The sequence below is a fragment of the Jannaschia pagri genome, from assembly GCF_019655435.1.
Classification (GTDB): Bacteria; Pseudomonadota; Alphaproteobacteria; order Rhodobacterales; family Rhodobacteraceae; genus Jannaschia; species Jannaschia pagri.
Map to the genome: position 1 here is coordinate 1 of NZ_BPFH01000005.1, position 57,671 is coordinate 57,671.

Genomic DNA, 57,671 nt, shown 5'->3' on the forward strand with positions numbered 1-57,671 from the left:
CGTCCACGTCCGTGTCATTGGCAAGCACGTCGATCACGACGCTGTCGTCTTCGTCCACCGAAACTGTATCGGTCTCGGCGACAGGGTCGTCGTTCACGGGGTTGACCGTGATATTCACCGTCGCCGTATCCGTTCCACCGTTCCCGTCGCTCACTGTATAGGTGAAGCTATCGGACCCGTTGAAATCGGCGTTCGGCTCATAGGTGAAGGTGCCGTCACCGTTATCGACCAACGTACCATTCGCCGGGTCGGAGACGTCGGTGATGGTCAGTGTGTCGCCATTCCCGTCCGTATCGTTGTCGAGGGGCCGGATGACGACGGTCGTGTCCTCATCCAAGGTCACGCTGTCATTGACGGCGTCTGGGTCGTCGTTGATCGGGACCGCGCCCACAACGTTCTCGATGTTCAGGAACCGCGCCGTGTCGCCGTCGACCCGCTGACCGTCGCCATCCAAGAAGAAGATCGTGCCGTTCTCTTGATTGTCGTCGTCGAACTCGACCTGGGCATTGGCGCCGGTCAGGTCGAGGGTGTCCAGGTCCACGCCGCCTTCGTTACCGTCGATCAGATCACCGACCGAGACATTGACGAAGGTATCCTGGTCATCGCCACCCGACAGCTCATCCGCGCCGTCGCCGCCATCAAGGGTATCGTCTCCGCCTTCGCCAAAGATCGTGTCTGCGCCATCGCCCCCGATCAAGCTGTCGTTGCCGTCCTCATCGGTGAACCCAATGATCGGGTCGAAGAACACATCCGAAACGGTGATCCCGCTCGCGCCGTTGGCGTCTTGGGCATGCAGGATTTCAATCCGGCTGACCGGCCCGTCAATGGCCACGTTCACGGCGTAGTCTTCGTCCGTGTCCGGGCTGAAGCCGCCCTGGCTGTCGGCAACGTTGCCGTCGATGTCGACCTTGGAGCCGCCCTCTAGGACGACATCTGTCGCGTTACCATCGGCGTCAAAGGCCCGCACCGTGACGACGCTGTTGCCGTCCACGTCTGCGATGTTGAACGATACGCCTTTCACGGCCGTGGCAAAGTCGAACTCATAGGTGACGTTGTCGCCATTGTTCCGCAGATCCGAGAACAGGCTGGAGGTGTCGTTGATCGTCTCCGACCCGCTGTCGATGCCATTGACCGCAATCTGGTCGTCCTCGAACTCGGTCGTCACCCCCCCGTTTTCGGACAGGGTGGAGAAGGTCACCTCGACCGTTCCCGTGTTCTGGCTGGCCGTGGTGACAGCGACGCCTTCGGCATAGCCATCGATTTCAGACCAGTTGAAGCTTTCGCGTGGGCCGCAGATCGGCTCACCGTCCTGACCGTTGCTATCGCCGTAGATCAGATCGTCGTCGGATCCGCCGTCCACGGTGTCATCGCCCGCGCCACCGAAGAGCGTATCCTCGCCGGCCTCGCCACGGACGAGGTCATTGCCGTCTTCGCCATCGGCTTTGTCGTCGCCAGACCCCATGACGAGGCGGTCGTTTCCGTCCCCACCCGTGGCCATGTCATCGCCAGAACCGCCGCCGATGATGTCGTTTTCTGATCCGCCGTCCAACATGTCATTGCCGCGACCGCCAATCAGCGTGTCCGCACCTTCGCCACCCTCGATAGTGTCGTCGCCGTTCTGACCTTCGAGGCTGTCGTTGCCCTCCTCGCCGCGAATGATGTCGTCACCTTCCGCCGCACGGACGGTGTCGTCACCAGCGCCCGCAAGGACGAGGTCATCGTCGCCGGTCGTCCCTTCCACGCCGAGGGCGTCGTTGCTGTCGATCTTGTCGCCCTGTTCGTCGGTGAAGCCAGTCTCGATCAGCTCACCCTGGGCCGTGCCATTGACGATCCCGTCGGGCTGCAGCGCGGGCGTGAAGGCCAGGTTATCAACCCCACCAGAGCCGTTGATCCCAACCAACATGTAGGCCGCACCGTCGACGTCGATATCGAAATCCACGTGCTCGCCATCTTCGGTCCGGACGTCCAACCGCTTGAGCAGGTTGCCGTCGGCATCAAAGACTTCGATCACCGCGCCGCGCTCCACATCCACCATGGTGATGGAGTTAACCGAGGTCGTGCTCTCAAAATCAAAACGGAAGCAAGCGCCGCCCGCGTTGTCGTCGGGGTCGGAGCTGTCGCCATCCTCGGACGCAATCAGAATGCCGCCCGCGCCTTCCTTCAGAAGATCGTCATCGCCACCGCTGACCCGTCCGCTCGGGTCTTGCTCGGCGTCGAAGATCATCGGCGGGTTGTTCGTATTTACGGAGCCATCAGCATTGATGTTGCTGATCCGAACACCGCTCGCCGCGAACTGATCGCCAACGATGGTGCCCGCGTCGAGGTTATTGAAATCAATGAGAGTCTTCTCGGTCATATCATTGGCTCCTTATGCCGCGCCGTGGCGCGCGCGCCGCGCGGCAATCCGGCAAAGTGTCTTAAAGAACGGAGACGGCGTTGCCCGGCGGTGACCGCCTGCAACCTGTCGCATGGTGTATGACGTCCTCTGCATGACAGACATCTCCGTATAACTCTGTACCCGGTCCCTAATGAGTGACGATGTCGGAGATGTGGCGGACGCACGCACAAACAGAGGCGATTGAGCGCATTGTTGCGAAAAGCGTCCAGGCGTCACTCGTCCTGGGATGAGGGGTCAAAACGACCCTCCGCACATTTCGCTCCGCGCCCAACTGGGCCACCTTTCATGCGCGGCCGCCCCCGTGGCCTGCAGACATCGCCCCTAGGGGCCATGGACATTTACTTAACGGAACAGCGGCTATGCGGGAAGCCTTTGGAATTCACGTCCGGTTAATGCAGGCCATTTTTGGGCAAGTTGCCGCAATCTTGGCGTAGTCTCTGAGCGGATATTTCCAGTGTCTGTTTCACTTCCTGCAACAGTCCGTGTGACGCAGTGCAGCGCTGGGGGCCGTGGGACGCGTTCAAACATCTTTAATGCTTGGTGCTTCGCAGCCATCGCGGATCGATACACTCCGATCCATTGTTTCCAGTGAAGATGCTGAAATGTGGCGAAGCCGTGGCACTGGGAAAATGCTTTGTTTCCCGCCGCGCAACCACTGCGCGCGAGGTCTGTCAACGGGCGGGTGTCAAAGTGGCCTGGGGGGACGAATCGTTTCGTCAGGGGGACACCACATTGGTGTCTGCGTTGTTGGTACCCGTGGCCGGACTCGAACCGGCAAGCCTCGCGGCGGCGGATTTTGAATCCGCTGCGTCTACCAATTCCGCCACACGGGCAACGCTCGGACGGGCTACCGTTCCTCGGGACCGACGTCAACGGCCCATAGACCATCATCTGTCCGTTCCGACGTGTTTTGAGCCGCGAAGGATTTCTCGGCGCGTCACTAATCGGTCATACGCGTCGAATTTCGGCTCTCGCTGCCCAATCGTGCGCCCCGATCCGCGTGGGCCGGAAGTTGCCCGCCAACCGCCTTGACCTCGCCTAGGTTTAATGGGACCGCAAACCCTATGATCCGCCGCCTTTACGATTGGACGCTGGGCCTTGCCGCCCACCGAAATGCGCTCTGGGCGCTGGCCTTGGTGAGTTTCGTCGAAAGCTCAGTCTTTCCGATCCCACCAGACGTTATGATGATCCCGATGATACTCGCCGCGCCCCACCGCGCGTGGCTGATCGCCGGCGTCTGCACCGTCGCAAGCGTGCTGGGCGGTGTTGCGGGGTACTTCATTGGCGCCCTGGCCTTCGAAACCATCGGAGAGCCCGTCCTGACAGCGCTCGGTAAGGCCGACAGCTTCGACGGCTTCACGGATCGGTACAACGACTACGGCGCCTGGGCCGTTCTGATCGCTGGAATTACGCCATTCCCCTTCAAGGTCATCACCATCCTGTCGGGCACCACCGGTCTGTCGTTGCCCGTCTTTATCGTATCCTCCATCGTGGCGCGGGGACTGCGCTTCTTCATTGTTGCGGGTCTCCTCTGGAAATTTGGCCCGCCCATCCGCACCTTTATCGAAGACCGCCTGGGCCTCGTGTTTACTGTCTTCATGGTCCTGTTGATCGGCGGCCTTTGGGGAGTGCGCTACCTGTGACCGCACCGCGTTTGACGGCTCTTGCGACGACGGGACACCTGGGCCTGTTGGGTGGGGCCTTTCTGTTCCAAGCCTTTGGCTACGCGCCTTGCGCCATGTGCCTTTGGCAGCGCTGGCCCCATGCAGCCGCAATCGCCTTCGGGGTGCTCGCGTTGATTGGGATCGCGCCGCGCGCGATGACCTTGCTGGCCGCGCTGGCCGCCCTGACAACGGCGGGGATCGGTGCCTTTCACGCGGGCGTTGAACAAGGCTGGTGGGAAGGCCCGAGCAGCTGCACCGGAGGCGCCGACCTCGGCAGCTTTTCAGGGGCGGACCTGTTGTCCACCGACATCGTCGACACCGTCATCATGTGCGACGACATCGTCTGGCAGTTCGGGTTGAGCATGGCGGGCTGGAACGCGGTCCTGTCCCTGGGGTTGGCCGCGATTTGGGTCTTGGCCAGTCGCCGCACGACTTAACGCCCTGACATCGCCGCGAAACGCGGCAGGCGCCGAACCCGCTCAGCCCACGCCTAGTGCATGGTGAATTCCCCCACCACGTGGCGCCATTCCCCCGGAGAGATCAGTTTGCGATGGGTAAACCGCACGGAATGCAAGGGACCCTCAATCTCCTCGCCCCAATACTCGATGAACCGAAACAGGCGCGGGTGGTCTGGCGCCAGATCGTAATCCTGCCAGACGAAGGTGTTCAGCACGTGGGGATGATCAGGCATGTGGTAAAACATCTCTGCCGTCGTCAGCCCATAGCCCTTTAGCATCAGTTCGGTCTCGGAATTTGGGTTTGTCATATCTGCTCCGCCTTCTTGGGTCTTTCCGCCCCAGACGAAGCCTGTCACATGCGGATTAACAGTCAATAAAAACAAGTTGTTATCACTTGCCAAGGCGGGCTGCCAAACCATAGGCCAGCTTGGCGTTGAGCCCATATGCGGTGGGTGATACAACCGACTCCAACCAGATATAGACCCGGCACAAGGGCGGAGATTCGGATGAGCGACGAGCCGCAAACCCCTGATAACGAAGACGAAGGCCCCGAGCGGGCGGTCATGGCCCATGACGGCCCGCAGGTCTCGATCATCGAGGAGATGCGCACCTCGTTCCTGGATTACGCCATGTCGGTCATAATCAGCCGCGCAATCCCGGACCTGCGCGACGGCTTGAAACCTGTGCACCGGCGCATTCTTTACGCGATGCACGAAACCGGAAACACCCATGACAAGGCATATCGCAAGTCGGCGCGGCCCGTGGGTGACGTCATGGGCAAATACCACCCCCACGGCGACAGCGCGATTTACGAAGCGCTCGTGCGGATGGCACAGGATTTCTCCATGTCGCTGCCGCTGCTGGATGGACAGGGCAACTTTGGCAGCATGGATGGCGATAACGCCGCTGCCATGCGCTATACCGAGGTCCGGATGGACAAACCGGCCGCTGCCTTGCTGGAGGACATCGAAAAAGACACCGTCGACATGGTGCCCAACTACGACGGCAAGGATCTGGAGCCCTCGGTTCTGCCCGCGCGCTTCCCGAACATGCTGGTCAATGGCGCTGGCGGCATCGCGGTCGGGATGGCCACGAACATTCCACCCCACAACCTTGGCGAGGTCGTGGACGCTTGTCTGGCGTTGATCGAGAACCCGGACCTCAGCTCTGAGGATCTGATCGACTATGTTCCCGGCCCCGACTTCCCGACGGGCGGCGTGATCCTGGGGCGCAGCGGCATCCGAAAGGCCTATCTGGAGGGCCGCGGCAGCGTCATCATGCGCGCGAAGACCCGGGTCGAAGAGATCCGCAAGGACCGCTTCGCCATCGTCGTGGATGAGGTGCCCTACCAAGTGAACAAGGCCTCGATGATCGAAAAGATCGCCGAGGCCGCCAAGGACAAGCGCATCGAGGGCATCGCCCACGTCCAGGACGAATCGGACCGGATCGGGGTCCGCGTGGTCGTCGAGTTGAAGCGGGACGCCACGCCAGAGGTGGTGTTGAACCAGTTGTTCCGATTCACGCCGATGCAGACCAGCTTTGCCTGCAACATGCTGGCCCTGAACGGTGGTCGGCCCGAGCAACTGACCCTGCGCGGCTTTCTGACGGCCTTCCTCGACTTCCGCGAAGAGGTGATCGCCCGACGGACCGCGCATCTGCTGTCCAAAGCGCGGGAGCGGTCGCACATTCTGTGTGGTCTCGCGGTGGCGGTCAGCAACGTGGATGAGGTGGTGCGCACCATTCGCGGCTCGGCGGATGCGCCCGAGGCCCGTCATAAACTGATGGAACGGCGCTGGCCTGCCGAGGACATCCTGCCCTACATCGCGCTGATCGACGACCCGACCCATAAGGCCAATGAGGACGGCACCTACAACCTGTCTGAGACCCAGGCGCGCGCAATCTTGGAATTGCGCCTGCAACGTCTGACCCAACTGGGCGTCAAAGAGGTGACGGACGAGCTGGAAGAGCTGGCCGCCAAGATCAAGGATTACCTGGAAATCCTAGGGTCGCGCGCGCGGATCCTGTCGATCATCTCGGACGAGTTGCGCACCGTGCGCGCTGATTTTGCCGTCGATCGTCGCACGGAGATCACCGATTGGTCCGGCGATATGGAAGACGAGGACCTGATCGAGCGCGAGGATATGGTCGTCACCATCACGGCCTCTGGCTATGCCAAGCGCACGCCGCTCGCCGAGTTCCGCGCCCAAAAGCGGGGCGGCAAGGGCACGGCTGGCATGGCCACCAAAGACGAAGATGTTGTGACCACCCTGTTCGTGGCCAACACCCACACACCGCTTTTGTTCTTCACGACCGACGGCATGGTCTACAAGCTGAAGACCTGGCGCCTGCCCCAGGGCGGGCGGACGGCGAAGGGCAAAGCGCTGGTCAACCTTTTGCCCATCCAAACGGGCACGGGCATCGCCGCCATCATGCCCGTGGATCGGGATGAGGACGAATGGGGCGACCTCCAGGTCGTCTTCGCGACCGATCACGGCACCGTTCGCCGCAACAGGCTTTCCGATTTCGCCAACGTGATGCGGAACGGCAAAATCGCCATGAAGTTCGAGGGCGAGTCCGAGGGCTGGTCGCTCATCAACGCGCGCATCGCTTCGAACGATGATGACGTGATGCTGGTCACCCGGTCGGGTCGCGCGATCCGTTTCCCGGCCACGGATGTGCGGGTCTTCAACTCCCGCGCGTCGACGGGCGTACGGGGCATTAAACTGGGGGAGGACGATGCAGTCGTCTCCATGGCTGTGATCCGGCATTTCGACGCAACCTCCGACGAACGCGCCGCCTATCTGAAAATGCGCCGCGCTATGGTTGGCTTGGCCGATGATGCTGAGGTCGATGTGGAGGAAGAGGCAAACGCCAATGCCACCATCGATCAGGCCCGCTATGCGGAGATGTCAGCCGCCGAAGACCTGATCCTCACGATCACCGAGGGGGGCGCGGGCAAACTGTCATCATCCCATGACTACCCAGTCCGGGGTCGGGGCGGCATGGGCGTCGGCGCCCAGGACAAGGGCGCCCGTGGCGGCGCCATCGTGGCCGCCTTCCCGGTGGAGATGGACGACCAGATCATGCTGGCCACATCAACCGGCCAGTCCATTCGCTGCCCAGTGGATGGCATCAGCTTCCGCTCGCGCAGTGCCGGTGGCGTCCGTGTGTTCGACACGGGCGCAGGCGAAAAGGTCGTCTCGGTCGCCCGCGTCGCCGACTCCAGCGAAGAGGAACAGGACGCGCCGGAAACGTAGGGACACACCCTCTCTATTTATGCAAATCCGCTATCGCACTTTCGTTGGTTCGTGCTAGGGTTGAGTCCGGAGCCGGAGGACACGCGCGGAGGCGGTCATGGATCTAGAGAATTGGGACGATCTCAAATTCGTTCTGGCCATGACTCGCCATGGAACCATGTCGGCGGCCGCTCGGTTCCTGGACACGAACGTTGCCACGGTGTCCCGCCGGATTGAGCGGATGAGCCAGGACATCGGCATGTCCTTGTTCGAAAAACGTGGGCAAGCCTTTGTCGCCACTCCAGCGGCCCTGCAACTGTCGGAACTCGCCGAAGGCTTGGAGCAGCAGTTGCGGACCCTGATGAGCGGTCTGCGAACCGACGACGACAACGTGGCCGTGCCCCTTGAGGTTGCCGCCCCACCCGCGGTGCACAGCACCTACCTGATGCCGCGCCTCACCGAACTTGCCGAACATATGCCCCAGGTCATGATGACCTTGACCGATAAGGTTTTTGCCCAGGGGCTGGGCGAGGCGGATATTCAAGTGCGGATCGGACGCCCTGAAGGCGGGCGCCTGAAGGCCCGGAAATTTCGGGACTATTCCCTGCGGGTCTTCCACGGCGCAGATCATCAATTGAATGGCGATTGGATCGGCTTGTCCCATCGCTACCCCGACAGCGATCTGCTGTGCGAAGTCTACCAAAACGCCAAGCCTCTGCCCCGGTACAGGGTCGAGGAAATGCCGCTGGTCTATCATCTGGTGTGTTCCACCGGGCTGCCCGGTCTGCTGCCGGATTTCATTGTTCAGCCAGGGGATGGGCTGGTGGTCGCAGATCTGCCCAACAACGACCTGCCTGGGGAACTTTGGATCACCTACCACGAAACGCGTCACGCAGATACGACGTTGCGTGCCGTGGTGGACTGGTTCTGTCGCCCCTCCAACAGCGAAGCTGCGGCATAGGTCACGGTCCTAACTGACCTGACACCCCGTCGCAGGGCCCGCCGCGCGGAGCCCCTTTTCGCGGCACCCCGCGCCAGATAGATTGCGCCCATGACAGAGACACTCCACATCATCGGCGGCGGCATGGCCGGATCAGAGGCGGCTTGGCAGGCAGCACAGGCCGGTGTTCCCGTCGTCATCCATGAGATGCGCCCGACCGTCGGCACCTTTGCCCACCGCACCGGATCCCTCGCCGAGATGGTATGTTCCAACTCTTTCCGGTCCGACGACAGTGAGCAAAATGCGGTGGGCCTGCTCCATTGGGAAATGCGCGCAGCGGGCGGGTTGATCATGGAGATGGCCGACGCCCACCGCCTGCCGGCTGGTGGGGCCTTGGCCGTTGACCGCGACCCTTTCGCCGAGGCTGTCACGGATCGCCTGCGCGCCCATCCCATGGTCACTGTCGTCGATGAGGAAGTGAGCGCCCTTCCCGACCAAGGTCATTGGATCATCGCGACCGGCCCCCTGACGGGCAGTGCCCTTGCCCAGGCCATCGCGGCAGAGGCCGGTCAGGAGAGCCTCGCCTTCTTTGACGCCATCGCCCCCATCGTCCATGCCGACAGCATCGACATGGATCAGGCTTGGCGCCAATCCCGCTATGACAAAGGCGACACCGAGGAGGAGCGGACGGCCTACATCAACTGCCCGATGGACCGCGATCAATATGAGGCGTTCATTGACGCGCTCTTGGTCGCGGAAAAGACAGAGTTCAAACCGGGTGAGACAGCGGGCTATTTCGACGGCTGCCTCCCGATCGAGGTCATGGCGGAACGGGGGCGTGAAACCCTTCGGTTTGGCCCGATGAAGCCAGTGGGTCTCACCAATCCACACGCCCCGGACGCGAAGCCCTATGCGGTGGTCCAACTTCGGCGGGATAACAAGCTGGGCACGCTCTATAACATCGTCGGCTTTCAGACGAAGATGAAATACGGCGCGCAAAAGACTGTTTTATCTATGATTCCTGGCCTGCAATCGGCCAGCTTTGCGCGCCTTGGCGGGATCCACCGAAACACCTTCATCAACTCGCCCACGCTTCTCGATGCGCAGATGCGCCTGCGGTCGAAACCTCACATCCGCTTCGCGGGGCAGATCACCGGCGTAGAAGGCTATGTGGAATCAGCGGCCATGGGCTTGCTGGCCGGTCGTATGGCGGCGGCGGACATCCTGGGGCACGACCTGGCCCCCGTGCCGGAGACGACCGCCATGGGCGCGCTGGTCACCCACATCACCGGCGGGGCCGAGGCGAAGACGTTTCAGCCGATGAACGTGAATTTCGGGCTCTTCCCGCCTGTCGATGCCCGCGGCGGTCGGCTGGGGCGTGCCGTGCGTTACAAGATGTATACGGACCGTGCAAAGGCCGACTGGACCGATTGGTTGGGCCTGCGGGTCGCTGCCCAATGACCTCGCCGGACACCGGCAACCTATGGACGGCGCGAACCCCTGCCGATACGCGCCAGCTCTATGATGATTGGGCGACGAACTACGACACCGACATGGCCGATTGGGGCTATCTCGGCCCGGCGCGCTGTGCCGAGATGTTGCTCCGCCATGGGCCAGGGGGGGCGGTGCACGATTTCGGCTGCGGAACCGGTTTGGCCGGCGCAGCCTTAGCGGAGCGTGGAGTCACGACCGTCGACGGGTCTGACCTGTCAGACCGCATGTTGCAGCAGGCACAGGACCGCAACCTGTACCGCACGTTGGCCCTGGCTGAGGCCGGTGCTGCAATTTCCTTCGCGCCGGACGTCACAGCGGTGCTGGCCTGCGGTGTCATCAGCTACGGCGCGGCGCCCGCCACGCTCCTGGGGGATCTGATCCAAGCGCTGCCAAAGGGCGGGCTTCTGGTGATGACCTATAACGACACGACGTTGACCGACGATGCCTACCAAATCGCCCTAGCTCAGGTGCAGGGCAGCGGGGAGGCGCGCCTGCTCCAGGCGGAATACGGACCCCAATTGCCGGGCCAAGATCGGGGATGCACCGTCTACGCGCTGCGGCGCATGTGAGACGGGTCGTTTTGTGATCACACGCTTCGCGCCCTCGCCCACTGGCCCGTTGCACTTAGGCCACGCGTGGTCGGCGTGGACGGCCTATGACCTGGCACACTCCCAAACAGGGCGTTTTCTGCTCAGAATCGAAGATATCGACCGCGCCCGGTCAAAACCGGTCTGGGAGCGTGAGTTGCTGCAGGATCTGGAATGGCTTGGCCTTCGGTGGCACGGGGAGCCGGTGCGCCAATCCTCGCGGATGGCGGATTACGGGGATGCCCTCGACAGGTTGTGGGATCGCGGCTTGCTCTATCCCTGCACCTGCACGCGCCGTGATATCGCCGCCGCTCTGTCCGCCCCGCAGGAAGGCGATACGCCCCACGGACCAGATGGTCCGGTCTATCCGGGCACCTGTCGCCCATCGGGGGGGCCGCCGTCGGGTCGGCGTCCCAGCGGTGTGCATCTGCGTCTCAACATGCGCGCGGCCGTCGACGTGCTCCGCCGTGCGGGCCTGGGGGATGGCCTGTCATTCGAAGACACAGGCCCAGTCGCACCGGGGAAAACGCGGACCTTTTGGCAGGCATTTGTCGAGCGAATTGGAGACATCGTGTTGGCCCGCAAGGATTTTGGCACTTCCTACCACCTGTCGGTCGTGCTGGATGATGCCGCGCAAGGGGTGACGACGGTGGTGCGGGGCGCCGATCTCATCGAGGCGACGCCCATCCACGTGCTGTTGCAGCACCTGCTGGGTCTGCCCGAGCCCGCCTATCACCACCATGCGCTCGTCCGGGATGGGGCCGGGAAACGCCTTGCCAAACGGGACGACGCGCGCTCCATCGCCAGCTACCGCCAAGCGGGTTGGACGCCAGAGTCCCTTCGCGCCCACCTGAACAAAGATCTAACGGCCCCCGAAACGGCGCCTTGACCCGCACCTAAGGTACCGGAAGCTGCGTGCGGGCAAGTTACCCCACCGGCCCGTCCAAAGGTTGGGCGAGTTCCACCGCGCGGGCAAAGAAACTGGCCCCGATGGGGGCAATCGCGTCATTAAAATCGTAAGATTCATGGTGCAGAACGGGCCCTGGCCCGGCGCCTAGGAAGAGGTAGGCACCCGGTCGCGCGTTCAACATGTAGCTGAAGTCCTCTGCCCCCATTTCGCGCCCCGTGTTGGGCGTCACGGCCCCTGCCCCGACCACGTCTTCGGCAACCCGTGCGGCAAAAGCCGCCTTGTCGGCATTGTTCACCGTCGCCGGATATCCCCGCTCATACCGACAGGTGGCGGTGACGCCGTAACTGGCGGCTTGGCCTTGGGTGATTTCGGACAGGCGCCGCTCGACCATATCTTGCACCTTCGGGTCGAAGGTCCGAACGGTCCCGCCCACAAAAGCCGTCCCAGGAATGATGTTATCGGCGCTGCCCGCATGGATCTGCGTGATCGAAACGACAAGTTCGTCCATGGCATAGTGGTTGCGCGACACAATGGTCTGGATCGCAGCGCCAATCCCCAGGGCGGCCGTGATCGGATCGCGTGTCTCATGGGGCATGGCGCCATGACCGCCTTGCCCGGTGATATCGATATGAAAGGTGTCCACCGCCGCCATGATCGGCCCCGGCGTCGTGTAGAACTGACCTTCGGCAAAGTTTGGCGCGTTGTGAATGCCGTAGACTTGCGAGATCTCGAACCGATCCATGATACCTTCTTGGACCATGACCTCTCCGCCGCCGCCGCCTTCTTCGGCGGGCTGAAAGATCAGCGCCACACGGCCCGCGAAGTTGCGCGTCTCCGCCAGGTATTTCGCGGCACCCAGCAGCATCGTCGTATGGCCGTCGTGCCCGCAGGCATGCATTTGCCCTGCCGTCTCAGAAGCATAGGGAACCCCAGACGTCTCGTGGATCGGCAAGGCATCCATGTCCGCGCGCAGGCCGATGGTTGGCCCCGGCGCGCGGCCTTCGATAATCGCCACCACGCCAGAGGTCGCGATCCCCTCGTGAATCTCCGTGATGCCAAACTCCCGCAGTCTCTCGACGACAAAGCCTGCGGTGCGCGGCAGATCGAACTGAAGCTCCGGGTTGCGGTGCAGCCAATGGCGCCATGCACGGAGTTCCGGCCCCAGTGCGGCGATGGAATTGATAACGGCCATGGCTTGTGTCCTTTCGCGCAGGTCTGGCACAGATGATGCCAAATCGGAGGCCCGCGCAATGACTGACCCGTGTTTGACCCCCAACGGTGGGCTGCCACGCCTTCTGGCAATCATGGCGCGGCTGCGTGATCCGGACGCGGGCTGCCCCTGGGACATCGTGCAGGATTTCTCCACGATTGCGCCCTTCACCATCGAAGAGGCCTATGAGGTCGCGGACGCCATCGAGCGTGAGGCTTGGGACGAGTTGGAAGGGGAATTGGGCGACCTGCTGTTGCAGGTGGTCTATCACGCGCAAATGGGGGCCGAAGCGGGACGTTTTGACTTTCATTCGGTCGCGGAGCGGGTGGCGCAAAAGATGATCGACCGGCATCCCCACATCTGGGGTGACGGTGACCGCGACAAGTCTGCGGACCAGCAGATTGCCGATTGGGAAGCCGCTAAGGCGAAGGAGCGCAAAGGTCGGACGTTGGATGGCGTCGCGCTCGGCTTACCCGCCTTGCTGCGCGCGCTCAAACTGCAGAACCGCGCGGCGCGCGTAGGGTTCGATTGGCCGGACACAGAACAGGTCCTCGACAAGATCCAAGAAGAGGCAGCGGAACTGGTCGAAGCGCGGGACCAGCTGACCCAGGCCCAGGTTGAGGAGGAAATGGGTGATCTGCTGTTCGTGATGGCCAATTTATCCAGGCACCTGGGCGTGGACCCAGAGGCGGCCCTACGCGGGGCCAACACAAAGTTCGTGCGTCGGTTCGAAGCCATCGAGGATGCCCTGTCGAAGACGGGCCGCACCCCAGCCGACTCGGACCTGACAGAGATGGACGCGCTTTGGACAGCCGCCAAACAAGCGGAAACGGCGGAGACCTGACCGGTGGCGCCCCCGTGTCCTGAGAGCGTCCCCCTTGGACCGACTGGACAAGATAGCACCGCCCGTGTGACGCAGGGGCCATGACACAAAAGATCATTATCGACACCGATCCCGGTCAGGACGACGCCGTCGCGATCCTATTGGCTTTGGCCTCGCCCGAGTTGGAGGTTTTGGGGATCACAGCGGTGGCGGGCAACGTTCCTCTGGAGTTGACCGCGCGCAACGCACGGATCGTGTGTGAGCTGGCCGGTCGGACGGACATCCCGGTCTATGCGGGGTGTGACCGCCCCATCGCCCGCACCTTGGTCACGGCGGAACATGTTCACGGCAAGACCGGGCTCGACGGCCCGCCGCTGGCCGACCCGCAGATGCCCCTGCAACCGGAGCACGGGGTGACGTTTCTCATCGAAACGCTGCGCGCCGAAGATCCGGGAACGGTCACGCTCTGTCCCCTTGGACCGCTTACAAACATCGCGACCGCCTTTCGCCAGGCACCGGATATCGTCGACCGGGTGCAGCGCATCGTCTTGATGGGCGGGGCCTATTTCCAGGTGGGCAACATCACGCCAGCGGCCGAATTCAACATCTACGTCGATCCCGAAGCCGCGAAGGAGGTCTTCGCGGCAGGCGTGCCATTGACGGTGCTGCCCCTCGACGTGACCCACAAGGCCTTGACCACGGCGCCCCGCGTGCAGGCTTTTCGCGACCTGGGCACGCGTGTGGGTGAGATGGTGTCGGCCTGGACAGACTTCTTTGAGCGCTTCGACAAGGAGAAATACGGCAGCGCGGGCGCACCGCTCCATGATCCCTGCGTCATCGCTTGGTTGCTGCGCCCGGATCTGTTCACCGGGCGAGAGGTGAACGTGGAAATCGAGGTGGACAGCCCGCTCACCCGGGGCATGACCGTCGCCGACTGGTGGCGTGTGACCGACCGGGCGCCCAACGCCCTTTTCATCGGGGATCTGGATGCCGATGGCTTTTTCGGTCTGCTGACCGAACGCCTCGCCCGGCTGTAGAGGCGACGGCTACACCCAGCGTCATAGACCGGCGGTCGCCCAGCTTTGAGAACGTATCGCCCGTCATAACGGCAGACGTGGGGGGTGTGGCGCGCCGGGCGGCACCCTACATTCCACCTTGCCGAAGGGCTTATCTGGCCCGCCCACAACAGAGATCCCCATGTTTACCTTTGACAACAGCTATGCGCGCTTGCCGGAGCGGTTTTACACGCGGATGGCGCCAACGCCTGTATCCGCGCCGACCTGGGTCGCCGTGAACGAGGGCTTGGCGCGAGATCTCGGGCTCGACCCTAAGGCCATCGAAAGCAACATCGACGTCTTTGCGGGCAACAAAACGCCGGACGGGGCAGCCCCCTTGGCGCAACTCTATGCCGGTCACCAGTTTGGTGGCTGGTCGCCCCAGTTGGGGGACGGTCGGGCGATCCTGTTGGGCGAACACTGCCATGGGGACGCACGCTGGGACGTGCAGTTGAAGGGCTCCGGGCCGACGCCCTACAGCCGTATGGGCGACGGTCGCTCTGCGCTTGGCCCCGTGATCCGGGAATACATCATGTCCGAGGCGATGCACGCCCTCGGGGTGCCCACGACCCGCGCCTTGGCCGCCGTGCGAACGGGTGACACCGTCCTACGCCAAGAGGGTCCGCTGCCCGGTGGGATCCTGACCCGGATCGCGGCCAGCCATCTCCGAGTTGGGACATTTCAAGTCTATGCCGCCCGCGATGACACAGAGGGGCTCCGCACGCTTCTGGACTATGCGATTGCCCGCCATGCGCCCCAGGCGGACGGGCCCATGGACTTGCTCCGCCACGTCATGGAACGCCAGGCGGAGTTGATCGCCCGTTGGATGGGCTTGGGGTTCATCCACGGCGTTATGAACACGGACAACATGACAATTTCGGGCGAGACCATCGATTACGGCCCCTGCGCCTTCATGGAAGCCTATCACCCAGAAACGGTCTTTAGCTCCATCGATCAATTCGGGCGCTATGCCTGGAAGAACCAACCGGACATTGCCCTGTGGAACCTGGCGCAGCTTGCGACCGCGCTCTTGCCGCTCATTGGCGACCGCACCTCCGCCGTGGACGAGGCGACCGAAGTGCTTGAAGGGTTCCGCGATCTTTATGATAGGGCGTGGCGCGCTGTCATGGCCGCGAAGATCGGCCTCAATGACATGAACCTCGCCATGGAACTGCTTGATATCATGTCAGAAGGACAAGCGGACTTCACCAATACTTTCCGCGCGTTGACCCTGGCACCAGAAACGGCCCGCGATGAGGTCACCACCCCCGCGCGCTTCGACGATTGGTGCCGCAGATGGCAATCCGCTGGTCCAGACCATGCCGCCATGCGCGCCGCCAACCCAGCCGTGATTCCCCGCAACCACCGCGTCGAAGAGGCGATTGCAGCGGCCTATGCGGGCGATCTGGCGTCGTTCCATGCGTTGAATGACGTGCTTGCAACGCCGTGGGAGGAAACGGAGGCCAACCGCCCTTATCGCAAGCCCGCGCAGCCCGACGAAGCCGTCACCCGGACATTCTGCGGCACATGATGGACCTTGGCGCGCCAGGCGGCTAGACCGCCCCCATGACCGCGACCATTCTCGACCGCTGCGAGGCCAAGGGCCTCCGCCTGACGGCCCCTCGGCGTCTGATCGCGGAGGTGTTGCAGGCTGCGTCGGACCATCCCGATGTCGAGACAATCCACGCCCGCGCCGCGGCGAAGGACGCATCGATTTCCTTGGCGACGGTTTACCGGACGATGAACCTGTTCGAGGATGCGGGGATCGTCGAACGCAGGGAGTTCGGTGATGGACGGGCCCGCTGGGAAGATGCCGAGCGTGATCACCACGACCATCTTATTGATGTGCAAACGGGTGAAGTGATCGAGTTTGTCGACCCGGAGATTGAGGCCCTGCAGGAACGGATCGCGGCCCGGTTAGGGTATGAACTCAAAGGCCACCGGCTAGAGCTCTTTGCGATTAAGCGAAAATAGCGAGCCAAATTTACGACGGATTGTCAGTATCTTGCGCGCGGTGCAGTAGTCTTTTCTTAACGACTTCGGGGCATGGTCCTAGGCGTCTGCTCTGGATGCGAGGCTTGCCATGCAAGAACGACCGCCGCGATATGCGTCGACCATGCAGATCACTGTCTGCCATGACGGGCGGGAGGTGATGGCAAAAATCCTGGACGTATCCGAACGCGGCATGAAACTGTTCATTAAGAATGGGTTGCCCGTGGGGTGGATCGTTGGCTTGCGCACGCCGGACTTTATCGCCGCTGCCGAAGTCCGTTGGAGCCGCCACAGCCATACCGGCTTAGCGCTGACCGAACCGTTGTCGCCGGATCAACTCTTGCAATTGCTTGGAGGCCCGTCGCGCGACACCGGAGTGACGCCGCGCCCGCCGCGGACGGAGCCAACAGAGACGACGGGGCCGGTAAACAGCCTTGCGCAGCGGGGGTTTTGACCTGACGAGGCGGTGCCGTCCGATCTTAACCTTAGACTGGCACAGGCGGCGTTATGGGTTTGCTCTCGAGGCCGCTAGGGCAGTGAACCTGGCTGACGACCGGGACGAACATCATGTTCTTCCGCTTGTTTGCATTCCTCGGCGCGTTTGCTTTTCCTCGACAAACGACCGGCTCAGTTCATTCCCCTAAGACACAAGATCGATCTCGCGTTCCTTGGTCCGCATGAATCCTGACAGTTGGCCGTTCTCTAAGTCGGTGCCTGCCGAGTAAGAGTTGCCTATGTTATCGTGACAGTACGGCGATTGAACGAGGCCCATCCACATGGCTGAGTAAGGTCGACGATCGACGCAAAAACGCTAGCTCGCCAACGGGCAACACCAAAGCAAGGGACCACAACACCTCTGGCATGACCACCGGAAAGCCGCTTGCCACCCTTCGTCCAAACGCACCACGTCAGAGCGATTACCCGCGCAGTCCCATACGTCCCTTGCCGAGCAGCGGCAGATCCAGCTAGGCGTCGCAGGGTGATCAACAGATCACCGCTTACTCCGAGCTTCCTATGACAGAGACAACGCGCGGTGCGCTTCTGATGACGTTGGCCATGGCCATGTTCGCCGTCGAGGACGCCATCATCAAAGGTCTGACAGACCGCTTCTCACCGGCGCAGATCATCTGGATGCTCGGCCTGGGGGGCGCCGTCGCCTTTGGCGTGCAGATGCGCCTGAGTGGCCTTCCGCTTTGGATTTTGGGCCCCGCCCCAAAGCAGGTCTTGCTGCGCACAGGGTGTGAGGCGATTGGCGCGATCTTTTTTGTATCCGCCCTCGCCGCCGTGCCCCTGGCCCTGGCGTCCGCGGTGATCCAAGCAACGCCCCTGGTTGTGGCGCTGGGCGCGGTTGTCTTTCTTGGGGCTCAGATCGGGTGGCGCCGCTGGGCCGCCATCCTGTTCGGATTTCTCGGGGTGCTTATCATCCTGCGTCCCGGCACCGATGCCTTTTCCGCTACAACCCTTTTGGCGGTTGGCGGCATGCTCGGCCTCGCCGCTCGGGATGTGGCCACGCGCACCATCCCCGCCGATGTCTCGGGCGTTCGGCTGTCGTTCTTGGCATTCCTGGCCTTGGTCCCCACCGGTTTGGTCCTGCAATTGGCACAGGGGATCCCGCCGGTTCTTCCCACAGCGGTTGAAACAGGGATCTTGGCGCTTTGTGTCGGGATTGGCATGGTTGCCTATCTGGCCATCGTTGCGGGCACGCGCATCGGCGACCTCGCCGTCGTGACATCGTTTCGCTACACGCGCATGGTGTTTGCCCTTCTGCTGTCCTTCACTTTCTTCAACGAGACGCCCGATGGCTGGACGTTGATCGGTGTTGTGATTGTCATCGGCTCGGGTGTCTTCATGTTGCGACGGGAGGCGCGGCTTCGGGTTTCCAAATGACGGGCTGCGGGGTAAGGGGCACGTGATGTTACCCCCATGGCCCCGGAGACCGCCCATGTTCACCATAACCGACATCCACGCCCGCGAGATTTTGGACAGCCGGGGCAACCCGACGGTTGAGGTCGACGTGTTCCTGGAGGATGGGACCATGGGTCGGGCGGCGGTGCCCTCGGGCGCCTCGACTGGCGCCTATGAAGCCGTGGAGAAACGGGACGGTGACGCTGCGCGTTACAAGGGGAAAGGCGTTTTGCAGGCCGTAGAGGCCGTGAACGGCGAAATCGCCGACGCCATCGCGGGCTTCGACGCCACCGAGCAAGAGGCCATCGACGGCGCCATGCTAGAGTTGGACGGCACCGACAACAAGGGCCGTTTGGGCGCCAATGCGATCCTGGGCGTGTCCATGGCCGTGGCCAAGGCCGCCGCCGATGCCAGCGCGCTGCCGCTCTATCGCTACGTGGGGGGCACCTCGGCGCGGGTCCTGCCGGTGCCGATGATGAACATCATCAACGGGGGGGAACACGCCGACAACCCCATCGACATCCAGGAATTCATGATCATGCCGGTCTCGGCCGAGACGGTGGCCGACGCCGTGCGCATGGGCTCGGAGGTCTTCCACACCCTCAAGGGAGAGCTGTCGGCGGCGGGCCTGTCGACCGGATTGGGCGATGAGGGCGGCTTTGCCCCCGAACTGCCCTCGACCCGCGAAGCGCTGGATTTCGTCCTGAAGTCCATCGAAAAAGCGGGCTACGCCCCCGGCGACGACATTATGCTGGCCCTGGATTGCGCGGCGACCGAGTACTTTAAGGACGGCGCCTATGTCCTGTCAGGCGAAGGAAAAACCCTCTCGTCCGATGAGAACGTCGATTACCTGTCAGCCCTGGTCCGCGACTACCCGATCCTGTCCATCGAAGACGGCATGTCCGAGGACGACTGGGCGGGCTGGGTCGCGCTGACCGAGGCCTTGGGCGACAAGGTGCAGCTTGTGGGCGACGACCTCTTCGTGACCAACCCCGCCCGCCTGGCCGATGGGATCGAGCGGGGCGCGGGCAACTCCCTGCTGGTGAAGGTCAACCAAATCGGGACGCTGTCGGAGACCCTGGAGGCGGTTAACCTGGCCCACCGCAATCGCATGACCTGCGTGATGTCCCACCGCTCGGGCGAGACCGAGGACGCCACCATCGCCGACTTGGCCGTCGCCACCAATTGCGGTCAGATCAAAACCGGCTCCCTGGCGCGGTCCGACCGGCTGGCCAAATATAACCAACTCATCCGCATCGAAGAAGCCCTAGGAGAAACAGCCGTCTACGCAGGACGGTCGATCTTGCGCGGCTAGAGACAGAATGGCGGTCCAGTTGGTTATGGGGCCGCCATCACGACGCCGCGTATGGGCACTCTCACTCCTTTGACGACTGCCGAGACGGCGGCACGGTTGCGCGCCCTGGGCCTGGTCGAAGATGCGCAATCCTCGGGTCGCGTCTTGAAGCACGCGATGATCGCGGGCGGCCTGGGTCTCATGCTGCTGTTCGGCGCTCCGGTCTGGATCGCCGCGTTTTCCCCGGTCTATGCCCTCTGGGACTATGGCTGGGTGTGGCACCTGCGCCAGGTCAGGGCACGGGGCCAGATCAGCATGGCGCGGTACCGCCTGTTGATCCTACATCATGCGTCCAATGTTGCAGGCTTTGGGGTGCTGCCCCTGACGATCAGCATGATGGATTGGGCGATGGCCATGGTCGCTGCCGTCACACTGGTGGTGGCGCAGGCGTTCCACAACCTTGCCTACGAAGTCAGGTCGCGGGATCAATTCATCGCAAGCTATGCCGTCATGGCTATCATGGCGCAAATGCTCGCGGCGGAGGTCGCGCCCGACGCGACGCCCCTGTTGGAGCAGCTTTTCATCCACTTGGTGTTCGCGGCCGTCAGCGGTTTCGGAGCGATTGCTGGCCTTCAGGCCAATAGAACACAGCGATCTCTGGAAGAGACGAGCGCCATGCTGGCCATGTCCCGTCGAGGGGATGCGGTCAACCAGCTCTCCAGTGGAATTGCACATGATTTCAACAACCTGCTGACGGTTCTTCGGGGAAACATCGACCTTATCGATGAGGTTCCCGACGCCGAGCGGGTGCGATTGATCGCTGAAATCAAGACGGCCACCAACCGAGGGGCCCATCTGGTGGCGCATCTCATGAGCGGCGCGCGACGCGGGCCGCCTGAGACCACGTCCATCGACCTGGCAGCCAGTTTGACGTCCTTCGCCGATTTCGCCCGTCGCGTTCTGCCCGCGAATATCGCTCTGACCGTCGACAGCGCGTCCGACATCACATTGCGCACACAAGTCGCGCAGCTTGAGGCGGCTCTGCTGAACCTGATCGTGAATGCGCGGGATGCCATGCCCCAAGGCGGCGCCATTTCCATCAGCGCGCGGAGTGTGCCGCGTCGCCAGATCGAAGGCGTCTTAATCCAGGTAAGCGACACCGGTCCCGGCATGCCGCCAGAGATCCTGGACCGGGCGCTGGAGGCCTATGTGACGACCAAAGCCGACGGCAAGGGGACCGGCCTGGGCCTGCCCATGGTGCGCATATTCGCAGACACCCACGGCGGTGAGGTGACGCTCAACAGCGCCCTGGGCCAAGGGGTTCAGGTCGATCTCTGGCTACCTCTCTGACGGCCCTTTTCCTTCGCTGCCCATGGGCCTAGCCTGCGCCCGATGGCCGTTTCCCCACCCTTTGACCGTCCAGCGCTTGGCATGGTGCTGATGCTGGGATTTTGCCTTCTGGCCCCCCTGAGCGATGGCATGGCCAAGCTGTTGGCTGAGGACTTTCCGGTGCTGCAACTGGTTTGGGTGCGCTTTGCGGTGCAGACCGTCGTGCTGATCCCCTTGGCGCTGATCACCCGGCGAAGCTTTGCCATGAGCCGTCTAGGATGGCAGCTGACGGCCTTGCGGACAGCGTTGCAGGTGGCGGGTATCTGGCTGATGACGACGGCCCTCACCCACCTGCCCTTGGCCGATGCGATCGCCATTGCGTTCGTCATGCCGTTCCTCCTTTTGCTGCTGGGCCATGTTGTCCTCGGGGAGGCGGTCGGACCGAGACGACTGATTGCCTGCGGGATCGGGTTTCTTGGCACGCTGCTGGTCATGCAGCCCTCGTTCGCTACCGTCGGCTGGGCCGTGTTGTACCCGCTTGGGGTCGCCGTGGTCTTTGCGGTTTTCATTCTGGTGACGCGGCGTGTCGCGCGGGAAGCAGATCCAATCGCGATGCAGGGCACGTCGGGGCTGATGGCTGTCGTGGCCCTCTCGCTGGTCTATGGGGTGTTTCCCGACGCTGGGCCCTTGCGGTTGGAGCCGCCGCGGGACGCAGGTCTCTTGCTGTTGGCCATGGGTCTGTTGGGGACCGGAGGGCACCTTTTGATGACGTGGTCCCTACGCTTTGCGCCAGCCGCGACACTGGCACCGATGCAATACCTCGAAATCCCTGTGGCGGCTCTGATTGGCCTGGCCATGTTTGGTGATTGGCCAAACGGACTGGCGCAGGTCGGGATCGCCGTGACCATCGCGACCGGTCTCTATATTCTTTGGCGAGAGCGTCAGCAGATCGAAGGAACAACCCCATGACCGACCCGAGATCCGCGGAAGATGTCATCGCAGCCTTGGACTTGACCCCTCACCCAGAGGGCGGCTGGTACCGCCAAACCTGGGTGGCGGAGGCGCCTGACGGAGAGCGGCCGGCTGGGACAGCCATCTACTTCCTTCTGGCTGAGGGACAGGCGAGCCATTGGCACCGCGTTGACGCCGCAGAGATCTGGCTGTGGCACGCAGGCGCCCCGCTTGTCCTGTCTCGCGCGGCAAGCGCCGAAGGACCGGCTACTGACGTGATCTTAGGGCGCGATCTGGTCTATCAGGCGGTCGTCGATCCCTTCCACTGGCAAGCCGCACGCACCACGGGGCCCTGGTCCTTGGTTAGTTGTACGGTCTCGCCAGGCTTTGGCTTTGATGGCTTCGACTTGGCGCCTCCGGGCTTCGACATTCCGCGAGAGGTTGGGTGACGGCCAGACCTGTCGCGTCCTAGGCGTCCAACTCCGCGTCCCAGTAGAGGAAATCCATCCAGCTTTCGTGCAAGTGATTGGGCGGGAACTTACGTCCCATGTTCATCAACTCACCCGACGAAGGCTGACGCGGCGGTTTGCGCAAATGATAGCCAACCTGCTTGAGGGACTTAGACCCTTTGCGCAGGTTGCAACGCCCGCAGGCCGCGACGACGTTTTCCCAACTCGTGATACCTCCGGCGGCCCGGGGGACCACATGGTCAAACGTCAGATCACCCTTTGCACCGCAGTACTGACAGCTAAATTCGTCGCGCAGAAACAAGTTAAACCGTGTGAAGGCGACCTTTTTCTGTGGCGCAACGTAATCCTTGAGGACCACCACCGATGGAATGCGGATCGTCGTCGTCGGCGAGCGCACCACCTCTTCGTATTCGCTGACGATATCCACCCGTTCGAGGAAGGCGGCCTTCACCGCATCCTGCCACGGCCACAGCGACAGCGGATAATAGCTGAGCGGACGGTAATCGGCGTTCAGAACAAGTGCCGGGAAATGCTTCAACCCCGCCGGCTCACGGGTAAAATCTGTGCGAAAATCGCTGTCTTTCGGATCGGTCAACGCGGTCATCGGCTCGCTTCCTGATCGGAGAGCGGCCCGCCCGGCCCTCGGGCGCGCGGCCCTCTCGCTGTGGACTATATATGGGGATCGACCCCTGGCAAGTCTCTAGATGCGGGCTGCATAGTCGCAGGGGATGTCGGTTTCGTGACGCTTCGCCGGGACGGGTGAATCGGAGCGAATTTGCGTGTCCCGATGACCTGGCGTGCGGGCGACCTGCGGGCCGAAAAACACGTCTTAGGTGTGGAACCGTCAGGGGCGATCTCAATTCATCGTGGTTCCCAGCTTGCGCTACCGCTGCCGGGAAACCTGCTGCATGTGGAACAACAGGGTGAGCAGCGTGAAACCTGCGCAGACAGACACACCAAGATCGCCGTCAGCCGCACGCCATGGGCTTGCACCCGGCGCGGACGAAAACGAGGTTCGGCTCCAGAGCCACATCGTCGGGTCGAAGACTGCGACGTTCAGACAGTCAAAACAGCAGGCGGATTACTGCCGCCCCACCAGCAGCCTCACTCCATCCCGAACACGTCGCGCATAAAGGCGAGCGCGACTTGCAAGCCGTCGGGCGCAATCCCGTGACCCGTGCCCTTTTGGATATGGGCATAGACCCGGTCAAACCCGGCGCCCTCGAGGGCTTCGGCGGCTGCGGGCAGGCTCTGAACCGGGACCACCTCATCCTGATCGCCGTGTACGAGCAGAATGGGCGGGCGGCTTTGGACGTCATCGGCCAGCGTTTCCGGCTTGAGCAGCCGCCCCGAGAAGGCAACGACGCCCGCAAAGGCGTCGGCCCGCCGAGGGGCCACGTGCAGCGACATCATCGTCCCCTGGCTAAAACCAAACAGGACGACTTGCTCTGGCGACACGCCTTCCCGCGCCATGGCCTCGTCCAGAAAGACAGTGAGGTCGCCCACAGCACGGTCCATGCCCTCCATGCTCTCCTCCTCAGAGGATCCGTCAATCCAAGGGATCGGGAACCACTGGTAGCCACCGGGAACCCCGGCACAGGCCTCGGGCGCATCGGGGGCCAGAAACGCCGTGCCGGGCATATGCGGCTCCAAGGGGTCAGCGAGGCCGATCAGATCCGCCGCATTGGCGCCGTAGCCATGGAGAAAGATCACCAGACGCTCCGCCGTCTGGGGCCCGCGCCGTTCGTATTGTAGGCTCACCGGATGCCCTCTCGCTGTTTGGCAACGTGGTAGTAGGACCACAGCGCGCGCGCCGCAACCGCCCGCCAGGGCGACCACGCCTCGGCCATCTGGCGCATGGCCTTTTCCTTGGGGCGGTCAGGCAGGTCGAATAGGATCCGCGCCGCCTCTTGCAGGGCCAGGTCACCTGGCGCGAAAACATCGGCGTGGCCCAGGCTGAACATGGCATAGATTTCAGCGGTCCAGGTGCCGATACCGGGCACCTCGGTAAGCGTCGCAACCACCTGATCCGTGGGCGCGTCGCGCAGGGCTTTCCAGTCAATGCGGGCCTCGGCCAAGGCCCGCGCGTAGCGGATCTTCTGACGAGACAACCCACAGGCGCGCAGGTCTTCGTCACTGGCCCACATGATCTTGCGTGGTCCGCACAGTTTGGCGGCAACGACCCGGCCCATGATGGCATCGGCCGCGGCAACGCTCACCTGTTGGCTTATGATGGCATCGAGCAGCGCGCGGAACCCATCCCGGCGACGTCGGAGCGGCGGCAAGCCGGTCAAGGCGAGCGCCTCCGCCCAGCGAGGGTCCTGCGCCGATAGCCAGGCGGCCCCCTCCGCCACGTCATCCAGGCTATGGATTCGCCGCATGGTCTTGGATGAAGCGGACGGCGCGGGCGATATCATGGGTGGTTTCTCCGGGCGCAGGTCGCGGGCGGTCAATCATATGCACCGCTATCCCGAGCGCGCGGGCCGCGTCCAGTTTCGCCCGACCGCCCCCGGAGTTCTTAGTCACAAGATGGGTGATGGACAGGCTGCGGAACGTCTCGATCTCGTGTTCCAGCGTAAACGGAGGTCGCCCAAGCACCCAGGTCACGCCCGCCACAGCAGGCGCCGGATCGATCCGGCGACACCAGAGGGTGAGACCTCGATCTAGAAACGCCTCCAGACTGCCCGGCCCCGTGGCCAAGAAAACCCGCGCCTTGGCAGGCAGCGCGCGGGCCGCCGTCGCGGCATCTGTGGCGTGGGTCCATTCCGGCTCGGGGGCCCAAGGTGGGCGGAGCAGCCGCAGATACGGCACCCTCAAATCGACGCAGAGCCGCGCTGCCCGCGCCGTCATCCGCTGCGCAAAGGGGTGTGTCGCATTCACGACGGCGCTGACATCTTGGAGGGCGGCGCGAAACCCCGCCTCTCCGCCGAAGCCGCCGTGTCGCGTGGGAACGGCCAAATCAGCGGGCTTTTCGGTCGCGCCCGCAAGGGACGCGCAGACCGGCAGTTCGCGCACCTGGGAACAGAGCCGCCGCGCCTCGGTCGTGCCCGCGAGGACAAGAACCTTACGCCGTGGCATGGGCCAGGACGGTCCCCGCGCGATCAATGACGACGATATCGACCTCCGCGTCGATCATGCCCAGCACGCGCACCCGCGCCTCTGACGCGATACGAGCAGGCAAATCCGGGACGCGGGTCGCGGCCTCTAACGTGGTGTTGCAATCCGTGAGGTCCTGGCCCGCCCAGTCCGACAGGCGTGCGAAGTCAACCTGACTGCGCGCAGAGTGAAGGTCCACCGCCCCTTGGGCCAGTTTCGCCAACTTACCAACGCCGCCGCCCACGGTGACGCGGTCGATAGGATGGCGCGCCAGGTACTTCAACATGCCGCCCGCGAAATCGCCCATGTCCAGCATGGCATGGTCCGGCAAGCCGTGCAGGGATTGTACCACCCGCTCCGACGTGGCGCCCGTACAGCCCGCTACGTGGGTCAAACCATCGGCCCGCGCCACGTCGATGCCTCGGTGGATCGAGGCGATCCAGGCCGCGCAACTGAAGGGTCGCACAATGCCTGTTGTGCCCAAGATCGAAAGCCCCCCCGCGATCCCAAGCCGTGGGTTCCAGGTTTTCTCTGCAATGGCGGCGCCACCGGGGATGCTGACCGTGATCTCCACATCCGGCGTGCGCGCAAAGAGCGCGGCGGCCTCTGCCACGGCTTCGTCCATCATGGCGCGCGGCACGGGGTTGATCGCGGGCTCGCCAACGGCGATCGGCAGACCCGGCTTCGTGACATGCCCAACGCCGTCGCCCGCGCGGAAGGTCACGCCGCCCGGGGCCGCGCGCACACGCACGCGAATGGTCGCGCCATGGGTGACGTCGGGGTCATCGCCCGCATCCTTGACCACCGCCGCCTCCGCCCAGCCCACGCCAAGGGTGGCTTCGGTGATACTGAAGCTGGGCGTCTCGCCCCGCGGCAGTCGAATTGTAACGGCGTCGGGGATGTGCCCCGTCCATAGCCCCTCGACCGCGGCGCGGGTGGCTGCCGTAGCACAGGCCCCCGTGGTCCAACCACGGCGAAGGGGAGGTGTCGCGCTCATGCCCTATCCTTGGCACGACCAAAGCACGACGCCAATGGGGCCTGTGATGTCGCCCAACGGCTTCCCAGGGCGCATTAAACCCGTCATAAGCCCCCCATGACCGACCCCCTTCCCCCCCATGATTGGCCGCAGATGCACCCCGGCTGGGTCTGGCTCTGTGGAGCGGGCCCAGGCGACCCGGGCCTGATGACGTTGCATGGCTTGAACGCGCTGCGCCAAGCCGATGTCATCGTCTATGACGCGCTGGTGGGTGACGGCATTCTGGATTGGGCCCCCCAGGCGGAACGGGAATATGCGGGCAAGCGGGGCGGCAAGCCGTCCGCCAAACAGCGCGACATTTCGCTGCGCCTTGTGGACCTGGCGCGGCAAGGCAAGCGGGTCCTGCGGCTGAAAGGCGGGGATCCCTTTGTCTTTGGCCGGGGCGGCGAAGAGGCCCAAACCCTCGTCCAGCATGGCATCCCCATTCGTATCGTTCCGGGGATCACCGCCGGGATCGCGGGCCTGGCCTATGCCGGTGTGCCGGTGACCCATCGGGACGTGAATCAGTCGGTGACCTTCGTGACGGGCCACGACGCAACGGGCAATGCGCCCACGGCCTTGGATTGGACCGGCATCGCGCGCGGCAGCCAAGTCATCGTGATCTACATGGGAATGAAGCACATCGGCCAGATCGCCACGCAGTTGATCGCCGCTGGCCGCGCGCCCACGGAGCCGGTGGCCGTCACGACCACGGCCACCCTGGCCGAGCAGCAGACCATCGAAACGACATTGGCCACCGTCGAGGCCGACATCGCCAAGGCCGAGCTAACGCCGCCTGCCATTATCTGCATCGGTCAGGCGGTGACCCTCCGCCAGGTGCTCGACTGGCAGGCCATGGCGCGGGGTATCCCGGCGCGAAAGCTGGATCCGTTGGACCGGGGGCGCCCCGCCGAAGCCGGGTGAGACCCATTTTTCTGAGAAAAATGGGCGCGCCATGCCGGGCGTGATCCTGGCTGCACCGGCGTCGGGCGCTGGCAAGACGACCGTCACTTTGGGCTTGCTGCGGGCCTTCCGGGATCGCGGGGTCCAGGTGCGCGGCGCGAAGTCAGGTCCCGACTACATCGACCCCCGCTTCCACGAAGCCGCCAGCGGTCTTTCCTGCCCTAATCTGGACGCTTGGGCCATGCCCCCGACCGTGACCGCAGGGCTCGCGTCGGGGCCTGGGTTGTTGCTGATCGAGGGCGCCATGGGCCTCTTTGATGGTGCGCCGCCAGATGGGCGGGGCGCAGTAGCCGATCTGGCCCGTGATCTGTCGTTGCCGGTCGTCCTGGTGGTGGATGCCGCGCGCATGGCACAATCCATCGGCCCCCTTGTCGCGGGGTTCGCGGGCTTCGACCCATTGGTCCGTGTTGCGGGCGTGATCCTCAACCGTGTCGGCAGCCCCCGCCACGAGGCCATGTTGCGCAAGGCCTGTCCCCTGCCCGTCTTGGGTGCCCTCCCAAGGGACCCGCACTTGGCCACACCGTCGCGACATCTGGGGCTAGTCCAAGCGCAGGAGCGCGCGGATCTGGACGCTTTTCTCACCCATGCGGCGGCGCAGATGGCCGCCCATGTGGATCTGGAGGCGCTGCAAGCGATCGCGGCCCCCCTGCCGCCAGCGCGTACGCCCCGATGTCACCCGCCTGCGCAACGGATTGCCCTCGCCCGCGATGAGGCCTTCGCCTTTGCCTATCCCCATCTCTTGGACGCTTGGCAGCGCGCAGGGGCCGAGATCTCTACGTTCTCACCGCTCAACGACGATGCAGCACCCGATGCGGATCTGGTTGTTCTCCCCGGCGGATACCCGGAACTGCACGCCGGTCGCTTGGCTGGGAACCACCGCTTTCTTGCGTCCCTGCGCGACAGGCCCGTCTACGGTGAGTGCGGCGGCTACATGGTCATGGGCGCGGGGTTGGTGGATGCCGATGGCACCCGCCACGCCATGGCCGATCTCCTCCCCCTAGAGACCAGCTTTGCGGAGCGTAAGCTTCACCTGGGCTATCGGTCGTTGCATGCCGATGGCGGACCCTTTGCTGGGGCATGGGCGGCCCATGAATTTCACTATGCGACAACGCTTCGGGCGGAGGGGACGCCCCTCTTCACCGCGCGGGATGCCGAGGGCACGCCCCTGCCGCCCATGGGCCTGCGCCACGGGCTGGCATGTGGGTCGTTTGCCCATCTGATTTGGGTCAATGACGGAACGATGCCGCAGGGGTCATCCCTGGACGGATCCTAGCCCGAAGCGTAAGGCTGCCCCATGAGCACAACGACCACAGAGATCATCGGCGACGACCGGCGCGCCAAACGCAATGTCTTGGTCCTTGTGCTGGCCCAGGCGCTGCTGGGCGCGCAGTTGCCCGTGAACTTCACGGTCGCCGGTCTGATCGGCATCACCCTGGCGCCGACCCCGCTGCTGGCGACGCTGCCCATATCGCTCATTGTGTTCGGGTCCATGACCACGGCGCCTTGGGTCAGCCCCCTGATGCAGCGCCACGGGCGGCGCCTCGGCTTTATGATTGGCGCGGGCGCCGGTGCGCTGGGCGCGGGTGTCTCGATCTTGGCGCTCATCTGGGGCAGCTTCCCGGTGTTTCTGTTGGGCGCCTATTTGACCGGAATTTTCATGTCGACGGCCGGGTTCTATCGGTTTGCGGCAACCGATACGGCGAGCGCGGCCTTCCGCCCGAAGGCAATCAGCTATGTCATGGCGGGTGGGCTGGTGTCGGCCTTTGTGGCCCGGATGATCGTCACCGAAACAGAGACGGCGACGATTATCCCCTTCCTGGCCACCTACGGCGTCCTGATGGCCATGAACGCCCTGGGCATGTGGTTGTTTCTGCTCCTGGACATACCCACGCCCACGGCTACGAAGACCGAGACCGCCGCGGGGCGATCCCTGTCCGAACTATTGCGGACCCCGGCCATCGCCGTCGCCATCATCTGCGCCATGGTCAGCTATGCCCTGATGAACCTGGTCATGACCTCGACGCCCTTGGCCGTTGTCGGATGCGGGTTCGGGGTCTCTGACGCGTCCAACATCGTGATGTTTCACGTCTTCGCCATGTATGCGCCAAGCTTTTTCACTGGGCACTTGATCCTTCGCTTTGGAACGCCGCGCATCGTGGCCACGGGGCTTGGCCTGCTGGCGGCGGCGGGGATCGTTGCGTTGTCAGGGACGACCTTGCCGCACTTCTACACCGCTCTCGTGCTGTTGGGGCTCGGGTGGAACTTCGGCTTTATTGGCGCGACGACCCTGCTGGCCGAGAACCATGACGCCCAGGAACGGGGCACCGTTCAGGGCCTCAACGACACGCTCGTGTTTGGCTTGGTGACGGTCGCCTCGCTGAGCTCGGGCGGGCTCATGGGATCTGCCGGAGATGCCGTCAGCGGGTGGAACGCCGTGAATTTCGCCATGGCGCCGTTCCTGTTCTTGGCCGGAGGCGCGCTGATCTGGCATGTGGTCGGCCTACGCCGCCGCGCCTGAGGCCGCGCGCTAGCTATCGGTCTGACGCAGGCCCATGCGGGTGGCATGCCAGGCCGCCTCCGCCCGGCTGGAAATACCAAGTTTGCGATAGACCGCCTTGATATATCCGGCGACGGTGGTCTCGGCCAAACCGAGCTCGGCCGCCACCTCGCCCGTGCGCAGACCGCGTCCGATCAGGGCCAGCACGTCGCGCTCCCGATCCGTTAGACGCGTGTCGATCCCGACCGGACCCGTCAGGCGGAAGTGATCCATGATGCGCCGCGCGATGGACGGTGACAGGGCGGGCACGCCATGGCTGATCTGCATGAGTTGACGGGTCAGCACGCCTGCTGGGTTTTCCTTCAGCAGATAGCCATCGGCGCCCGCCGACAGCGCCGCGACGACCGTGGCGTCATCGGCCATCACGGTTGTGACCACACACAGAACGCCAAGGTGATCGCGCTTGATGTCTCGCAACAGGTCCAAGCCGCTCCCATCGGGCAGGTTGAGGTCAATCAGCGCAAGATCCAGTCCATCCGACAGCAAGGGACGCGCCTGGCCGAGGCTATTGGCCAAATGAACCGTGCAGCCCGGCCAAGCCTGCTCGATCAGGTCCGCCAACCAACCCCGCGTTTCGACAATATCCTCGACGATCAGGGCGTTCTGCATCGCTATTCCCCGGCCAACGGCATGGCGATCGTCCCATCGAAGGGCAGGATCATGCGCAACGTCGTCCCATGGGGCCCGGTATCCAGCGCGAAATGCCCGCCCAAAGGTTCGGCGCGGATCGCCAGGTTGTCCAACCCATTGCCCCGCGCCGCGTCTTGGGCGATGCCCGTACCATCGTCACGGACGACCAGGGAAACGGATCCATCCTGGGTCGAAAGCTTCACCGACACGCGCGAAGCATTGCTGTGGCGCAGGGCGTTGCCCGTCGCTTCCCGCACGATTGCGCGCAGCGATGACGCCACGGCGGCGGAAACGGTCACATCGGGCAGATCTCGGTCGGCCCACTCCAACGGAAGGCCCGCCGCCTCATAGATCATCCCGACTTCGCCACGCAGGTCGGCCACCACCTCCCGCAAGGGCGCATCGACGGCTTTGGTGTTGGCAACGATGTCGCGCAGGTCGGAGAGGGTCTGCCGGATCAACGCGTTCTTCCGCTCCGGCTGAGCGGAATGGAGTGCGCCCAGCAGTTGAACCCCAATGTTGTCATGGACATCCCGGTCGATGCGCGCCCGCTCCATCTCCACGGCTTTGTCCCGCGCATCGGCCAGGGCATCGAGACGGGCAATCGTGCCGACAATCCCCTCGGCCCGGCGCAGATCCGACGGCGCATAGAGCCGTCGCCCCCCGCCCGTCCACCGCAGCCGAAGGGGCGGAACGCCAGCAGGCCCCGGGACGTCCAGAGCCGCCCCTTCGTCGATCAGCGTCGGAGCCTGGACAGCACCCGGCGCCGGGTCAATGGTGAGCGGGCGAAAGGCCGCCTCAAGCACATCGCGATAGCGGGCCTCCCGCTCCTGGGGTGTGGGGGCCAGGGCAACCGCCCCGATGGCATCGCTCAGATCTTCGGCAGGTCGGGCCGTTCGACGCCGCAGAACCGCCGAAAGCTGGTCCCGAAACGGCAGGTACAGAACCACGACGATCAAAAGCGCGCTGCTAAAGGCGGGGACCGCGTCAAAGGACAGCGACGAGATCAGCGCGGCGTCCAGCCCGAAGAGCAACACAACCCCGACCGCATAGTAAAAGATCCGAAAGGACCAATCGCCCAGGTCGAACATCCGAAACCGCGCGACCCCAATGGCGAGGCCCAGGTAGACGAACAGGAAGAGCAGGAACGCATGGCCTTGGCGGATCGTCGGCTCGTACCCCAAGGCGCCGGGAACGGCCATGAGCGCGATGAACATACCGGACCCAAAAACCACAGAGATCCCGAACCAGACGGCGATGGACCGCTCCTTCGGGTTTTTACGTGTTGCCCAGAGCTGCGCCAGCAGACCCAGGACGATCATCCCCATTTCCACGGCCGTGGCGAGGTGGCCCCCCGTCGCCCGCGAGGCCCAAAAGCCCAGCGGATTGCCCAAATACCAAAGGGCAAACACGACTGGCTGGATCCAGACCGCCCAGAGTGGGATCAAACGGACCGGGTAGATCAGCATCATGGACCCCATAAAGGCCCCAAAGGTGATCGCACCGAACACGTTGAGCGACGAGACGAACGTCCAGGTGGCCTCTGGCAGGGCCAAATCGCGCGTCGAATAAAGCGCCGCGGCGAAGATGGCTAAGGCCAATCCTGCCCCCGCCGCCGCAAAAAGCCAGGGGGCTAGATCTTTGGGACGCAGGCTTGCTGCCCAGCCCCCCAAAACGAGTGAGGACACCGCGACCAGGATCTGAATCCAGAAGACGAACGGCAAACTGCCGAGCGGGCGGCTTTGGGCGGCGGTTACGGTTGCGGCGGCCTCATCGGTCACAATGGTCACCGGCCCGGCGCGCAGCGCCTCGGTCAGAGCGCCCTGATTTGCGAAGAGATCCCGCATGGCTTGGTAGCTGGGCAGAACATCCGGCTCCTCCAAGGCGTCGGCGGGGGTCACGTCGATCCGCCCCGTGGACCCCTCTATTGCAAGGATGCGGCTCCCTTGGACGTCAGCGGCGGGGCCTGCCGGGTCGAAGCCCGTGATGGCGATGCCCGGCCCCTCGCCCCCGATCGTCTTCTCCGCCCCGATCCAAGGTTGGTTGAGCGCGGTGACCGTGGTCAGAACAGACAGGATTGCCGCCAGCACGACAGCCAAGGATGTGCCAAACACTGGCCCTATACGCAAACCCGTCCTGACAGTCATCTGCGCCCCCCAACACACCAGAAACTCCTGACATTAGAAGGGCATGCCAAGAACCACCGGTCAAGGCTATGGCAGAGGACCGTTCGCCAGGGGTCAAGTCGGGAAATGCCCCCCTAAACGGGGGGTATGAGGGGCCGCTCTGTGGTCGGAGTGGGCTTGGTGAGTAGGACATCCGGCGCCGCTAAGGGCTTTGACACGGGCGATGCTTGGGCTTGGTAGAGCGGGAGGGACACTGGACCCTTGGCGCTCTGGATTTCGACTGTGCGTATTCGGTCCTGGCACCCAGCGGCAGCAGGAAGCATGCAAGATGGTGCTCCTCTTCGCCTCAGCAAAAGAGCACAGGCTACATGCGTGTCAGCCACTAAGGCCACCGACGCCGTTAGTTCCGGGGGTGAGGCGGCGACACGATTACGCAAAGGGATCATTTGCAGGGTGGACCACGCTCTTATGCTGCCCCTCGCGTCTTTACGCGGCGCGTGAGAGCCTAGGCCGAAATGTGATCCCGCCAGATCATGGATCACTCCGTTTAGAGGACTTTACCCGTTCAATCATGGCGCCACAAAAAAAGGGGCGCCCAAAAAGGACGCCCCCTCTTAGATCCATTTCGGATGCCGCCCTAGCTGCGACCCTTCCAGGGCACCAAGACGTTCTCTGCCTTGCGCATCAGGATATCGATCCCGAACCCGATGATCCCAATCAGGATAATCCCCATGACAACGACGTAGGTCTGTTGGAACTTGGAGGCGGTCGTGATCATCATGCCTGCGCCGACGTTCGCCGCCACAAGTTCCGCCGCGACCACCGTGCCCCAACAGACCCCCATGGCAACCCGCGCCGCCGTGAAGATTTCGGGCAAGGAGTTCGGAATGATCACATGGCGCAAGATCTGCGTCTTGGACGCGCCCAGGGAATAGGCGGCATGGACCTTGGTGATGTTCACACCAGAGACCCCTGCCCTGGCCCCGATGGCCATGATCCAAAGCGCGGCCAGAAACAGCAGCACCACTTTCCCGGTCTCATCGATCCCGAACCAGATGATGACCAGCGGGATCAGGGCCAAGGGCGGCACGGGCCGCATAAACTCCACGATCGGGTCAAACCAGCCGCGGAACCAATCGCTGAGGCCCATGGCATAGCCAAGCGGGATGCCAATGGCCGCACCCAAAACGAAGCCCGCAAGCACACGGAACAGCGAGTAGCCAAGATGCTCCCACAGGGTGAAGTTGCGGAACCCATCGGTGGCCACATCGACCACCGCCTGCCAGACCCGCTCGGGCGACGGCAGGTAGAGGGGGCGCATTTGCAGGCCAGGATCGGGCACGAAGCTCAGACTACCACGGGGTGTCATGTTGACGACGCCATCGGCGGTATCGACCGACCCACCGGGTTCGATGGGCGCGCCATTAACCGCGACAATGCGGAATCCGTCAGCGTCGCCACCCACATCGTTCCGCGTGGCCCGGATCAGCGCGGAACTATAGACCGGAACCTCGTCAAAATCGTTGAGGGCAAAGCCGTCGCCCGCGTCGGCTTCGATGCTGTCCACATCGGCGCCGAACTCATGGACGCGCACGAAAACCTCGGCGTCATCCTGGCTGCCGTCAGGTGCCTGGGCCGTATAGCTGAAGGAGGTGTCGCCTTGGAAAGGGGCTGGCACATGGATCGGCACCAGTTTTGAGCCGGTGAACGCGCCCCAGATCAGAAACAGCACGACGACAGAGATCACACTGGCCGCGCGATTGGGGCGCACCGCGCTTTCATCCCCAAAAGTCACGGTCTTGAGGGAGGTGAAATCCTTGCGCTGAGTCCGTTTGCCAATGGCCGTTACGATGAAGGCAGAGGCCGCAAACAAAGCGACGTAGACGACGACAATCAATATCCCGGTCATATCAGGCGTCCTCCGTCCGGCCCATGATTTCCTCTTCCATCTCCCAGATCATGGTCAGGATCTCTTCGCGGGTAGAGGCGAAATCAGGGTGTTTCTTGACCTCTCGCAGGTCGGCGCCCACGCCCATTTCGGCGAAAGGCAAGCGGTATTCTTTATGGATGCGCCCAGGACGCGGGGCCATTACCAGCAGGCGTTCTCCCAAGAGCAACGCCTCTTCCACGGAGTGCGTGATGAGGATGATGGTCTTGCCCGTCTCTTTCCAAAGCTCCAGCACCAGGCCTTGCATCTTTTCGCGGGTCAGCGCGTCCAAGGCGCCCAGAGGCTCGTCCATCAGGATCACGTCAGGTTCATTGGCCAGGCAGCGGGCCAAGGCCACGCGCTGCTGCATCCCGCCCGACAATTCGTAGACCATCTTGTCCTTGAAGTCCTGAAGACCCGTGATCTCTAGCAAGCGATCCGACGTCTTACGCCGGTCGGCCTGGGGCGTGCCCTTCATGCGGGGACCGAATTCCACGTTGTCGCGGACGGTCATCCACTCGAACAAGGCGCCCTTTTGGAACACCATGCCCCGTTCGGCGTCCGGGCCCGTAACGGCGTGGCCGTTCAGATTGATCGCGCCGGAGGTGGGCGCCAGAAACCCAGCGACAATATTGAGAAGTGTCGTCTTGCCGCAGCCCGACGGCCCGAGCACGGACAATAATTCCCCACTTTTCAAATCGAGCGATACATCCTTGAGCGCCTGAACAAAGGAGCCATTGGGGAGATCAAATCGCATCGAGAGGTTCTCGATGGACAATCCAGTCGTCATACGATGTCCCTTCCTGGGTCTGCTGTGCGGTCAGACCCGTTGCGTCGGTGCTCGTGGCCCATGGAGCCTGTGGGCCATTCGCGCACGGCACACCGATCGGTTGTGACTGGGCAAGGTGTGATCGGTCTATGACACACCCCACCCGTGATGTGAGAGGGGCGGACCGTTTGGCCCGCCCCATCGTCGTTTTGGCTTACATCGCCGCCGCTTCGGTGAGCGGCTCTGCGTTGACTGCATCCTCATAGCTGTCGAGCGCCGAGGGGATGGAGCCTGCTTCCACGAAGACGTCCGCGACGCCCTTCATGAAGGTGGAGGCGTTGCCGCCCAGCCACTTCTCCGAGAGCTGCTCGTCAACGCCCGGGAAGGACATGGTCGAGATCGACGCCTTGGCGTCTTCGACGCTCATCCCAGCTTCGGACGCGATGACGGCCAGTTGCTCATCGCTGTTGTCGGCGTTCCAAGCGGCATTGGCTTCGGCGGTCACGGCCAGGAACTTGGCGACCACCTCGGGGTTCTCGTCCACGAACTGCGTCGGCGCCGAGGTCACGTCGAACACCAGAATGCCCAGGTCTTCCTTTTCGGCACCGGTCAGCAGCGTGTTGCCCGATTCCTTCATGCGGGCCAAACCACCGCCGTAGCCGCAGGCGAAGTCCACATCACCCTGCGACAGGGCCACAGCACCCGAGGGCGGATCCATGTCGACCACTTCCAGCGAGGCGAGGTCGACGCCAAAGTGATCCATCTGACGGAGGAAGCCATAGTGGGCAGCGGTGCCCAGCGGCACGGCGACCTTCTTGCCCGACAGCTCGGAGGCGTTCTCTTTGTCGATCTCAAGCTCCGCGTTCACCACGCAGTTGTCGTTCTCCGAGTAGGAGACGGCCACGTCCAGGACCTGCAGGTCTTGACCGCCCGAGGCCGCGACCACGAAGGGCGGCACGCCCTGGGACACAGCGATCTGCACGTCGCCCGAGGCCATGGCGGCGGACATGGCGGTCCCGGTCTCAAAGCTGACCCAGTTGACCGTCAGGCCCAAGGCCTCGTCATAGGCGCCCGAGTTCTTGGCCGTCATGAAGGGCATGGGCCATTCCAGGAAGTAGGCCACGGTGATTTCGCTCAGGTGGCCATCGGCGTGGGCCGCGTTCATCGGCAGCAGCGCAGCGGCGGCGGTCGTCGCGGCCAGGAAAGTTCTCTTCAGCATTAAGGGGTCTCCCAGTTGGTGTTTGGCGCGTTTTTGGTTGGCGCCTTGGTTGGTGCCGACACCGAAGTTTCGGTCGCAGACAGGTAGGGTCATTGCACTCCCTGTGTGAATGACTGGCCAGTCCAGCCAGCAATGTCCAGTCTATCGCGCATGCGAAGTGCCGCCATCCCGAGGCCAGCGCCCAAGGATTGGAGACGCGCCGCTGGATACGGCGAGATATCGGTCACGGGAAAGGTCAGGTCCGAGGCGGGTATTCCAGACGCCCGGCGGGCCAGTTCACCGCCCATGATCGACGACATCGCCACCCCGCGGCCGTTGTAGCCCAACCCGACTGTCAATCCGGGCATCGGTTCATGCAAATGCGGCACCCGGTCCGCTGTCAAAGCGATCCGTCCACCCCAGCGATATCGCCATGTCACGCCCCGCAAGCTCGGAAAGATCTTGGGCGCATCCTGCATCAGCCACGCATAGCCACGGCGCCCCAGCCCCCAAAGGTTGAAACCGATTCCGCCAAAGACGATCTGTCCGGTGGCTTCGCGTCGGGCATACATGATCAGCCTGCGCGTATCCGAAATGGTGTGCCCCTCGGGCAGGATCGACTGTAGCCGCTCCTCAGGCAGGGGGTCGGTCGCGATCTGAATGGGGTGCAACGTCAGAACGGACCGCTTCAACCCCGGCACCAATCCATCGGAATAGCCGTTGGTCGCCACGACGACCTGCGCGGCGGTGACATGATGGGCGCCGCTGGTCAGCGTCCAGCGCTGTCCGTCCCGCTGCATCCGCGTCACCGGGGACCTTTTAAATATGCGCGCGCCGGCCCGTAGGCAGGCGGTCGCAAGACCGCGGGTCAAAGCAAGCGGCTGAACCGCGCCGCCCTTCGGCGACAGCACGCCAGAGACGTAGCCCTTGGCCCCCGTCATCACCTCGACTGCATCGGCCTCCAGCACCTCAAACCCGGCGCCATGGGCGTTCCAAAGCCGCGCGTTTTCCCGCGCTATGCCCGCCGCGCGGGGACAATGGTCGGCCCGCACCCATCCAGCCTGCCGCGCGTCACAGGCAATTCCAAGCCGTCGGATCAAAGCAAATAGTGCGTCGGCCGATCCAAGGGCCGCATCGCACATCCGGTCAAAGTAAGTGGTCCCGACGGCTGCGCGCAGCGTATCGGGGCGGTCCACAGGCAACATCGGGTTGACCTGACCCCCGCTGCGCCCAGAGGCGCCCTGCGCGATGTCTCCGGCCTCAAGCAAGACGACCTGCGCCCCACCGTCTGCCAGGTCCAGAGCAGCGCGTAGACCCGTTAGGCCCCCGCCGATCACGGCCACGTCGCAGGACAGGTTATCGCGCAAAGGCGAAAGACCCGGAAAGTCGGGTGCTGTCTGCGACCAGAAGACCGTCTCTTTTGCCAAACCTACGATGCCCCCCGGCATGAAACCTTGCGCAGCTTCCCCACGTGCGCTGCTTCGGAAGCCTAGGCGCCTGCTCGTTTCTGCGGCAAGCGTGGCGCCCATCTGGACCTAAGGGTCCAAAACGTCTGGCCCGATGCAACGCAACAAATGAGGCGCATGACAGCGAGGTGAATGCTATACCAGCACCTAGAAATCTTCAGTCCCTTCGTCCCAGGAGCGTCCGATGAAAGACTTCAACCAAAATGACCTGACCGCCGTCGTCGAAGCCGACCGCGCCCACGTCTGGCACCATCTGCTGCCCCACAAGCCGCTCGAATCCTCTGACCCCCGCATCATCGTCGAAGGCAAAGGGATGCGTGTTTGGGACCAGAAGGGCAAAGAACATTTGGACGCCGTGTCCGGTGGCGTCTGGACGGTAAACGTTGGTTACGGGCGCGAAGAAATCGCCGACGCAGTGCGCGACCAGCTGGTCAAGATGAACTATTTCGCACAGTCCGCCGGGTCCATTCCCGGGTCACGTTTTGCCGAACGCCTGATCTCCAAGATGCCGGGTCTGAGCCGTGTGTTTTATGCGAATTCCGGTTCGGAGGCGAACGAGAAGGCCTTTAAGATGGTGCGCCAGATTTCGGCGCGTCACCACGGAGGCAAGAAATCCAAGATCCTCTATCGCCACCGCGACTACCACGGCACCACGATCACCACGCTGTCGGCGGGCGGCCAAGAACACCGCAACGCGCTCTACGGGCCGTTTACCCCTGGCTTCGTTTCGGTCCCCCACTGCCTGGAGTACCGCGCCCACGAACAAGGCCTGGAGGGCGAGGACTATGGGATCGCCGCCGCCAACGCCATCGAAGAGGTCATCCTCCGCGAGGGGCCCGACACGATCGGTGCCCTCTGCCTGGAGCCCATCACGGCTGGCGGCGGTGTGATCGTCCCTCCCAAAGGCTATTGGGAGCGGGTTCAGGAGATCGTCGAGAAATACGACATCCTGCTGCATATCGACGAAGTGGTCTGCGGCGTGGGCCGGACCGGCACCTGGTTCGGGTATCAGCACTACGGCGTGAAGCCAGACTTCGTGACCATGGCCAAGGGCGTCGCCTCTGGCTACGCCGCGATTTCCTGCTGCGTCACGTCCGAGCGTGTGTTCGACATGTTCAAGGACGCGCCCGAGGATCCGCTGCACTACTTCCGTGACATCTCCACCTTCGGGGGCTGCGCGGCTGGCCCGGCGGCAGCGCTCAGCAATATGGACATCATTGAGCGCGAGGGCCTGCTGGAGAATTGTACCGCCATGGGCGAATACATGTTGGACCAGCTGAACGCCTTGGCCGACCGGCACGAGGTGATCGGCCAGGTGCGCGGCAAGGGTCTGTTCCTGGGCGCCGAACTGGTTCAGGACCGGACCACCAAGGAACCTGCCGACGAAAAGAAGGTCCAAGCGGTGGTCGCTGACTGCATGCAGCAGGGGACGATCATCGGGGCAACCAACCGATCCATCCCCGGCTACAACAACACCCTGTGCTTCAGCCCCGCGCTGATTGCCACAAAGGGCGACATTGATGAGATCATCGAGTCCGTCGATGGCGCCTTGGGCCGCGTTTTCGGCTAACTTTATCTAGATAGCCCCCCGCCCATCCGGGCGGGGTCGCAGCGCCAGTTGACGGGTCTGTTTGGCGGCCTACCTGCGCCTCCATGACGCACAAACTGGCCATCTTGTTTCTTGACAGCCTGGCAATCGGCATTGTCGTTGCAACGTCCTTCCTGACGTGCCTGCTGGTGTTTCAACCCGAGACCTCGGGCGTGACGCTCAACGGAATGGGGCGTGTGACCTTCACACTGATTTGGATGTACTTGTCGGTGTCTGCCGCCCCATTTGGCACGCTCTATCTTTTGTGGCGCATGCGGCAATCGTGATGGCGGGCGATTGATAAGTCCAACTTGGCGGCCTTATAGTGCCAGTCATGCCAGTCGCCGTCGAAACCTTTATCCTCGATCCAAACCACCAGGGGACTCTGCAACGGCAGTTGCAGGACATCGTGACCGCCGGAATCCTAGAGGGCCGGTTTCGTCCGGGCGACCGTATGCCGTCGTCCCGTGGGTTGGCCCGGCACCTGGGGATCAGTCGGATCACCGTGACCCTGGCGTATACGGAGCTTGTGGCGAATGACTACTTATCGTCGCGCGGACGGTCGGGATACTTCGTGTCCGAGACAGCGCCACGCCCGCCCGTGGTCGCCAATGCCGCCGCCGTTCCGGGCCACAGCAAAGTTGACTGGTCTCGGGCGATTGGACGGCGCACCGTGGCGTCGCCTACGCCAGATCGTCCCGAGGACTGGCGGCGGTACCGCTACCCCTTTATCTACGGTCAGGCGGATGCTCGGCTGTTTGACCATCAGAATTGGCGCAAATGCGCGCTGCAGGCCTTGGGCGCCCGTGACTTCGAGGCCATGACCTCCGACAGCTATGGGCGCGACGATCCAATGCTAGTGGAGCAGATCATTCGCCTGATTCTCCCTCGTCGGGGAATCGTCGCCCATGGGGATGAGGTGCTTGTGACCCTGGGCGCCCAAAATGCGCTGTGGATGTTGGCGCAGATTCTTTTGACGCGCTCAAAGACGGCGGTGGTCGAGCATCCATGCTATCCCGCCCTGCGCGCCGTGCTGCAACAGGCGGAGTGTACGACCCTGTCTATCCCGGTGGATGGGAACGGTTTGCCGCCGGACCGCGTGCCCCGGGCCACGGATGCCCTGTTCATCACACCGTCCCACCATTGCCCCACCTCTGCGACGATGCCGGTGGAGCGGCGGCGCGAAATCCTGTCGCGCGCGGACCGCGATGATTTTCTGATCGTGGAGGACGATTACGAGTTCGAGCTGGCCTTTGCCACGTCGCCTTCGCCGGCGCTCAAGTCCCTGGATCGGTCGGGACGGGTGATCTACGTCGGCAGCTTTGCGAAGTCCCTCTTTCCCGGTCTGCGCCTGGGCTACATCGTCGGCCCTGCACCCTTGATAGAGGAGGTGCGGCGCCTGCGCACCCTGCTGGTGCGTCAGGTTCCCGGCCATATTCAACGGGCCTGCGCTTACTTTCTGGCCCACGGGCATTATGACGCGCAGGTCCACAAGATCTCCCGCGCGTACCGCGAACGACGGAGCGTGGTGGAGGCCGGGCTGCAGGCCGAAGGGTTAACCATCGCGGGCTCGACCAAGTTCGGCGGCTCCTCGCTTTGGATGAAAACGCCCGGGGATGTCTCTGCCCGTGTCCTGGCCAATCGCCTCCGGGCTCAGCAGGTGTTGATTGAGCCGGGCGGGCCTTTCTTTGACGACGGCGATGATCCGGGGACATTCTACCGGCTCGCCTATTCCTCGATATCCGTCGCCGACATCCCCGAGGGCATCAAACGGATCGGCACCGAAAGTGCCGCGCTCGCCGATCGCCCAATGGCGCGATAGCCGCCTTGGTCCTGACCTTCCCCAAACCGGCGCGCCCCGCGACCTCTGGCGCTAAGGCGCATATCAATTTGGTCCTATAGAGGTCTTGACGGTCGTCCTAGTCTTGCGGCAATACTTCCACAAATCGAGACTTACGGTCTCAATTTTGAACACCAGGGGAGGAGCCAACCCATGAAGATGACCACCGAAGAAGCCTTCGTCAAAACACTCCAGGCACATGGCATTCGCCACGCCTTTGGGATCATCGGATCGGCCATGATGCCGATTTCCGACATTTTCCCGGCCGCGGGCATCACGTTCTGGGATTGCGCCCACGAAGGCTCTGCCGGGTTCATGGCCGATGGCTACACCCGCGCCACCGGCGAGATGTCCATGATGATCGCCCAGAACGGCCCCGGCATCACGAACTTCGTGACCGCCGTCAAAACCGCCTACTGGAACCACACGCCCTGCTTGCTGGTGACGCCCCAGGCCGCCAACAAGACCATCGGTCAGGGTGGCTTCCAGGAAATGGAACAGATGAACCTGTTCGCCGACTGCGTGGCCTATCAGGAAGAAGTCCGCGACCCCACACGGATCGCCGAAGTCCTCACCCGCGTGATCGCCAAGGCCCACCGCCTGTCCGGCCCGGCCCAGATCAACATCCCGCGCGACTTCTGGACCCAGGTCGTCGACATCGAAATCCCCGAGCCCATCGTGTTCGAAGCCTCCCCCGGCGGTGAAAACTCGGTCGCCAAGGCTGCTGAGCTGATCTCCAACGCCAAAAACCCGGTCATCCTAAACGGTGCCGGCGTGGTCCTCTCCGAAGGGGGCATCGCCGCCTCCATGGCCCTTGCCGAAAAGCTCGATGCGCCTGTTTGCGTAGGCTACCAGCACAATGACGCCTTCCCAGGCAGCCACCCGCTGTTTGCTGGTCCGCTGGGCTACAACGGCTCCAAGGCCGGGATGCAGCTGATCTCCGAGGCCGACGTGGTCGTCTGCCTGGGCACGCGCCTGAACCCCTTCTCGACCCTGCCCGGCTACGGCATCAACTACTGGCCGACGGATGCGAAGATCATCCAGGTGGACATCAACCCCGACCGCATCGGCCTGACCAAGAAGGTCACCGTGGGCATCGTTGGCGACGCCGCCAAGGTTGCCACCGGCATCCTGAACGCGCTGGCCGATGACGCAGGCGACGCCGGTCGTGAGGAGCGTAAGGCGAAGATCGCGCAGACGAAATCCGCCTGGGCGCAGGAACTGTCCTCCCTCGACCACGAGCAGGACGATCCCGGCACCACCTGGAACGAGCGTGCCCGCGCCGCGCGTCCCGACTGGATGTCTCCGCGTAAAGCATGGCGCGCCATCCAGCAGGCCCTGCCCCGCGAGGCGATCATCTCCTCGGACATCGGCAACAACTGCGCCATCGGCAACGCCTATCCGGACTTCGACGAAGGCCGGAAGTACCTGGCCCCCGGCCTCTTCGGTCCCTGCGGCTACGGCCTGCCCTCGATCGTGGGCGCCAAGATCGGCCAGCCCAACGTTCCGGTCGTCGGTTTTGCCGGTGACGGTGCCTTCGGGATCGCGGTGAACGAGTTGACGGCCATCGGTCGCGGCGAATGGCCCGCCATCACGCAGATCGTCTTCCGCAACTATCAGTGGGGCGCGGAAAAGCGGAACTCCACCCTGTGGTTCGACGACAACTTCGTCGGCACCGAGCTGGACATGCAGGTCTCCTACGCGGGCATCGCCCAGGCCTGTGGCCTGATCGGCGTCCAAGCCAAGACCCAGGAAGAGCTGACGGCCATGCTCAACCAGGCGATCAAAGATCAGATGGAAAACAACAAAACCACGCTGATCGAGGTCATCCTGAACCAGGAGCTGGGCGAGCCCTTCCGCCGCGACGCCATGAAGAAGCCGGTCCGCGTGGCGGGCATCTCCAAGGACGACATGAACGTCGCCGCCGAGTAATCGGCAACCAGTCCCAAAAGTCTAAGGCGGCGGATCGACCCGCCGCCTTACCCGGCCTCTGACGGCTTGAACGACCCAGCCCTCCCGGAGGTTTCCATGTCCCCGCTGACCGCCCTACGTGACCGCGCCAAGGCTGCCCGTCATCACATCGTCCTGCCCGAGGGCACCGATCCTCGCGTGCAAGAGGCCGCCGCCCGCGCGACCTCCGAAGGGCTCGCTCGGATCACGCTTCTGGCACCCGAAGGCACGGCCATGCCGGACGGCGTAACGGGCGAAGACCCAACGAAGAGCGCCCGCAGGGACGCGATGAGTGCGGCCTTCTTGCGGGCCCGCGCCAAGAAATCGCCAACCCAAGATCAGGCCGACGCTGCGATTAACGACCCGCTGACCTGGGCTGCGCTCATGGTGCGGGAAGGTCTGGCCGATGGCACTATCGGCGGCGCCGTTGCCACCACATCGGACACGGTGCGCGCCGCGCTTCAGATGATCAGCACGGCCCCAAGCGCCCCGATGGTCAGCAGCTTTTTCCTGATGGTCCTGCCCGACAGCCACCCGACCCGACCCGGCCAGGGTCTGATCTTTTCGGACTGCGGCTTGGTGATCGAGCCATCGGCCACAGAGTTGGCCGCCATCGCCGCGCAGGCCACCGCCTCCGCCGCAGCCCTCCTACCAGAGCCGCCAAAGACAGCCATGCTCAGCTTTTCAACCATGGGCAGCGCCAAGCATAGCAACGTGAACAAAGTCACCGAAGCCCTTGAAATCGCACGTACCAATGGCCTGACCGACATTGACGGAGAGCTTCAGTTCGATGCGGCCTTCGACAGCAGCGTGGGGGCAAAGAAAGCCCCAAGCAGCGGTGTGGCCGGTCAGGCCAATGTCATGGTCTTTCCGAACCTTGATGCCGGGAACATCGGGTACAAGATTGCCCAACGGATCGGCGGCGCCACCGCCATCGGCCCGGTGCTGCAAGGGCTTGCCAAACCGGCCAATGACCTGTCGCGGGGCTGCACGGCCGACGACATCATCGACATGATCGCCGTGACCTCGGCGCAGATCGACGCCCTATGATCGCGGCCCTGTCCCCCGACGCCCTCCGAGGTCAGATCAGCACCCTGGGCCCTGGAGTTCTCGTGGCGGTTATCGTGGCCGTCGCCGCGCAGTTCCTCGCCTCTCACTACGACACACCCGCCATGCTCTTGGCGCTGCTCCTGGGGATTGCCCTGTCCTTCCTGGGGACTGAGGGGAAAACCCCCGCTGGTATCGCCTATTCCGCCCGTACGTTGCTGCGCTTGGGCGTAGCACTTCTGGGCGTTCGGATCTCGTTTGGAATGCTCGCGGGGCTTGGGGCGCCGCTCATCCTGTTGGTGGTCGGGGGCGTTGTCGCGACGATTGGCTTCGGCATGGCGTTTGGGCGCTTCTTTGGGCACAAATGGCGCTTCTCGTTGCTGACCGCGGGGTCGGTCGCCATCTGTGGCGCGTCAGCCGCCATGGCCATCAGTGCGATCCTGCCCAAGGATGAACGGTCGGAGGAGCGGCTGATCTTCACCGTCATGGGCGTCACCGTCCTGTCGACGGTTGCGATGATCGCTTACCCGATCCTCGTCCGTTCATTGGGTCTGAATGACGTCCAAGGGGGCGTCTTCCTGGGCGGGACGATCCACGACGTGGCCCAGGTGGTGGGTGCAGGGTATTCCGTGTCGGAGCCGACGGGTGACACGGCGACTTTGGTAAAGCTGATGCGCGTTGCGATGCTGGCCCCAGTGGTGCTCATCGCGTCGCTGGCCATTCGCCGCTGGGCCGAGCCGGACCCCGACGGCAGCCGCCCGCCACTTTTGCCAGGATTTGTCATTGCGTTTCTGGTGCTCGCTGCGCTCAACTCATTTGGGATTATTCCCACCGTTGTCGCGACCTTTGCCAGCGATGCATCGCGGTGGTTGCTGCTGACCGCCATCGCCGCGGTTGGCATGAAGACAGACTTGCGATCCGTGATGTCGGTTGGAGGAGCCGCCATCGCGCTGATCATACTCGAAACGCTGTTTATCGCAGCCATAACGCTCGCCGGGATCACGCTATTGACCTGAGACAGGGCGACCAAGGGGAGGACGCCAGATGACCATCCAGCAACCGATAGTGGACCTTTCGCCCAAGGTCGGCGACGAGGTCCGCAAGACCACCTGCTACATGTGCGCGTGCCGCTGTGGCATTGACGTCCACGTCAAGAAAACGCCCGACGGCGAAAAGATCGCCTACATCGAGGGGAACCGCGATCATCCGGTGAACCAAGGGGTCCTCTGCGCCAAGGGCAGCGCGGGCATTATGCAGCACAACGCGCCCTCTCGGCTCAAGGCCCCGATGAAGCGCGTGGGCGAGCGCGGTGAAGGCAAGTTCGAAGAAATCTCCTGGGAGGAAGCCTACGACATCGCCGCCTCGTGGCTGGAGCCGATCCGCAAGACCGACCCCTCCAAACTCGCCTTCTTCACGGGCCGCGACCAATCCCAAAGCTTCACCTCCTGGTGGGCCCAGGCCTTCGGCACGCCCAACTACGCGGCCCACGGCGGCTTCTGCTCGGTCAACATGGCGGCGGGCGGCATCTATACCATGGGCGGCGCGTTCTGGGAGTTCGGCCAGCCCGATTGGGAACGCACCAAGCTGTTCATCCTGTTTGGCGTGGCCGAGGATCACGACAGCAACCCCATCAAGATGGGCATCGGCAAGATGAAGGGCCACGGGGGGCGCGTCGTGGGCGTGAACCCCATCCGCTCCGGCTACAACGCTGTGGCCGACGATTGGTTCGGCGTTACACCCGGCACCGACGGCCTGTTGATCCTGTCCCTGGTCCACTGCCTGCTAAAGGCGGGCAAGATCGACCTGGAATACCTCCGCGACTTCACCGACGCGCCCGTCCTGATCGACGCCGACCCCGCCTCGCCCACCCATGGCCTCGCGCTGGTCGACGACGACGGGCACAAGCTGGTCTGGGACAAGACCGAGAACCGCCCCCGCTGCTACGACGCCGAGGACGTGGACATCGACCTGACCGGGACGTGGGAGCGGGACGGCATCACCCATCGCACCGTCTTTGCCCATATGGTCGACAAGTACCTCGACGCCCAATACGCGCCCGAGGCCGTGGCCGAACGCGTCGGCATTGAGGCGGGCCGCATCCGGGCTCTGGCCGCTGAGATCGCCCGCGTTGCCTTCGAGGAAGCCATTGAGCTGGACCACGAATGGACCGATTTCCGGGGTCGCACCCACAAGACGATGAAGGGCCGCCCTGTCAGTTTCCACGCCATGCGCGGGATCTCTGCCCATGCCAATGGTTTCCAGACCTGCCGCGCGCTGCACATGCTGCAAATCCTGATCGGTGCGGTCGAAACGCCCGGCGGCTTCCGCTTCAAGCCGCCCTACCCCAAACCCGCGACGATCCACCCCAAGCCCCATTGCAAGGTCACCCCCGGCGCGCCGCTGGATGGCCCGCATCTGGGCTTCACCCACGGGCCGGACGATCTGTGCCTCAAGGACGATGGCACCCCTGCTCGCATCGACAAGGCCTATACCTGGGAAAACCCCATGAGCAGCCATGGCATGATGCACATGGTGATTTCCAATGCCCACGCCGGCGATCCGTATAAGATCGACACGCTGTTCCTCTATATGGCGAACATGGCGTGGAACTCGTCCATGAACACGTCCGGCACCATGAAGATGCTGTCCGATAAGGACGAGAACGGCGACTACGTCATCCCGCATATCATCTACTCGGACGCCTATTCGTCAGAGATGGTCGCCTATGCGGATCTGATCCTGCCCGACACGACCTATTTGGAACGGCACGACTGCATCTCCCTGCTAGACCGCCCCATCTGTGAGGCCGAGGCCGCTGCCGACGCCATCCGCTGGCCCGTGGTCGAGCCGGATCGCAACGTGAAAGGCTTCCAAACGGCGCTGATCGAGTTGGGCGCCAAGATGGGTCTGCCCGGCTTCGTGAAGGACGACGGCAGCCCCAAGTTCAAGGACTACGCCGACTACATCACCAACCACGAACGCCGTCCCGGCGTCGGCCCGCTGATGGGCTGGCGGGGCAACGGTGAGGAAACGGGCCGCGGGGCGGTGAACCCGCAGCAGTTGGACCGCTATATCGAGAACGGCGGCTTCGCCATCGCGCACATTCCCGAGAACGCGCAGTTCTACAAACCCTGGAACATGGCCTATCAGGACTGGGCGGTAGAGATCGGGCTATTCGACAAAGCCGCGCCCTATCTGTTCACCCTGTGGTGCGAACCGCTCCGCCGCTTCCAACTGGCCGCCGAAGGTCACGGAGAGCGTCAGCCCCCCGACCATCTGCGCGCCCGCATCAAGACGACCATGGACCCGCTGCCCATCTGGTGGGACGCAACCAAGGAGCATGACGGCGACGGCGCCTATACGGTGACCGCGCTGACCCAGCGGCCCATGGCCATGTACCACTCCTGGGGCACCCAGAATGCGTGGCTGCGTCAGATCCACGGGATGAACCCGCTCTATGTGCCCACCAAGATCTGGCAGGCCGAGGGCTTCGCCGAAGGCGATTGGGCCAAGGTCAGCAGCCCCCATGGCGAAATCACCGTGCCTGTCGCCCATATGCCCGCGCTCAACGAGAATACGGTCTGGACCTGGAACGCCATTGGCAAGCGCAAGGGCGCCTGGGCGCTAAAGGACAATGCGCCCGAGGTGACCAAGGGTTTCCTACTGAATCACCTGATCCACGAATTGATGCCGCCCAAAGCGGACGGCATGCGGTGGTCAAACTCTGATCCGATTACGGGTCAGGCGGCTTGGTTCGACCTAAAGGTCAAGATCGAGAAGACCGCCGCGCCCGCCGATGGGCAGGCGCGACCGAATACCGGATCTCAGGCCAGCCCAGTCGGGACAGGGCCGGACGCCTTGGCGTGGGAGGTCTGAGCGTGCCGACGACCCACCCCAACGAGCCCCGCGAAGGCTGCCAACATCATCAAGACAGATGCAGGCAAAGGCACGGCGGCAACGGTAAAGGAATCAAATCCGACCGTTTCCGAAACGCCGACCCAGCTTTCGGTCCCAACCTCGAACGAGGTCACATTGGCCAGCACGGATTGAAATACGGACTCGGATGTGCCGAACTCCGCAGCCGAGAGGGTCAAGGCGCCAGCGTACCAACCGTCGGCGTTGAACCCACTGATTGCCTTGCCAGAAATCGCATTGGACCCGCTGCGGAGCGTAACCTCGCCGAAGTTCCGGGTTGCGTACCGGCCACGTCCGTTGTCGCCGAGATGGCCGAGCATGAACGAAATCTCCGAGCCAGACATGGCGCTCAGATCCCCGGTCAGCGCTTGGGGGCCGACCAAATACATGTAGTTGCCGCTGCGGTCCTTGATCGAGGCATAACCATCCCCGGACGGACCGCCGTCCACGCGGGTGACGGAGTTCCTGGGGGTGTTGTTCCGCTTTTTGTAGTTGTCCCGCACCGACCAGCCGCCAAGCCCGGTGTCGAACGTCTCTTGATAGTGGATCGTCGCCGCCGAGGCAGCGCTCGCCAGCCCAAGGCCGATTGCGGCCGCTCCAATAATAACCTTAGCCATAATTACAGAACCCGTCCGTTTCGTTGGGCTTCTGATGTGACAGCGAATTCAGGAGTATTTGCGCCAAATCCGGGATACTTCGGGGGGAAACTATGACCGCTTTGCCTAAATCTACCGACAAAAAGCTGGGTCTTGTCATCGACTTGGACACCTGCGTGGGCTGCCACGCCTGCGTCACCGCGTGTAAGGGCTGGAACACCCAGAACTACGGCGCACCGCTCTCGGACATGGACCCCTATGGCAAGCCCGAAGGGACCTTTCTAAACCGCATCCATGCCTTCCAAAGCCAGCCGGAAACGGGCCTGGCCCAAACGACCCACTTCCCCAAATCCTGCCTCCATTGCGACGACGCGCCCTGCGTCACCGTCTGCCCGACGGGCGCCAGCTACAAGCGGGCCGAAGACGGTATCGTCTTGGTGAACGAGGACGCCTGCATGGGCTGCGGCCTCTGTGCCTGGGCCTGCCCCTATGGCGCGCGGGAAATTGATCAGGCTCAGGGGGTTATGAAGAAATGCACCCTCTGTGTGGACCGGATTTATAACGAGAACCTGCCGGAGGTTGATCGCCAACCGGCCTGTGTCCGCACCTGTCCTGCAGGCGCTCGGCACTTTGGGGATCTGGCCGACCCCACGTCGGATGTCTCGATCCTCGTGGCCGAACGCGGCGGGATGGATCTGATGCCGGAGCAAGGCACGGCGCCGGTCAACAAGTACTTGCCGCCGCGCCCCAAGGATCAGATCCAGGCCCCCGTCATGGGCGGCGACGAAGACATCCTGGCCCCCTACCTCGCCCCCGTCGCCGAAGAGCCCAAGGGCCTGCTGGCCTGGGTCGACCGTGCTCTGGAGAAACTCTGATGCATCCCGCACCCTCCGTCATCATCTTCTCATCACTCTCGGGCGCGGGTTTCGGCCTGTTGTTTTTCCTCGGCCTTGGGATGCCTGCGCCCAGCGGGTGGGTCGCCTTCGTCTTCTACGTCATTGCCTATGCGCTTGCCGTGGGGGGACTGCTATCAGCCTTCTTCCACCTGGCGAACCCAAAGAATGCTGTGAAATCCTACAGTCAGTGGCGCACCTCCTGGCTCTCGCGCGAGGCCTGGGCCGCCGTGGCCGCCCTGGTCGTCATGGGCCTCTATGCCTTTGGTCAGGTCTTCCTAGGGACGACTTGGACAGCGCTCGGCTGGCTCGGCGCGGCGCTCAGCATCGGGACTGTGTTCACGACGTCTATGATCTATGCCCAGCTGAAGACAATCCCCCGCTGGAACCAACTGCCCGCAACGCCCCTGATGTTTCTGTCGTGCAGCCTCGCTGGGGGGGCACTCCTGTCGGGCAACGTGACGCTGGCCGTGGTCCTCCTGCTGGTAGCGGGCGGCGTGACCCTTTGGCATTGGTCAGCGGGCGACACGCGCTTTGCGGAGGCTGGTTCGACGCTGAACACCGCGACGGGGCTGAAGGGCAAGATGGGCCTTTGGGAAAAGCCGCATACGGGCGAAAACTACCTCACCCGAGAAATGGTGTATCAGGTCGCGCGCAAACATGCGGTCAAGCTGCGGGTGATCGCCATTGCCTTGATGTCGCTGCTGCCTGCTTTGCTGATCTTGGTTTTACCGACGCATATCGGCGCGGTGCTTGCAGTGATCTCCCATATCGCTGGGATCCTGACACAACGCTGGCTATTCTTTGCGGAAGCGGAGCACGTGGTCGGCCTCTACTACGGGGCCCACTTGGGAAAGGCCGCCGCTTAACGCGAGCGTCGTCTCCGGGTGACCGGAGACGGATCGCGGGGTGACCCGCGATCACCCCCCGTAAAGATCGGAGAACTTGGCATCCAAGTAGTCCAGCAACGGGCGTGCCGAGGGCTTTTGTCCCGTGGCATGGCGGATTGTCTCCGTGGGAGTGCGCAGGGCGCCGTGCCGTTGTAGCTTGTCCCGCATCCAGCCCGTGGCCGCAGACGGGTCACCCTTGGCAAGGTCTGCATCCAACCCGGGCAGGTCCGCTCGTGCTGCCGCCATCAGGCAGCCCGCAAAAAGATTGCCCAGCGAATAGGTCGGGAAGTACCCCATCAGGCCCACGGACCAATGGACATCCTGCATGAACCCGTTGGACGGCTTGTCCACAGCCACGCCGAAATCCGCTTCGAACCTCTCATTCCAGGCGGCTTCCAGGTCGGCGACGTCCAACTCCCCCCGGATCAGCGCACGCTCGAGATCGAAGCGCAGCATGACGTGGAGGTTATAGTGTAATTCATCCGCCTCCGTGCGGATATAGCCGGAGTGGACGGCGTTCACGGCGCGGTAGAAGTCGCGCTCCGACCCGACACCGATGTCACCAAAGACGTCCCGCATCCGACCGTAGAGCCAGCCGCAATAGGCCTCGGACCGGCCCATCTGGTTCTCATAGCTGCGGGATTGGCTTTCGTGGACACCCATGGAGACGCCGTTGCCGATGGGCGTTAGCAAATAGGCGCCATCAACCCCCTGCTCGTAACAGGCATGACCGACCTCATGGATTGTTGAGTAGAGGCAGTTGAACGGATCGGCCTCATCCACCCGCGTGGTGATCCGAACATCAAGGCCGGAGCCGCTGGAGAACGGATGAACCGCCAGATCCAAGCGACCATGGTCGAAGTCATAGCCGAAGGCAGCCGCGATTTGTTCCGCTAGCTTCAGCTGATCGGCCTTGGGGAAATGTCCTGACAAACGCGGCGCCTCGGGCCCGTCCAGGGCCATCTGACGCAGAGCGACCAGACGGGGGCGCATCTGATCGAACATCGCCGCCATGTCCTCGGCAGAGCCGCCTGGTTCGTAGTCCTGCATCAAGGCGTCGTAGGGGTCGCCACCCTCCGCCAGATGCGCGGCCTCTTCCCGGCGCAGGCGCACGACCTCCGACAGGACGGGCAAGAAAGCGGCTGCGTCCTCGGCCGCGCGGGCCTCGGCCCATTGGCCCTGGGCCAGCGAGGTCACGCGCGCGAGTTCGGCGGCCAAGGCAGCGGGCACCTTACGATTGCGGTCATAGCTGCGCCGTATCTCGCGCAGGTTGGCGTCGGCCACCGCATCGGGGGCGTGGGCCTCACGCAGCCAATCGCCCAACCGCGGGTCCGTTCGGCGAGCGTGGAGCACCTCCTCGAGAGCAGCCATTTCTTCGGCCCGTTGGGGCGCGGCGCCCCGTGGCATGATGGCTTCCTGATCCCAGCCGGCCCGGCCCGCCACTTGGGACAGGGCCTCCGTCACGCGCTGGAAGGCCATCAGATCGTCATAGGCTGGCATGGGTCAGGCTCTCACGCTTTGGGTCAGGGGATATTTGGCCCGGTGGCGCGCGCGCACCGCCAGACAGATCAGGATGACCGCACCGAATTGGTGCAGGATCGCGAAATACCAGGGCGAAGAATACATCACCGTTATAATGCCGAGCAGCATTTGCAGGATCGACATGTGCATCACGCCAGCGAAGGCCAGAGTCGTCTTGCGATTGGCCGAGGATCGCGCCCGCCACCAGATCGCGACGATGGTCGCAAACAGCGCATACCCGGTCACGCGGTGGAAGAACTGGACCGTGCCGTCATTCTCGAACAGATTCCGCCACCAAGGGTCTAACTCCCACATGCCGGGCGGGGTGAAGCCGCCGGCCATGAGCGGCCAGTCGATGTAGTTCCGGCCCGCGTCGATCCCGGCGACAAGTGCGCCGATAACGATCTGAACGAAGGTGAAGCCAATCAGAACCGACCCCAGGGTCATCAACGTCGCGTCCTTGTCCCGCCGGGCTTGCAGCAGCGCCGCCTCGGGCCGGGACATGGAGAGCACATACCAGGCGATCAGCGACAGGATCACGAAGGCCAGGCCCAAGTGGGTGGCGAGCCTGTAGGAGGCCACGTCGAGCATCGTGCCCGTCAAACCGCTGGAGACCATCCACCAACCGATGGCCCCTTGAAGACCGCCCAGCACCCCGAGCGCCAGAAACCGACCGCTCCAGCCCACGGGCATCTTGCGCGTCAGCAGCAGACCGAAGAACCCGATGGCCCAGACAAGACCAATCACCCGGCCCAACTGGCGATGCCCCCATTCCCACCAATAGATCACCTTGAACTCGGACAGGCTCATGCCCTGGTTTTGCAACTGGTACTCGGGGATTGCGCGGTAGAGTTCGAACTCAGCCTCCCAATCCTCGGCGGTGAGCGGAGGCATCGCCCCGGTGAGCGGCTTCCACTCTGTGATCGATAGCCCGGAGTCGGTCAGCCGCGTCAAGCCGCCCACGGCGATCATCACGACCACCAGCACGAAAAGCGTGATCAACCAGGCCCGAGCCAAGACGCGCGATCCGCGCTTGGCGCCGTCGATGACACCAACCGTCGCGGCGGGACGCGCCGTGGTCTGAACCTCTTCGAATATCGCACGTTTCGCCATGCGGGACCCCTTTGTCTTTCTCGCGTCCGATGTAAGACGTTTGCCGCCCCACCGCATCCCTTAGTTGACCGTGGATGGGTGCGACCTGTGGGCCGGGTGCGACGGGATGACACCAGATTCTTGGGTTGGAATTGGGCTTTCCTGCGGGCCGGGCATGTTCAACGTTTGGTGCGCTATCGATGCCCAAGACCTCTGCGCCTGTGCCTGTTACGTGGGAGGCAGTCCTTTGAGATGCGTCCCTGCGACGCTGCCGAAACACTCACGGGACTCGGTGTCTCGGGAGATCTTGAATACAAGAAGGGTTGCCAAAGATCCCTACGACAGGCCCAGGCGGCCTATGGCTTTTCAGACCGCGTATCTCGACCGAATAGCATTAGCATCCGTATCTTCTCCGATGACCCGATGCGCTCTCGATGCGGTTCTTAAAAGCATGTCATCAATCATCCACGCGTCCAAGATGCCGCTTAGGTTTGCGACGCAACCCGTTGAGACAGCGATATATTGCATCCACGTTTCTCAACTGCGCGTCGATCTATGATTGCCGCTCCAACGCGTCTTATTCATCGTCAGCAGAAACGTTGACCCCGGTGCGGTCGATCAAACTGGTCACCTGGACACTCGGACCACGGTAAAAATATTGAACGGCCAGACCCTAGCGGCCTTAATGCGCTGGCCTTCCCCAGTTTACCTTTCGTCAAACGTCATGGGCGTCACTTGAGGGAACCGTCTGGACCCGAAGGCATCTGAGCCCAGCACCAACCCGAACCAAGCGAAAGCGTCAGGGGCCAGCGCTCAACCCCGCTCTTTCCAGCGCACCATTTGTCGAAGGATCCCGTGGAAGATCTGGGCGTCTGCGCGTGTCAGGGGCATGCGGGACCACATGTTGCGCAGGGACCGCTTCATGGACGCCGCTTTGCCTTCGGGAAAGAAAAACCCAGCCTGCTCCAAGCGGTCCTCGTAGTGGGTCACCAAAGCCTCCAATTCGGCTTGATTGACCCAGTCCGTTCCCGCCATCTCCATCTCGGATCCAGCAGCGCCGGTCGCGAGCCTGCGCCACTCGTAGCCCATGAGCAGGACACATTGGGCTAGGTTCAGCGATGCAAAATCCGGATTGGTCGGCACGCTCACAATGGCATTTGCCCGAGCGATGTCATCGTTTTCGAGGCCCGCCCTCTCTGGGCCAAAGAGCACAGCAACCTTTTGGCCGTCGCGCCCCCGGGCCAGGGCCTCGGCCATGGCGGCTTCGGGCGTATAGACGGGCTTGGTCAGATCCCGATCTCTGGCGGTCGTCGCGAAGACATAGGTGCAATCGGCCACCGCCTCTTGGGTGGACTCGGTCAACATGGCCGTGTCAAGCAACCGCCCGGCCCCGCTTGCCAAAGCGACCGCACGTTCATTCGGCCAGCCATCGCGGGGGGCCACCACGCGCATGTGTTCGAGGCCAAAGTTCAACATGGAGCGGGCGGCGGCCCCGATGTTTTCACCCATCTGCGGGCGGACGAGGACGAATGCGGGGCGAGGATCGGACATGGGGCGCAGGTAGCGTGCCATGCGCGCCGCTGCAATCGGTTCTGCCGCGCCTTTGCCTTGCGGAGGTGACGCGGCACGGCTACTCGACAGGCCAAGGCAAGGAACCGACGACATGACCGACGCACCGCAACTGTACCTTGTGACGCCACCGGAGGTTGACGCCACCTTCCCCGACCGCTTGGCCCGCGTGCTGGACGCTTTTCCCATCGCCTGCCTGCGCTTGGACCTGGCCACCCGGGACGAGGACAGGCTGACACGGGCCGCCGACCTCTGCCGAGAAGTCGCACATGCGCGGGACGTTCCGGTCGTGATCACGGATCATGCGACCCTGGTTGAGAAAGTTGGGCTGGACGGTGTCCACCTCACCGACCCGCGTCCGTTGCGTAAGTTGCGCGCGGACTGGGGGCCGGACCCGATCATCGGCGCGTTTTGTGGCACATCCCGCCATGATGGCATGACAGCAGGTGAGGCGGGGGCGGACTACGTGGCCTTTGGACCCGTTGGCGCAACCGCTCTGGGAACAGGCGAACGTGCAGAGCTTGATCTGTTCAAATGGTGGTCCGAAATGATCGAGGTGCCCGTCGTGGCCGAAGGGGCGCTCGATGTCTCTACTTTGGGTGACCTGAAGGAAGCGACGGATTTTGTGGCCCTGGGCGAAGAGATCTGGGCCGACGCCGACCCGGTTGCCGCCCTCGCCGCCCGCGTTGCGGCCCTGGGCGGGTAGTCGTCACCGGCTGCTAGGCTTGGTCGACCATTTTGACACCGGACCCTTGCAACCCCTGCCGAACGGCACCTTCGGCGGCCAAGGCCAGGTCTTTACGGTTGGCGTAGTCCGACACCAGCAGCGGCGCGTGGTATATCACATCAATTCGTCCATGGCGGGGCGCGGCCAGCATCCGCAACATATGCTCCCCGGCGGATTGGTCGCCCCACCACCCATAGAACGTGGCAGGCCCCCCGTCCGGAGCATGATAGGCAAGCGTGACGGGTTGGACGCGAAGGTCATCTGGCACGCCGGGCGTATAGAAGGCTGCGAACAGCGTCGTCTTGAAGCGGAGGACCCGCAGCCCATCCGTGCTGGTGCCTTCCGGAAAGAACAGCAGCTTATGGCCAAGCCGCAGACGGTCTTCGATGACCTGGGCATGTTCCCGGGCCTCGCGCCGGTCGCGTCGGATGAACACGGTTCCCGTGGCCCGCGCCAACCACCCGATGCCCGGCCAGCTGGCGACTTCGGACTTTGACACGAAGTAGACCCGCTTCGCCGCGTTCAGCGCGAAAATGTCCAACCACGACGCATGGTTGGCAACGACGGCCGCTGCCCCCTCGGTTGGCGTCCCCCGCTGGAGCCGCCGGATCCCCATGAGGCGCAGGGCGTTGCGGCAGACAAATTGGGTGATGTGGGGCGTCCAAGGGCGCTGTTGACCGTGCAACGGTCGCTCCAACAGGCGAACGGCCAGCAGGATTGCAAGGCCGCCGAAAACCAACGTCACCACAGGCCCTCCGCGCCGCACCACCCGCAGCCAATCGCGCAGGCCCAGGGTCGCGGGATCTGGCGGAGGCGCGTCGTTCCAGGTCATCGCGTCTTACCCTTCGGCGCGCGTGGTCTGCGCCACACAGGCCCCAGCCCGTGCCAACTGCGCTGCGCGGGGCAGTCGAAGGCGCGCCATGTCCAGCACGATGCAGACGTCCACCGTATCAAAGGCATGATCGACCCAAGCCCCTTCACCCACCCAGGCCCCGGCCCGCAGATAGCTTTTGATGAGGGATGGGACATCGCGCATGTGCAATCGGTCCACCGGTCCATCGAGCGACACGGCATCGGGGCCGCGGGCCACGGGACGCAGGTCCTCCGGCGCGAGCGCGGTGGCCCGGAGGGCGCGCAAGGCTGGCAGGTGGCGGGATGGATCGGCGCCATCGAAGGATGCCGTCCCAATGAGGTAGCCCAGGTCCTGACCCGCAAGGTGGTCGAGGATTCCGGTAAACAGGGTCACGGCGGCAAGCCCCCCCCGATAAGCGGGATGAAGACAGGTCCGGCCGAGCTCCACGATTGGTCGTCCCGTGGCTTGCAGGGCCGAAACATCGAATTCCTGTGCCGTGTACTGGCAGCCACGGCCAAGCCGAGCGGTGGCGATCACACCCAGCTTGGGGGCTTGCTTGTCTCTCAGGATCACATGATCGGCGTCAGTGTCAAAGGCGTCCGCCTCGGTCAGAGGCCGAGCATTGGGCCTACTTTGACCCCGTTCCTCGACGAAAACCGCATGACGCAACCCCTGCGCGGCGCGGACAGCATCGGGGTCCTGCGTGATGGTGAGATCGAAGCGCGAC

General features: G+C 63.5%; 50 protein-coding genes and 1 tRNA gene (1 of these 51 running past the window's edge). 30 read left to right on the plus strand and 21 right to left on the minus strand.

Annotation, left to right across the window (positions count from 1 at the left end):
* A partial coding sequence (locus K5R33_RS13120; RefSeq protein ID WP_220749522.1) for a tandem-95 repeat protein occupies nt 1-2,356 on the minus strand: 2,356 nt, incomplete at its 3' end.
* A 790-nt stretch (nt 2,357-3,146) separates the two neighbouring features.
* Nucleotides 3,147-3,231 (minus strand) — tRNA-Leu (locus K5R33_RS13125).
* Nucleotides 3,232-3,462: 231 nt separating this feature from the next.
* Here K5R33_RS13125 and K5R33_RS13130 point away from each other — a divergent pair.
* Nucleotides 3,463-4,041 carry a YqaA family protein gene (locus K5R33_RS13130; RefSeq protein WP_220749523.1) on the plus strand — a complete coding sequence of 193 codons (579 nt, stop codon included), beginning with the start codon at nt 3,463-3,465 and terminating at the stop codon, nt 4,039-4,041.
* Entirely contained in the window at nt 4,038-4,499 is a 462-nt protein-coding gene (locus K5R33_RS13135; protein WP_220749524.1) for a disulfide bond formation protein B, read from the plus strand. Before K5R33_RS13130 ends, K5R33_RS13135 begins: the two co-directional genes overlap by 4 nt.
* Nucleotides 4,500-4,552: 53 nt before the next feature.
* Here K5R33_RS13135 and K5R33_RS13140 read toward each other — a convergent pair whose 3' ends face one another.
* Complete coding sequence (locus tag K5R33_RS13140) at nt 4,553-4,828, minus strand: usg protein (protein WP_220749525.1); 276 nt, start codon at nt 4,826-4,828, stop codon at nt 4,553-4,555.
* Between the two features lie 198 nt (nt 4,829-5,026).
* On the opposite strand from K5R33_RS13140, the gene gyrA reads away from it, so the two are divergent.
* The 5 genes from gyrA to gluQRS all read left to right on the plus strand — a co-directional run bounded on the left by gyrA (nt 5,027) and on the right by gluQRS (nt 11,666).
* Complete coding sequence (gene gyrA, locus K5R33_RS13145) at nt 5,027-7,777, plus strand: DNA gyrase subunit A (protein ID WP_220749526.1); 2,751 nt, start codon at nt 5,027-5,029, stop codon at nt 7,775-7,777.
* A 97-nt stretch (nt 7,778-7,874) separates the two neighbouring features.
* Nucleotides 7,875-8,717 (plus strand): LysR family transcriptional regulator, encoded by an 843-nt coding sequence (locus K5R33_RS13150; RefSeq protein WP_220749527.1) that lies wholly within the window; start codon nt 7,875-7,877, stop codon nt 8,715-8,717.
* A 90-nt stretch (nt 8,718-8,807) separates the two neighbouring features.
* Nucleotides 8,808-10,157, plus strand: a complete 1,350-nt coding sequence (gene trmFO / locus K5R33_RS13155) for a methylenetetrahydrofolate--tRNA-(uracil(54)-C(5))-methyltransferase (FADH(2)-oxidizing) TrmFO (RefSeq protein WP_220749528.1) — start codon at nt 8,808-8,810, stop codon at nt 10,155-10,157.
* The gene (locus K5R33_RS13160) at nt 10,154-10,759 is read left to right on the plus strand and encodes a class I SAM-dependent DNA methyltransferase (protein ID WP_220749529.1); all 606 of its coding nucleotides are present in this window, start codon (nt 10,154-10,156) and stop codon (nt 10,757-10,759) included. Before trmFO ends, K5R33_RS13160 begins: the two co-directional genes overlap by 4 nt.
* Nucleotides 10,760-10,772: 13 nt before the next feature.
* On the plus strand, nt 10,773-11,666 hold the full coding sequence (gene gluQRS, locus K5R33_RS13165) for a tRNA glutamyl-Q(34) synthetase GluQRS (RefSeq protein WP_220749530.1): 894 nt from the start codon (nt 10,773-10,775) through the stop codon (nt 11,664-11,666).
* Between the two features lie 37 nt (nt 11,667-11,703).
* Here gluQRS and K5R33_RS13170 read toward each other — a convergent pair whose 3' ends face one another.
* Complete coding sequence (locus K5R33_RS13170; protein ID WP_220749531.1) at nt 11,704-12,879, minus strand: M20 aminoacylase family protein; 1,176 nt, start codon at nt 12,877-12,879, stop codon at nt 11,704-11,706.
* Nucleotides 12,880-12,937: 58 nt separating this feature from the next.
* On the opposite strand from K5R33_RS13170, the gene mazG reads away from it, so the two are divergent.
* From mazG to K5R33_RS13220, 10 genes are all read left to right on the plus strand, one after another.
* Nucleotides 12,938-13,741: a nucleoside triphosphate pyrophosphohydrolase gene (mazG, locus tag K5R33_RS13175; protein WP_220749532.1), complete on the plus strand. Its 804-nt coding sequence runs from the start codon at nt 12,938-12,940 to the stop codon at nt 13,739-13,741.
* Between the two features lie 80 nt (nt 13,742-13,821).
* Nucleotides 13,822-14,757, plus strand: coding sequence for a nucleoside hydrolase (locus tag K5R33_RS13180; protein WP_220749533.1), 936 nt, complete (start codon nt 13,822-13,824; stop codon nt 14,755-14,757).
* Between the two features lie 160 nt (nt 14,758-14,917).
* On the plus strand, nt 14,918-16,306 hold the full coding sequence (locus tag K5R33_RS13185; protein WP_220749534.1) for a protein adenylyltransferase SelO: 1,389 nt from the start codon (nt 14,918-14,920) through the stop codon (nt 16,304-16,306).
* A gap of 35 nt (nt 16,307-16,341) precedes the next feature.
* Complete coding sequence (locus tag K5R33_RS13190; protein WP_220749535.1) at nt 16,342-16,749, plus strand: Fur family transcriptional regulator; 408 nt, start codon at nt 16,342-16,344, stop codon at nt 16,747-16,749.
* A 109-nt stretch (nt 16,750-16,858) separates the two neighbouring features.
* Nucleotides 16,859-17,221: a PilZ domain-containing protein gene (locus K5R33_RS13195; RefSeq protein ID WP_220749536.1), complete on the plus strand. Its 363-nt coding sequence runs from the start codon at nt 16,859-16,861 to the stop codon at nt 17,219-17,221.
* A gap of 560 nt (nt 17,222-17,781) precedes the next feature.
* A complete protein-coding gene (locus K5R33_RS13200) occupies nt 17,782-18,654 on the plus strand; it encodes a DMT family transporter (RefSeq protein WP_220749537.1) in 873 nt (290 codons plus the stop codon).
* Between the two features lie 55 nt (nt 18,655-18,709).
* Nucleotides 18,710-19,987, plus strand: a complete 1,278-nt coding sequence (gene eno / locus K5R33_RS13205; RefSeq protein ID WP_220749538.1) for a phosphopyruvate hydratase — start codon at nt 18,710-18,712, stop codon at nt 19,985-19,987.
* Between the two features lie 51 nt (nt 19,988-20,038).
* Nucleotides 20,039-21,316: a sensor histidine kinase gene (locus tag K5R33_RS13210; protein ID WP_220749539.1), complete on the plus strand. Its 1,278-nt coding sequence runs from the start codon at nt 20,039-20,041 to the stop codon at nt 21,314-21,316.
* 90 nt (nt 21,317-21,406) lie between these two features.
* Entirely contained in the window at nt 21,407-22,264 is an 858-nt protein-coding gene (locus tag K5R33_RS13215) for a DMT family transporter (protein WP_373314175.1), read from the plus strand.
* Nucleotides 22,261-22,695 carry a cupin domain-containing protein gene (locus K5R33_RS13220; RefSeq protein ID WP_220749541.1) on the plus strand — a complete coding sequence of 145 codons (435 nt, stop codon included), beginning with the start codon at nt 22,261-22,263 and terminating at the stop codon, nt 22,693-22,695. The genes K5R33_RS13215 and K5R33_RS13220 overlap by 4 nt, the downstream gene beginning before the upstream one ends.
* Before the next feature lie 19 nt (nt 22,696-22,714).
* On the opposite strand, the gene K5R33_RS13225 is transcribed toward K5R33_RS13220, so the two are convergent.
* The 5 genes from K5R33_RS13225 to K5R33_RS13245 form a co-directional block, all read right to left on the minus strand.
* On the minus strand, nt 22,715-23,320 hold the full coding sequence (locus K5R33_RS13225) for an HNH endonuclease (RefSeq protein ID WP_220749542.1): 606 nt from the start codon (nt 23,318-23,320) through the stop codon (nt 22,715-22,717).
* Nucleotides 23,321-23,820: 500 nt separating this feature from the next.
* Nucleotides 23,821-24,477 (minus strand): alpha/beta hydrolase, encoded by a 657-nt coding sequence (locus K5R33_RS13230; RefSeq protein WP_220749543.1) that lies wholly within the window; start codon nt 24,475-24,477, stop codon nt 23,821-23,823.
* Nucleotides 24,474-25,097 carry a DNA-3-methyladenine glycosylase family protein gene (locus K5R33_RS13235; RefSeq protein ID WP_255576403.1) on the minus strand — a complete coding sequence of 208 codons (624 nt, stop codon included), beginning with the start codon at nt 25,095-25,097 and terminating at the stop codon, nt 24,474-24,476. The genes K5R33_RS13230 and K5R33_RS13235 overlap by 4 nt, the downstream gene beginning before the upstream one ends.
* Nucleotides 25,081-25,794, minus strand: coding sequence for a precorrin-6A/cobalt-precorrin-6A reductase (locus K5R33_RS13240; protein ID WP_220749545.1), 714 nt, complete (start codon nt 25,792-25,794; stop codon nt 25,081-25,083). Before K5R33_RS13240 ends, K5R33_RS13235 begins: the two co-directional genes overlap by 17 nt.
* Complete coding sequence (locus K5R33_RS13245; protein WP_220749546.1) at nt 25,781-26,809, minus strand: cobalt-precorrin-5B (C(1))-methyltransferase; 1,029 nt, start codon at nt 26,807-26,809, stop codon at nt 25,781-25,783. Before K5R33_RS13245 ends, K5R33_RS13240 begins: the two co-directional genes overlap by 14 nt.
* A 96-nt stretch (nt 26,810-26,905) precedes the next feature.
* Between K5R33_RS13245 and cobA the strand changes: the two genes are divergently transcribed.
* From cobA to K5R33_RS13260, 3 genes are read left to right on the plus strand one after another with little or no spacing between them, the layout of a single operon-like run.
* Entirely contained in the window at nt 26,906-27,751 is an 846-nt protein-coding gene (cobA, locus tag K5R33_RS13250) for a uroporphyrinogen-III C-methyltransferase (protein WP_220749547.1), read from the plus strand.
* A gap of 31 nt (nt 27,752-27,782) precedes the next feature.
* Nucleotides 27,783-29,063: a cobyrinic acid a,c-diamide synthase CobB gene (locus K5R33_RS13255; protein ID WP_220749548.1), complete on the plus strand. Its 1,281-nt coding sequence runs from the start codon at nt 27,783-27,785 to the stop codon at nt 29,061-29,063.
* A 21-nt stretch (nt 29,064-29,084) separates the two neighbouring features.
* On the plus strand, nt 29,085-30,308 hold the full coding sequence (locus K5R33_RS13260) for an MFS transporter (RefSeq protein ID WP_220749549.1): 1,224 nt from the start codon (nt 29,085-29,087) through the stop codon (nt 30,306-30,308).
* Nucleotides 30,309-30,317: 9 nt separating this feature from the next.
* On the opposite strand, the gene K5R33_RS13265 is transcribed toward K5R33_RS13260, so the two are convergent.
* From K5R33_RS13265 to K5R33_RS13290, 6 genes are all read right to left on the minus strand, one after another.
* Nucleotides 30,318-30,956 (minus strand): response regulator, encoded by a 639-nt coding sequence (locus tag K5R33_RS13265; protein WP_220749550.1) that lies wholly within the window; start codon nt 30,954-30,956, stop codon nt 30,318-30,320.
* A 2-nt stretch (nt 30,957-30,958) separates the two neighbouring features.
* Nucleotides 30,959-33,124 carry a sensor histidine kinase gene (locus K5R33_RS13270; RefSeq protein ID WP_220749551.1) on the minus strand — a complete coding sequence of 722 codons (2,166 nt, stop codon included), beginning with the start codon at nt 33,122-33,124 and terminating at the stop codon, nt 30,959-30,961.
* A 616-nt stretch (nt 33,125-33,740) separates the two neighbouring features.
* Nucleotides 33,741-35,003 (minus strand): ABC transporter permease, encoded by a 1,263-nt coding sequence (locus K5R33_RS13275; protein WP_220749858.1) that lies wholly within the window; start codon nt 35,001-35,003, stop codon nt 33,741-33,743.
* 10 nt (nt 35,004-35,013) lie between these two features.
* Nucleotides 35,014-35,820, minus strand: a complete 807-nt coding sequence (locus K5R33_RS13280) for a taurine ABC transporter ATP-binding protein (protein ID WP_220749552.1) — start codon at nt 35,818-35,820, stop codon at nt 35,014-35,016.
* 193 nt (nt 35,821-36,013) lie between these two features.
* A complete protein-coding gene (locus K5R33_RS13285; protein ID WP_220749553.1) occupies nt 36,014-37,018 on the minus strand; it encodes a taurine ABC transporter substrate-binding protein in 1,005 nt (334 codons plus the stop codon).
* A gap of 89 nt (nt 37,019-37,107) precedes the next feature.
* The gene (locus tag K5R33_RS13290; protein ID WP_220749554.1) at nt 37,108-38,445 is read right to left on the minus strand and encodes an NAD(P)/FAD-dependent oxidoreductase; all 1,338 of its coding nucleotides are present in this window, start codon (nt 38,443-38,445) and stop codon (nt 37,108-37,110) included.
* A 202-nt stretch (nt 38,446-38,647) separates the two neighbouring features.
* Here K5R33_RS13290 and K5R33_RS13295 point away from each other — a divergent pair, with 202 nt between their 5' ends.
* The 7 genes from K5R33_RS13295 to K5R33_RS13325 all read left to right on the plus strand — a co-directional run bounded on the left by K5R33_RS13295 (nt 38,648) and on the right by K5R33_RS13325 (nt 48,764).
* Complete coding sequence (locus tag K5R33_RS13295; RefSeq protein ID WP_220749555.1) at nt 38,648-40,033, plus strand: aminotransferase family protein; 1,386 nt, start codon at nt 38,648-38,650, stop codon at nt 40,031-40,033.
* An 83-nt stretch (nt 40,034-40,116) separates the two neighbouring features.
* Nucleotides 40,117-40,338: a hypothetical protein gene (locus tag K5R33_RS13300; protein ID WP_220749556.1), complete on the plus strand. Its 222-nt coding sequence runs from the start codon at nt 40,117-40,119 to the stop codon at nt 40,336-40,338.
* 47 nt (nt 40,339-40,385) lie between these two features.
* Nucleotides 40,386-41,873 (plus strand): MocR-like pyridoxine biosynthesis transcription factor PdxR, encoded by a 1,488-nt coding sequence (gene pdxR, locus K5R33_RS13305; RefSeq protein ID WP_220749557.1) that lies wholly within the window; start codon nt 40,386-40,388, stop codon nt 41,871-41,873.
* 171 nt (nt 41,874-42,044) lie between these two features.
* Nucleotides 42,045-43,823: a sulfoacetaldehyde acetyltransferase gene (gene xsc / locus K5R33_RS13310; RefSeq protein WP_220749558.1), complete on the plus strand. Its 1,779-nt coding sequence runs from the start codon at nt 42,045-42,047 to the stop codon at nt 43,821-43,823.
* Nucleotides 43,824-43,919: 96 nt separating this feature from the next.
* Nucleotides 43,920-44,891: a phosphotransacetylase gene (locus K5R33_RS13315; RefSeq protein ID WP_220749559.1), complete on the plus strand. Its 972-nt coding sequence runs from the start codon at nt 43,920-43,922 to the stop codon at nt 44,889-44,891.
* A complete protein-coding gene (locus K5R33_RS13320; protein ID WP_220749560.1) occupies nt 44,888-45,904 on the plus strand; it encodes a YeiH family protein in 1,017 nt (338 codons plus the stop codon). Before K5R33_RS13315 ends, K5R33_RS13320 begins: the two co-directional genes overlap by 4 nt.
* Nucleotides 45,905-45,932: 28 nt before the next feature.
* Entirely contained in the window at nt 45,933-48,764 is a 2,832-nt protein-coding gene (locus K5R33_RS13325; RefSeq protein WP_220749561.1) for a molybdopterin oxidoreductase family protein, read from the plus strand.
* On the opposite strand, the gene K5R33_RS13330 is transcribed toward K5R33_RS13325, so the two are convergent.
* Entirely contained in the window at nt 48,713-49,420 is a 708-nt protein-coding gene (locus K5R33_RS13330; protein WP_220749562.1) for a VPLPA-CTERM sorting domain-containing protein, read from the minus strand. The two genes, K5R33_RS13325 and K5R33_RS13330, sit on opposite strands and share 52 nt — an antisense overlap.
* Before the next feature lie 92 nt (nt 49,421-49,512).
* Here K5R33_RS13330 and K5R33_RS13335 point away from each other — a divergent pair, with 92 nt between their 5' ends.
* Both K5R33_RS13335 and K5R33_RS13340 read left to right on the plus strand, forming a co-directional pair.
* Entirely contained in the window at nt 49,513-50,274 is a 762-nt protein-coding gene (locus K5R33_RS13335) for a 4Fe-4S dicluster domain-containing protein (protein ID WP_220749563.1), read from the plus strand.
* Nucleotides 50,274-51,161 carry a dimethyl sulfoxide reductase anchor subunit family protein gene (locus K5R33_RS13340; RefSeq protein ID WP_220749564.1) on the plus strand — a complete coding sequence of 296 codons (888 nt, stop codon included), beginning with the start codon at nt 50,274-50,276 and terminating at the stop codon, nt 51,159-51,161. Before K5R33_RS13335 ends, K5R33_RS13340 begins: the two co-directional genes overlap by 1 nt.
* Nucleotides 51,162-51,212: 51 nt before the next feature.
* Here the strand turns inward: K5R33_RS13340 and K5R33_RS13345 are convergent, their stop codons facing one another.
* The 3 genes from K5R33_RS13345 to K5R33_RS13355 form a co-directional block, all read right to left on the minus strand.
* Nucleotides 51,213-52,682, minus strand: a complete 1,470-nt coding sequence (locus tag K5R33_RS13345; RefSeq protein WP_220749565.1) for a carboxypeptidase M32 — start codon at nt 52,680-52,682, stop codon at nt 51,213-51,215.
* A 3-nt stretch (nt 52,683-52,685) separates the two neighbouring features.
* The gene (gene ctaA, locus K5R33_RS13350) at nt 52,686-53,816 is read right to left on the minus strand and encodes a heme A synthase (RefSeq protein ID WP_220749566.1); all 1,131 of its coding nucleotides are present in this window, start codon (nt 53,814-53,816) and stop codon (nt 52,686-52,688) included.
* Between the two features lie 792 nt (nt 53,817-54,608).
* Nucleotides 54,609-55,367, minus strand: a complete 759-nt coding sequence (locus K5R33_RS13355; RefSeq protein WP_373314176.1) for an RNA methyltransferase — start codon at nt 55,365-55,367, stop codon at nt 54,609-54,611.
* A 91-nt stretch (nt 55,368-55,458) separates the two neighbouring features.
* Between K5R33_RS13355 and K5R33_RS13360 the strand changes: the two genes are divergently transcribed.
* Nucleotides 55,459-56,070 carry a thiamine phosphate synthase gene (locus K5R33_RS13360; protein WP_220749567.1) on the plus strand — a complete coding sequence of 204 codons (612 nt, stop codon included), beginning with the start codon at nt 55,459-55,461 and terminating at the stop codon, nt 56,068-56,070.
* Between the two features lie 13 nt (nt 56,071-56,083).
* On the opposite strand, the gene olsA is transcribed toward K5R33_RS13360, so the two are convergent.
* Both olsA and K5R33_RS13370 read right to left on the minus strand, forming a co-directional pair.
* The gene (gene olsA / locus K5R33_RS13365) at nt 56,084-56,923 is read right to left on the minus strand and encodes a lyso-ornithine lipid O-acyltransferase (protein WP_220749568.1); all 840 of its coding nucleotides are present in this window, start codon (nt 56,921-56,923) and stop codon (nt 56,084-56,086) included.
* 6 nt (nt 56,924-56,929) lie between these two features.
* Nucleotides 56,930-57,671 carry the 3' portion of a GNAT family N-acetyltransferase gene (locus K5R33_RS13370; RefSeq protein ID WP_220749569.1) on the minus strand. 5 nt of this gene lie beyond the right edge of the window, so only the last 742 of its 747 coding nucleotides appear in the window; its start codon lies off the right edge, out of view; the stop codon is at nt 56,930-56,932.

What these genes read in the sequence shown, in the direction of transcription:
- K5R33_RS13130 (WP_220749523.1), top strand. Translation starts at nt 3,463, where the DNA reads ATGATCCGCCGCCTTTACGATTGGACGCTGGGCCTTGCCGCCCACCGA.
- K5R33_RS13140 (WP_220749525.1), bottom strand. Translation starts at nt 4,828, where the DNA reads ATGACAAACCCAAATTCCGAGACCGAACTGATGCTAAAGGGCTATGGG.
- gyrA (WP_220749526.1), top strand. Translation starts at nt 5,027, where the DNA reads ATGAGCGACGAGCCGCAAACCCCTGATAACGAAGACGAAGGCCCCGAG.
- K5R33_RS13150 (WP_220749527.1), top strand. Translation starts at nt 7,875, where the DNA reads ATGGATCTAGAGAATTGGGACGATCTCAAATTCGTTCTGGCCATGACT.
- trmFO (WP_220749528.1), top strand. Translation starts at nt 8,808, where the DNA reads ATGACAGAGACACTCCACATCATCGGCGGCGGCATGGCCGGATCAGAG.
- K5R33_RS13160 (WP_220749529.1), top strand. Translation starts at nt 10,154, where the DNA reads ATGACCTCGCCGGACACCGGCAACCTATGGACGGCGCGAACCCCTGCC.
- K5R33_RS13170 (WP_220749531.1), bottom strand. Translation starts at nt 12,879, where the DNA reads ATGGCCGTTATCAATTCCATCGCCGCACTGGGGCCGGAACTCCGTGCA.
- mazG (WP_220749532.1), top strand. Translation starts at nt 12,938, where the DNA reads ATGACTGACCCGTGTTTGACCCCCAACGGTGGGCTGCCACGCCTTCTG.
- K5R33_RS13180 (WP_220749533.1), top strand. Translation starts at nt 13,822, where the DNA reads ATGACACAAAAGATCATTATCGACACCGATCCCGGTCAGGACGACGCC.
- K5R33_RS13185 (WP_220749534.1), top strand. Translation starts at nt 14,918, where the DNA reads ATGTTTACCTTTGACAACAGCTATGCGCGCTTGCCGGAGCGGTTTTAC.
- K5R33_RS13190 (WP_220749535.1), top strand. Translation starts at nt 16,342, where the DNA reads ATGACCGCGACCATTCTCGACCGCTGCGAGGCCAAGGGCCTCCGCCTG.
- K5R33_RS13195 (WP_220749536.1), top strand. Translation starts at nt 16,859, where the DNA reads ATGCAAGAACGACCGCCGCGATATGCGTCGACCATGCAGATCACTGTC.
- K5R33_RS13200 (WP_220749537.1), top strand. Translation starts at nt 17,782, where the DNA reads ATGACAGAGACAACGCGCGGTGCGCTTCTGATGACGTTGGCCATGGCC.
- eno (WP_220749538.1), top strand. Translation starts at nt 18,710, where the DNA reads ATGTTCACCATAACCGACATCCACGCCCGCGAGATTTTGGACAGCCGG.
- K5R33_RS13210 (WP_220749539.1), top strand. Translation starts at nt 20,039, where the DNA reads ATGGGCACTCTCACTCCTTTGACGACTGCCGAGACGGCGGCACGGTTG.
- K5R33_RS13215 (WP_373314175.1), top strand. Translation starts at nt 21,407, where the DNA reads ATGCTGGGATTTTGCCTTCTGGCCCCCCTGAGCGATGGCATGGCCAAG.
- K5R33_RS13220 (WP_220749541.1), top strand. Translation starts at nt 22,261, where the DNA reads ATGACCGACCCGAGATCCGCGGAAGATGTCATCGCAGCCTTGGACTTG.
- K5R33_RS13225 (WP_220749542.1), bottom strand. Translation starts at nt 23,320, where the DNA reads ATGACCGCGTTGACCGATCCGAAAGACAGCGATTTTCGCACAGATTTT.
- K5R33_RS13235 (WP_255576403.1), bottom strand. Translation starts at nt 25,097, where the DNA reads ATGCGGCGAATCCATAGCCTGGATGACGTGGCGGAGGGGGCCGCCTGG.
- K5R33_RS13240 (WP_220749545.1), bottom strand. Translation starts at nt 25,794, where the DNA reads ATGCCACGGCGTAAGGTTCTTGTCCTCGCGGGCACGACCGAGGCGCGG.
- K5R33_RS13245 (WP_220749546.1), bottom strand. Translation starts at nt 26,809, where the DNA reads ATGAGCGCGACACCTCCCCTTCGCCGTGGTTGGACCACGGGGGCCTGT.
- cobA (WP_220749547.1), top strand. Translation starts at nt 26,906, where the DNA reads ATGACCGACCCCCTTCCCCCCCATGATTGGCCGCAGATGCACCCCGGC.
- K5R33_RS13255 (WP_220749548.1), top strand. Translation starts at nt 27,783, where the DNA reads ATGCCGGGCGTGATCCTGGCTGCACCGGCGTCGGGCGCTGGCAAGACG.
- K5R33_RS13260 (WP_220749549.1), top strand. Translation starts at nt 29,085, where the DNA reads ATGAGCACAACGACCACAGAGATCATCGGCGACGACCGGCGCGCCAAA.
- K5R33_RS13265 (WP_220749550.1), bottom strand. Translation starts at nt 30,956, where the DNA reads ATGCAGAACGCCCTGATCGTCGAGGATATTGTCGAAACGCGGGGTTGG.
- K5R33_RS13270 (WP_220749551.1), bottom strand. Translation starts at nt 33,124, where the DNA reads ATGACTGTCAGGACGGGTTTGCGTATAGGGCCAGTGTTTGGCACATCC.
- K5R33_RS13280 (WP_220749552.1), bottom strand. Translation starts at nt 35,820, where the DNA reads ATGACGACTGGATTGTCCATCGAGAACCTCTCGATGCGATTTGATCTC.
- K5R33_RS13285 (WP_220749553.1), bottom strand. Translation starts at nt 37,018, where the DNA reads ATGCTGAAGAGAACTTTCCTGGCCGCGACGACCGCCGCCGCTGCGCTG.
- K5R33_RS13290 (WP_220749554.1), bottom strand. Translation starts at nt 38,445, where the DNA reads ATGCCGGGGGGCATCGTAGGTTTGGCAAAAGAGACGGTCTTCTGGTCG.
- K5R33_RS13295 (WP_220749555.1), top strand. Translation starts at nt 38,648, where the DNA reads ATGAAAGACTTCAACCAAAATGACCTGACCGCCGTCGTCGAAGCCGAC.
- K5R33_RS13300 (WP_220749556.1), top strand. Translation starts at nt 40,117, where the DNA reads ATGACGCACAAACTGGCCATCTTGTTTCTTGACAGCCTGGCAATCGGC.
- pdxR (WP_220749557.1), top strand. Translation starts at nt 40,386, where the DNA reads ATGCCAGTCGCCGTCGAAACCTTTATCCTCGATCCAAACCACCAGGGG.
- xsc (WP_220749558.1), top strand. Translation starts at nt 42,045, where the DNA reads ATGAAGATGACCACCGAAGAAGCCTTCGTCAAAACACTCCAGGCACAT.
- K5R33_RS13315 (WP_220749559.1), top strand. Translation starts at nt 43,920, where the DNA reads ATGTCCCCGCTGACCGCCCTACGTGACCGCGCCAAGGCTGCCCGTCAT.
- K5R33_RS13320 (WP_220749560.1), top strand. Translation starts at nt 44,888, where the DNA reads ATGATCGCGGCCCTGTCCCCCGACGCCCTCCGAGGTCAGATCAGCACC.
- K5R33_RS13325 (WP_220749561.1), top strand. Translation starts at nt 45,933, where the DNA reads ATGACCATCCAGCAACCGATAGTGGACCTTTCGCCCAAGGTCGGCGAC.
- K5R33_RS13330 (WP_220749562.1), bottom strand. Translation starts at nt 49,420, where the DNA reads ATGGCTAAGGTTATTATTGGAGCGGCCGCAATCGGCCTTGGGCTGGCG.
- K5R33_RS13335 (WP_220749563.1), top strand. Translation starts at nt 49,513, where the DNA reads ATGACCGCTTTGCCTAAATCTACCGACAAAAAGCTGGGTCTTGTCATC.
- K5R33_RS13340 (WP_220749564.1), top strand. Translation starts at nt 50,274, where the DNA reads ATGCATCCCGCACCCTCCGTCATCATCTTCTCATCACTCTCGGGCGCG.
- K5R33_RS13345 (WP_220749565.1), bottom strand. Translation starts at nt 52,682, where the DNA reads ATGCCAGCCTATGACGATCTGATGGCCTTCCAGCGCGTGACGGAGGCC.
- ctaA (WP_220749566.1), bottom strand. Translation starts at nt 53,816, where the DNA reads ATGGCGAAACGTGCGATATTCGAAGAGGTTCAGACCACGGCGCGTCCC.
- K5R33_RS13355 (WP_373314176.1), bottom strand. Translation starts at nt 55,367, where the DNA reads ATGGCACGCTACCTGCGCCCCATGTCCGATCCTCGCCCCGCATTCGTC.
- K5R33_RS13360 (WP_220749567.1), top strand. Translation starts at nt 55,459, where the DNA reads ATGACCGACGCACCGCAACTGTACCTTGTGACGCCACCGGAGGTTGAC.
- olsA (WP_220749568.1), bottom strand. Translation starts at nt 56,923, where the DNA reads ATGACCTGGAACGACGCGCCTCCGCCAGATCCCGCGACCCTGGGCCTG.